Annotated in this window: 55 protein-coding genes (1 of these 55 running past the window's edge); 43 read left to right on the forward strand and 12 right to left on the reverse strand. The window is 70.5% G+C overall.

All coding sequences use genetic code 11. From position 1 onward, the window contains the following. From DW297_RS14410 to DW297_RS14420, 3 genes are all read right to left on the reverse strand, one after another. A partial coding sequence (locus DW297_RS14410) for a hypothetical protein (protein ID WP_136033599.1) occupies positions 1–551 on the reverse strand: 551 nt, incomplete at its 3' end. Between the two features lie 3 nt (positions 552–554). Beyond that, entirely contained in the window at positions 555–1,703 is a 1,149-nt protein-coding gene (locus DW297_RS14415) for a zinc-dependent alcohol dehydrogenase (RefSeq protein WP_136033601.1), read from the reverse strand. Positions 1,704–1,727: 24 nt separating this feature from the next. Next, complete coding sequence (locus DW297_RS14420) at positions 1,728–2,201, reverse strand: DUF4383 domain-containing protein (RefSeq protein ID WP_136033603.1); 474 nt, start codon at positions 2,199–2,201, stop codon at positions 1,728–1,730. A 175-nt stretch (positions 2,202–2,376) separates the two neighbouring features. Between DW297_RS14420 and DW297_RS14425 the strand changes: the two genes are divergently transcribed. Continuing rightward, positions 2,377–2,877: a DUF6098 family protein gene (locus DW297_RS14425; RefSeq protein WP_136033605.1), complete on the forward strand. Its 501-nt coding sequence runs from the start codon at positions 2,377–2,379 to the stop codon at positions 2,875–2,877. After that, entirely contained in the window at positions 2,874–3,626 is a 753-nt protein-coding gene (locus DW297_RS14430; RefSeq protein ID WP_136033607.1) for an MBL fold metallo-hydrolase, read from the forward strand. Before DW297_RS14425 ends, DW297_RS14430 begins: the two co-directional genes overlap by 4 nt. 117 nt (positions 3,627–3,743) lie before the next feature. Here the strand turns inward: DW297_RS14430 and DW297_RS14435 are convergent, their stop codons facing one another. Together DW297_RS14435 and DW297_RS14440 are read right to left on the reverse strand one after the other, a co-directional pair. Continuing rightward, complete coding sequence (locus tag DW297_RS14435) at positions 3,744–5,096, reverse strand: cryptochrome/photolyase family protein (RefSeq protein ID WP_136033609.1); 1,353 nt, start codon at positions 5,094–5,096, stop codon at positions 3,744–3,746. Next, positions 5,093–5,470 carry a DoxX family protein gene (locus DW297_RS14440; RefSeq protein ID WP_136033611.1) on the reverse strand — a complete coding sequence of 126 codons (378 nt, stop codon included), beginning with the start codon at positions 5,468–5,470 and terminating at the stop codon, positions 5,093–5,095. The genes DW297_RS14435 and DW297_RS14440 overlap by 4 nt, the downstream gene beginning before the upstream one ends. A gap of 84 nt (positions 5,471–5,554) precedes the next feature. Here DW297_RS14440 and DW297_RS14445 point away from each other — a divergent pair, with 84 nt between their 5' ends. From DW297_RS14445 to DW297_RS14455, 3 genes are all read left to right on the forward strand, one after another. Beyond that, positions 5,555–5,914: a YnfA family protein gene (locus DW297_RS14445; protein WP_136033613.1), complete on the forward strand. Its 360-nt coding sequence runs from the start codon at positions 5,555–5,557 to the stop codon at positions 5,912–5,914. Positions 5,915–6,035: 121 nt separating this feature from the next. Next, positions 6,036–7,961, forward strand: a complete 1,926-nt coding sequence (thrS, locus tag DW297_RS14450) for a threonine--tRNA ligase (RefSeq protein WP_240744640.1) — start codon at positions 6,036–6,038, stop codon at positions 7,959–7,961. After that, a complete protein-coding gene (locus DW297_RS14455) occupies positions 7,958–8,503 on the forward strand; it encodes an HIT family protein (protein WP_136033617.1) in 546 nt (181 codons plus the stop codon). Before thrS ends, DW297_RS14455 begins: the two co-directional genes overlap by 4 nt. A gap of 3 nt (positions 8,504–8,506) precedes the next feature. Here the strand turns inward: DW297_RS14455 and pdxY are convergent, their stop codons facing one another. Both pdxY and DW297_RS14465 read right to left on the reverse strand, forming a co-directional pair. Continuing rightward, positions 8,507–9,358: a pyridoxal kinase PdxY gene (gene pdxY / locus DW297_RS14460; RefSeq protein WP_136033620.1), complete on the reverse strand. Its 852-nt coding sequence runs from the start codon at positions 9,356–9,358 to the stop codon at positions 8,507–8,509. A gap of 46 nt (positions 9,359–9,404) precedes the next feature. Beyond that, entirely contained in the window at positions 9,405–10,712 is a 1,308-nt protein-coding gene (locus DW297_RS14465) for an aminotransferase class I/II-fold pyridoxal phosphate-dependent enzyme (protein WP_168442875.1), read from the reverse strand. A gap of 90 nt (positions 10,713–10,802) precedes the next feature. On the opposite strand from DW297_RS14465, the gene pdxS reads away from it, so the two are divergent. Continuing rightward, a complete protein-coding gene (pdxS, locus tag DW297_RS14470; protein ID WP_136033624.1) occupies positions 10,803–11,696 on the forward strand; it encodes a pyridoxal 5'-phosphate synthase lyase subunit PdxS in 894 nt (297 codons plus the stop codon). Beyond that, positions 11,686–12,297: a pyridoxal 5'-phosphate synthase glutaminase subunit PdxT gene (pdxT, locus tag DW297_RS14475; protein ID WP_136033626.1), complete on the forward strand. Its 612-nt coding sequence runs from the start codon at positions 11,686–11,688 to the stop codon at positions 12,295–12,297. Before pdxS ends, pdxT begins: the two co-directional genes overlap by 11 nt. Before the next feature lie 15 nt (positions 12,298–12,312). Here the strand turns inward: pdxT and DW297_RS14480 are convergent, their stop codons facing one another. Next, a complete protein-coding gene (locus DW297_RS14480; protein WP_136033628.1) occupies positions 12,313–13,236 on the reverse strand; it encodes a phosphotransferase in 924 nt (307 codons plus the stop codon). A 61-nt stretch (positions 13,237–13,297) separates the two neighbouring features. Then, complete coding sequence (locus DW297_RS14485; RefSeq protein ID WP_136033630.1) at positions 13,298–14,659, reverse strand: pyridoxal phosphate-dependent decarboxylase family protein; 1,362 nt, start codon at positions 14,657–14,659, stop codon at positions 13,298–13,300. A 125-nt stretch (positions 14,660–14,784) separates the two neighbouring features. Between DW297_RS14485 and DW297_RS14490 the strand changes: the two genes are divergently transcribed. The 8 genes from DW297_RS14490 (at position 14,785) to DW297_RS14525 (ending at position 23,393) form a co-directional block, all read left to right on the forward strand. Further along, complete coding sequence (locus tag DW297_RS14490; protein ID WP_136033632.1) at positions 14,785–15,546, forward strand: YebC/PmpR family DNA-binding transcriptional regulator; 762 nt, start codon at positions 14,785–14,787, stop codon at positions 15,544–15,546. A 45-nt stretch (positions 15,547–15,591) separates the two neighbouring features. Continuing rightward, positions 15,592–16,176, forward strand: coding sequence for a crossover junction endodeoxyribonuclease RuvC (ruvC, locus tag DW297_RS14495; protein WP_136033634.1), 585 nt, complete (start codon positions 15,592–15,594; stop codon positions 16,174–16,176). A gap of 9 nt (positions 16,177–16,185) precedes the next feature. Beyond that, on the forward strand, positions 16,186–16,806 hold the full coding sequence (gene ruvA / locus DW297_RS14500; protein ID WP_136033636.1) for a Holliday junction branch migration protein RuvA: 621 nt from the start codon (positions 16,186–16,188) through the stop codon (positions 16,804–16,806). After that, on the forward strand, positions 16,799–17,824 hold the full coding sequence (ruvB, locus tag DW297_RS14505; protein WP_136033639.1) for a Holliday junction branch migration DNA helicase RuvB: 1,026 nt from the start codon (positions 16,799–16,801) through the stop codon (positions 17,822–17,824). Before ruvA ends, ruvB begins: the two co-directional genes overlap by 8 nt. A 78-nt stretch (positions 17,825–17,902) precedes the next feature. Next, entirely contained in the window at positions 17,903–18,298 is a 396-nt protein-coding gene (locus DW297_RS14510; RefSeq protein ID WP_136033701.1) for a preprotein translocase subunit YajC, read from the forward strand. 55 nt (positions 18,299–18,353) lie between these two features. Continuing rightward, on the forward strand, positions 18,354–20,084 hold the full coding sequence (gene secD / locus DW297_RS14515) for a protein translocase subunit SecD (protein WP_136033641.1): 1,731 nt from the start codon (positions 18,354–18,356) through the stop codon (positions 20,082–20,084). Further along, complete coding sequence (gene secF, locus DW297_RS14520; RefSeq protein ID WP_136033643.1) at positions 20,084–21,073, forward strand: protein translocase subunit SecF; 990 nt, start codon at positions 20,084–20,086, stop codon at positions 21,071–21,073. Before secD ends, secF begins: the two co-directional genes overlap by 1 nt. A 67-nt stretch (positions 21,074–21,140) precedes the next feature. After that, the gene (locus DW297_RS14525) at positions 21,141–23,393 is read left to right on the forward strand and encodes a RelA/SpoT family protein (RefSeq protein WP_136033645.1); all 2,253 of its coding nucleotides are present in this window, start codon (positions 21,141–21,143) and stop codon (positions 23,391–23,393) included. Here the strand turns inward: DW297_RS14525 and DW297_RS14530 are convergent. Further along, positions 23,380–23,931 (reverse strand): type IV toxin-antitoxin system AbiEi family antitoxin, encoded by a 552-nt coding sequence (locus tag DW297_RS14530; RefSeq protein WP_136033647.1) that lies wholly within the window; start codon positions 23,929–23,931, stop codon positions 23,380–23,382. The genes DW297_RS14525 and DW297_RS14530 overlap by 14 nt on opposite strands. Before the next feature lie 61 nt (positions 23,932–23,992). Continuing rightward, the gene (locus DW297_RS14535) at positions 23,993–25,348 is read right to left on the reverse strand and encodes a DUF349 domain-containing protein (RefSeq protein ID WP_205828308.1); all 1,356 of its coding nucleotides are present in this window, start codon (positions 25,346–25,348) and stop codon (positions 23,993–23,995) included. Positions 25,349–25,552: 204 nt separating this feature from the next. Between DW297_RS14535 and DW297_RS14540 the strand changes: the two genes are divergently transcribed. Then, positions 25,553–27,295: an NAD(P)/FAD-dependent oxidoreductase gene (locus tag DW297_RS14540; protein WP_136033649.1), complete on the forward strand. Its 1,743-nt coding sequence runs from the start codon at positions 25,553–25,555 to the stop codon at positions 27,293–27,295. Beyond that, entirely contained in the window at positions 27,292–28,053 is a 762-nt protein-coding gene (locus tag DW297_RS14545) for a winged helix-turn-helix domain-containing protein (protein WP_136033650.1), read from the forward strand. Before DW297_RS14540 ends, DW297_RS14545 begins: the two co-directional genes overlap by 4 nt. 15 nt (positions 28,054–28,068) lie before the next feature. Here the strand turns inward: DW297_RS14545 and DW297_RS14550 are convergent, their stop codons facing one another. Further along, the gene (locus tag DW297_RS14550; protein ID WP_206251221.1) at positions 28,069–28,389 is read right to left on the reverse strand and encodes a hypothetical protein; all 321 of its coding nucleotides are present in this window, start codon (positions 28,387–28,389) and stop codon (positions 28,069–28,071) included. A gap of 110 nt (positions 28,390–28,499) precedes the next feature. Here DW297_RS14550 and DW297_RS14555 point away from each other — a divergent pair, with 110 nt between their 5' ends. The 26 genes from DW297_RS14555 to metK all read left to right on the forward strand — a co-directional run. After that, complete coding sequence (locus tag DW297_RS14555; protein ID WP_136033654.1) at positions 28,500–29,858, forward strand: replication-associated recombination protein A; 1,359 nt, start codon at positions 28,500–28,502, stop codon at positions 29,856–29,858. 181 nt (positions 29,859–30,039) lie between these two features. Beyond that, positions 30,040–30,669 (forward strand): 30S ribosomal protein S4, encoded by a 630-nt coding sequence (gene rpsD, locus DW297_RS14560; protein WP_136033656.1) that lies wholly within the window; start codon positions 30,040–30,042, stop codon positions 30,667–30,669. A gap of 111 nt (positions 30,670–30,780) precedes the next feature. Continuing rightward, complete coding sequence (locus DW297_RS14565) at positions 30,781–30,969, forward strand: hypothetical protein (RefSeq protein ID WP_136033658.1); 189 nt, start codon at positions 30,781–30,783, stop codon at positions 30,967–30,969. A gap of 53 nt (positions 30,970–31,022) precedes the next feature. Next, positions 31,023–33,683 carry an alanine--tRNA ligase gene (gene alaS / locus DW297_RS14570; RefSeq protein ID WP_136033659.1) on the forward strand — a complete coding sequence of 887 codons (2,661 nt, stop codon included), beginning with the start codon at positions 31,023–31,025 and terminating at the stop codon, positions 33,681–33,683. Continuing rightward, positions 33,680–34,153, forward strand: a complete 474-nt coding sequence (gene ruvX / locus DW297_RS14575; protein ID WP_136033661.1) for a Holliday junction resolvase RuvX — start codon at positions 33,680–33,682, stop codon at positions 34,151–34,153. Before alaS ends, ruvX begins: the two co-directional genes overlap by 4 nt. Positions 34,154–34,155: 2 nt before the next feature. Next, positions 34,156–35,775 carry an endolytic transglycosylase MltG gene (gene mltG / locus DW297_RS14580; RefSeq protein WP_136033663.1) on the forward strand — a complete coding sequence of 540 codons (1,620 nt, stop codon included), beginning with the start codon at positions 34,156–34,158 and terminating at the stop codon, positions 35,773–35,775. 4 nt (positions 35,776–35,779) lie between these two features. Further along, positions 35,780–36,607 (forward strand): shikimate dehydrogenase family protein, encoded by an 828-nt coding sequence (locus tag DW297_RS14585; RefSeq protein ID WP_240744639.1) that lies wholly within the window; start codon positions 35,780–35,782, stop codon positions 36,605–36,607. A 52-nt stretch (positions 36,608–36,659) separates the two neighbouring features. After that, on the forward strand, positions 36,660–37,889 hold the full coding sequence (gene aroC / locus DW297_RS14590; protein WP_136033667.1) for a chorismate synthase: 1,230 nt from the start codon (positions 36,660–36,662) through the stop codon (positions 37,887–37,889). Next, a complete protein-coding gene (locus DW297_RS14595; protein WP_136033669.1) occupies positions 37,873–38,391 on the forward strand; it encodes a shikimate kinase in 519 nt (172 codons plus the stop codon). Before aroC ends, DW297_RS14595 begins: the two co-directional genes overlap by 17 nt. Beyond that, positions 38,388–39,476, forward strand: coding sequence for a 3-dehydroquinate synthase (gene aroB, locus DW297_RS14600; protein ID WP_136033671.1), 1,089 nt, complete (start codon positions 38,388–38,390; stop codon positions 39,474–39,476). The genes DW297_RS14595 and aroB overlap by 4 nt, the downstream gene beginning before the upstream one ends. Beyond that, positions 39,473–39,997, forward strand: coding sequence for a GNAT family N-acetyltransferase (locus tag DW297_RS14605; RefSeq protein ID WP_136033673.1), 525 nt, complete (start codon positions 39,473–39,475; stop codon positions 39,995–39,997). Before aroB ends, DW297_RS14605 begins: the two co-directional genes overlap by 4 nt. Beyond that, positions 39,994–40,434 (forward strand): type II 3-dehydroquinate dehydratase, encoded by a 441-nt coding sequence (locus tag DW297_RS14610; protein ID WP_136033675.1) that lies wholly within the window; start codon positions 39,994–39,996, stop codon positions 40,432–40,434. The genes DW297_RS14605 and DW297_RS14610 overlap by 4 nt, the downstream gene beginning before the upstream one ends. A 104-nt stretch (positions 40,435–40,538) precedes the next feature. Then, complete coding sequence (gene efp, locus DW297_RS14615; RefSeq protein WP_136033676.1) at positions 40,539–41,099, forward strand: elongation factor P; 561 nt, start codon at positions 40,539–40,541, stop codon at positions 41,097–41,099. Between the two features lie 3 nt (positions 41,100–41,102). Beyond that, positions 41,103–41,513 (forward strand): transcription antitermination factor NusB, encoded by a 411-nt coding sequence (nusB, locus tag DW297_RS14620; RefSeq protein ID WP_136033679.1) that lies wholly within the window; start codon positions 41,103–41,105, stop codon positions 41,511–41,513. Positions 41,514–41,556: 43 nt separating this feature from the next. Next, positions 41,557–44,517, forward strand: a complete 2,961-nt coding sequence (locus DW297_RS14625; protein ID WP_136033681.1) for a DEAD/DEAH box helicase — start codon at positions 41,557–41,559, stop codon at positions 44,515–44,517. 79 nt (positions 44,518–44,596) lie between these two features. After that, on the forward strand, positions 44,597–46,174 hold the full coding sequence (locus tag DW297_RS14630) for a Rieske 2Fe-2S domain-containing protein (protein ID WP_136033683.1): 1,578 nt from the start codon (positions 44,597–44,599) through the stop codon (positions 46,172–46,174). Positions 46,175–46,257: 83 nt separating this feature from the next. Beyond that, positions 46,258–46,788, forward strand: coding sequence for a bifunctional pyr operon transcriptional regulator/uracil phosphoribosyltransferase PyrR (gene pyrR / locus DW297_RS14635; RefSeq protein WP_136033685.1), 531 nt, complete (start codon positions 46,258–46,260; stop codon positions 46,786–46,788). Then, a complete protein-coding gene (locus DW297_RS14640) occupies positions 46,785–47,750 on the forward strand; it encodes an aspartate carbamoyltransferase catalytic subunit (protein WP_136033687.1) in 966 nt (321 codons plus the stop codon). The genes pyrR and DW297_RS14640 overlap by 4 nt, the downstream gene beginning before the upstream one ends. Next, entirely contained in the window at positions 47,747–49,051 is a 1,305-nt protein-coding gene (locus DW297_RS14645) for a dihydroorotase (RefSeq protein ID WP_136033688.1), read from the forward strand. Before DW297_RS14640 ends, DW297_RS14645 begins: the two co-directional genes overlap by 4 nt. Beyond that, a complete protein-coding gene (locus tag DW297_RS14650) occupies positions 49,048–49,560 on the forward strand; it encodes a PH-like domain-containing protein (RefSeq protein ID WP_136033690.1) in 513 nt (170 codons plus the stop codon). Before DW297_RS14645 ends, DW297_RS14650 begins: the two co-directional genes overlap by 4 nt. Further along, positions 49,557–50,735: a glutamine-hydrolyzing carbamoyl-phosphate synthase small subunit gene (gene carA, locus DW297_RS14655; RefSeq protein ID WP_136033692.1), complete on the forward strand. Its 1,179-nt coding sequence runs from the start codon at positions 49,557–49,559 to the stop codon at positions 50,733–50,735. Before DW297_RS14650 ends, carA begins: the two co-directional genes overlap by 4 nt. Next, complete coding sequence (carB, locus tag DW297_RS14660; RefSeq protein ID WP_136033694.1) at positions 50,735–54,022, forward strand: carbamoyl-phosphate synthase large subunit; 3,288 nt, start codon at positions 50,735–50,737, stop codon at positions 54,020–54,022. The genes carA and carB overlap by 1 nt, the downstream gene beginning before the upstream one ends. After that, complete coding sequence (gene pyrF, locus DW297_RS14665; protein ID WP_136033696.1) at positions 54,019–54,864, forward strand: orotidine-5'-phosphate decarboxylase; 846 nt, start codon at positions 54,019–54,021, stop codon at positions 54,862–54,864. Before carB ends, pyrF begins: the two co-directional genes overlap by 4 nt. Further along, the gene (gmk, locus tag DW297_RS14670; protein WP_136033697.1) at positions 54,857–55,768 is read left to right on the forward strand and encodes a guanylate kinase; all 912 of its coding nucleotides are present in this window, start codon (positions 54,857–54,859) and stop codon (positions 55,766–55,768) included. Before pyrF ends, gmk begins: the two co-directional genes overlap by 8 nt. Positions 55,769–55,837: 69 nt before the next feature. Then, positions 55,838–56,092, forward strand: a complete 255-nt coding sequence (rpoZ, locus tag DW297_RS14675) for a DNA-directed RNA polymerase subunit omega (protein WP_025103490.1) — start codon at positions 55,838–55,840, stop codon at positions 56,090–56,092. 88 nt (positions 56,093–56,180) lie between these two features. Further along, a protein-coding gene (gene metK, locus DW297_RS14680; RefSeq protein ID WP_136033699.1) for a methionine adenosyltransferase crosses the window boundary here: on the forward strand, positions 56,181–57,167 show its 5' portion. It continues 207 nt past the right edge of the window; only the first 987 of its 1,194 coding nucleotides appear in the window; its start codon is at positions 56,181–56,183; the stop codon falls past the right edge of the window.

The raw sequence follows: 57,167 nt of genomic DNA on the forward strand, positions 1-57,167 counted from the left end.
ACCTTGCGCACGAGTGACACCGTCATGACGACGGCGACCACCCAGGGCCCTGCCACGATGATCGGGTCGAGCCAGGTGTGCCGGACGTCGACCCGCCCGCGTCCGAACCGCGAGGTGAGCGGACGGTGTCGCGGCTCTGCGAGGACCCCGGTCTGCGTGATCGGGTTGTCGGGGCGCGGAGTGGCCAGCGAGCGCACGTGGGCTCCGACGGCTTCGATGCGGTCGCCGACCACGAGCAGTAGCCACCGGGTGTTCTTCGTCTCGCTGAAGTGGTCATAGGCGAACCGGCGTACTCTCCCGGAGACGCCGTGCAGCGGTTGCGCCGTGCCGAACACCGGGGGCACCATCGCGTGCTCGATCGAGTGCTCCCGTGCCTCCCTGCCGGGCTGCGGCTCCGGGCGCGTCCAGTGCGCACCCGTGTCGCCGTAGTCCTCGAGCTGCTGCCACGTGCGGCGGTGCTCGGGGGGAAGGTCGGTGCCCCAGCCCGGGATGCGGTCGCGGAGCTCGTCCGCTGTCGGTGCCAGCGTCGGCTTGTGCGCTTCGTACGGCATGGCTCAGTCCTCTCCGATCGTGATGACGGGTTTGATGCAGTCGTCCAGCTTGCTGGAGAACACGTGGTAGGCCTCGGCGATGTGCTCGAGCGGGAAGCGGTGCGTCAGGAGCTCGCTCGGCCGCACGTGACCATCCTGGATGTGCTCGAGCAGTCGCGGCCACTGCCGCAGGACCGGTGCCTGATTGCCGCGGATCGTGAGGCCCTTGTTCATCGCGTCGCCGAGGCGCACAGCGGACACCAGCGGACCGTACGCGCCGATCAGCGACACCGTGCCGCCCTTGCGCACGGAGTCGATCGCCCAGTTCACGGCGACGGGGGAGCCGCCCTGGAGCTTGAGCTTGGCCGCCGTCACGTGCTGGAGGAGGTTGCCGTCCGCCTCCGCACCGACGGCGTCGATCGCCACATCTGCACCCAGGTATCCGGTCGCCTTCTTCATGGCGAGCACGGGGTCGCCGACCTCGCCGATGTGCATCGTCTCGGCGAACGCGAATTCCCTGGCCTTGTCGAGCCGGTAATCCAGGTGGTCGAGGACGATCACCCGGCCTGCGCCGAGGAACCAGGCCGAGCGGGCGGCGGCCAGACCCACGGGTCCGGCACCGAAGACCGCGACGGTGTCGCCCTCCGCGATGTCGCCGAGCTGCGCGCCGAAGTACCCGGTGGAGAACGCGTCGGTGAGCAGTAGCGCATCCTCCGACGAGAGCCAGTCCGGCACGACGGAGGGTCCCACGTCGGCGAAGGGCACGCGCACGAACTCCGCCTGCCCGCCGTCATAGCCACCCGTCGTGTGGGAGTAGCCGTAGATGCCGCCCACGGCCGTGGCATTGGGGTTCACGTTGTGGCAGTTCGAGAAGAGGCCGCGGGTGCAGAAGTAGCAGGAGCCGCACGCGATGTTGAACGGCACCATCACCCGGTCTCCGACCGAGAGGCTCTGCACTGAGGATCCGACCTCGTGTACGACGCCCACGATCTCGTGGCCGAACGTGTGCCCGATCCGGGTGTCCGGCATCATGCCGTGGTACAGGTGCAGATCCGACCCGCAGATCGCGGCGTGCGTCACCCGAACGATCGCGTCGTTGGGGTGCTCGATCCGCGGTTCCGGTTTCTCAGCGACCTGGACCTTGTACGGTCCGCGGTACGTCATGGCGCGCATTGTTCTCTCCTCAGCAGTGCTCGGTCAGGCGCGGGCGGTGGGTCGGTCGTCGTGCCGCACACGCGGCTCGCGACTCACGAAGATCCCGAGCAGAACCATGCCGACAGCGAGGCCGAGGTGCAGCCAGTTGTCCGCGTTGTTGACGGGCAGGAAGTTGAGCTGGTCGTTGCCGACCGCGATGAGGCCGTACAGCCAGACGACGAGGTAGGCGAGGCCGCCGATGATCAGGTACATGCGGGAGCCGCGTGCGGACGCGGCGAAGGCGATGCCGGCGACGGCGAAGGCCAGATGCACGAGGTTGTGCAGCACGGAGACCTGGAAGATTCCCAGCAGGAGTGCCTCGGATGCTGCTCCGGCGCCATGCAGATGCTCGGCGGAGTGGGTGACCCCGGGGAGGAAGCCGGCGATCCCCACGAGGAGGAAGACGATCCCGACGATGAGAGCCGTCTTCTGAACAGGTGTGCCGGCGTAGCGGGTGGTGCGGGTCGTGTCAGTCATGTTCCCCTCCGAGGTGCGATGCGGTGGCCCGAAGGTAAGACCGCCGGGTGCGCAGCGAGAGCCCGTTGACGGCGGGAGCCAGCCGGAGTAGCTTCACGCGCCCGGGCACGGCAGCCTTTCTCCGAGTGTTGTCAATCCCCGTGCTCCGCCGGTACCTGCTCCGTAACGTCGAGCCATGTCCGAAACGACGTCGGCGCAGACGTGCACTCCCGCGATCGAGGCCGAGCGTGACCCCGCCGCCGGCCTTCGCCGCATCACCCGTCTCGCCCAACTCGCCGCGGTGGTGCGCGCCTACCGCGGCCTGCACGTACGGTACTCCGACGGGCCGGAGGACGACCGGCGCCGTTCCAGCCTCGACTCGGAGAGCGGACTGGAGCTCCCGGGCCTGTCCGTGAATCCTCTCGACGCAGAGCGCTGGTGGACCAGGCCGCTGGAGGACTGGCTCGCGCGGCAGCTGTGTCAGTATCAGCACCTCGCGGAGAAAGACCCGACACGCATCGCCTGGATCCTGCGCGGGGAGATCTGCGGGCGCGGTCCGGATTGCGAACCGCTGCTGCGCGACGTCGAGCCGATCGCGGTCCTTGACGCGTCCGTGCTCGTCGAGGCGCGGGATCGGTACGAGCGGAACTTCGACGCGGGGCGCGGCCCCGCGGACGACGCGGGAGGCGATTCATGAGCGAGCGGAGCGGCTGGTCAGAGGTCGCGCCCGGGTTCTTCCGCCTATCCGTGGCCGACGTGAACTGCTATCTGATGCAGTCCGCCGACGGCATCACGCTCTTCGATGCCGGATTGCCGCGCACCGGGAAGGTGCTGTCGGAACTGCTCGGGCATCTCGGGGCCCGGCGGAGCGACATCGACGCGGTCGTGCTCACCCACGGCCACTTCGACCACGTCGGCACTGCTCGGGCGCTGCAGGACGACGGCGTGACCGTGGTGGTGCACCCGGGCGATGCGGCACTCGCCCGGCACCCGTACCGCTATCGCCCCGCGACACCACGTCTCCTCTACGTGCTCGGGCACCCCCGGGGCATCCCCGTGATCACTCGCATGGCGGCCGCCGGCGCGCTGACCGTGCGCGGCGTCGAGGCGCAGCCGCAGGTGACGCATGGGCACCCGGTCGACGTGCCCGGTGCTCCGGTCGCGCTGTGGACGCCGGGTCACACCGACGGGCACTGCGCCTACCTGTTCGAGTCGCAGGGCGTGCTGATCGCCGGCGACGCCCTGGTGACCCTCGATCCCTACACGGGAGAGGAGGGTCCGCAGATCGTCGCGAACGCGGCCACCGCCGATCCTGAGGCAGCCATCGACTCCCTCGAGACGCTGGCGGCGACCGGAGCCAGGGTGGTGCTGACCGGCCACGGAGCGCCGGTGCTCGACGGAGTCGGATCCGCGGCGGCTGCGGCTCGTCGCCGCGGGCCACACTGACCGCCGGCCTCGACCTCGCAGCCTCGCCGGAGGTCGGCGCCCTCCCCGCGGCCGTGCGGGGGTGAACGCGGTGGGCGGCTACCGGCTCGCACGCGGTCTACCCGCCGGTGTCGGTGGTCAGCGCCGCGCGGAGCCCGCGGCGCGCTTGACCTCGTCGTACGCCGCGAGTGCCGCCTTGCGCGTCTCGCCCAGGTCGACGATCGGCGTGGTCGGGGCATCGGCGGCCCACCGCGTGACATATTCTCCGTCCCCGTCGAACTTCTTCGCCTGCAGCTCCGGGTTGAACACACGGAAGTACGGGGCCGCGTCCGCCCCGGACCCCGCGACCCACTGCCAGTTGAAGGCGTTGTTGGCCCCGTCTGCGTCGACCAGCGTGTCCCAGAACCACTCCTCGCCGAGCCGCCAGTCGATCAGGAGGTTCTTGATGAGGAAGGACGCGGTCACCATCCGCACCCGGTTGTGCATGTACCCGGTGTGCCACAGCTCGCGCATCCCCGCGTCGACGAGGGGGATCCCGGTCTCGCCGTGCTGCCAGGCATCCAGCTGCCGCGGGTCGAGTCCCGGCCAGGGGAACGCATCGAACTCGGGCCGGAGGTTCTTCGTGGCCAGGTCGGGGAAGTGGTAGAGCGTGTGCCAGGCGAACTCGCGCCAGCCGAGCTCGGACAGGAACCGTGCCGAGCCCTCGACCCGGGTCGCCTCGGCCCACACGGTGAACGGGCTCAGCTCGCCCCAGCGCAGCCGGGGGGAGAGCAGGGAGGTCGCACCGGCGGCCGGCGCGTCCCTGGCCGCGTCGTACGCCGGGAGATCGTGGTCGAGGAAGTGTCGCAGCCGCCGTCGTGCTGCCGGCTCGCCCGGCTCCCAGGTGTCGCGGAGACCGCCCGCCCAATCCGGTGTCGTGGGCAGCAGCTCCCAATCACCCGGGGCATCGGAGCGCGGCGGTCGCGCCACCCCGTCGAGTTCGCGCGGCTCCGGCAGGGGAGCACGGGGCGCGGGCAGTGCGCGGCAGGCGCGCCAGAACGGGGTGAAGACGGAGTAGTGCGTGCCGCTGCCCGTGGTGACGGTCCACGGCTCGTGCAGCAGGGAGCCCGCGAACGACTCCACCGTCAGGCCCTGATCGCGCAGCGAGCTCTTCAGCGCCGCGTCGATCTCCCGCTCCGGTCGCCCGTATCGACGGTTCCAGTAGACGGCGCCCGCCCCGCTCTCCGCGACGACCTCGCGCACCACGCGCTCGGCCGGGCCGCGCCGCAACACGAGCCGGGCGCCCTTCTCGCGCAGCCGCTCGTCGAGGGAGACCAGCGAGTGATGCAGCCACCACTTCGCCGCACCTCCGAGCGGGCGGATCCCCGGCGACTCCTCGTCGAGCACGAACAGCGCGATCACGGGCGCGTCCCGATCCATCGCGGCACGCAGCGCCGGGTGGTCGGCGAGGCGGAGGTCGTCGCGGAACCAGACGATCGAGGGGGAGGTCATCGCGTCGCCCACAGAGCCCAGGCGATCAGGGCCGGTTGCAGGAAGAGACGGCCGAACCGACGCGCGTCCGTGTCGAGCCCCGGAGTGGAGCGTCCGGTGCGCCACTGATGCCAGTTGCCGGGGAAGACCGCGGCGAAGAACCCCGCCGTCGCCCAGCCGATCCGGCGGCGCTCCCGCGGCAGCGCGATCAGCCCCGCGGCGAGCGCGACCTCGACGGCGCCCGACGCGATCACGATGGCATCCTTGTCCATCCGCGTCGCCTCGGTCGCCCAGTCGGGCACCACCACCCGGAAGCCGCGCGTCTGCGTGAAGTGCAGCACGCCGACGGCGCCGAGGGCGAGAGCGAGGATCCAGCGGGCGATCGTCCGGGTCATGGGGCCACGCTACCGTCCGGTCCGGCGGTTGCGGCGCCCCGTCGTTCGCGAAGCCGTCCTCGTGTGTCCTGACACACTGAGGTGGTGACCGTCTTCCGCATCGTCGTGCTGTTCGTCCTCGCCGCCGTCGCCGAGATCGGCGGTGCCTGGCTCATCTGGCAGGCCGTCAAGGAGGACCGCGGTTGGCTCTTCGCGGTCCTGGGGGTCATGGCGCTGGGGGCGTACGGCTTCGTCGCGGCGCTCCAGCCCGACGCGAACTTCGGCAGGGTGCTCGCCGCGTACGGCGGGATCTTCATCGCCGGATCCCTCGCCTGGGGCATCATCGTCGACGGTTTCCGTCCCACGGTCTGGGACTGGGTCGGGTCGGCGGTCGCGCTCGTGGGCGCGGCGATCATCATCCTCGCCCCGGCGGCCGCGTCCTCCTCGGCCGAGCCGGTGGCCTGACGGTCGGCGGCCCCCGGCCATACGAGTAGCCTAGATCCAGACCCAGATGGAGTGATCAGTGCCTGAAAACGCCCAGCCGACCGACGGCTTCGCCCTGTTCTCTGACCGAAACGTCGTCGCGATGCGCGTCAACGGCGAGCTCAAGGACCTCGCCACGACCCTGACCGGCACCGAGCAGGTCGAGCCGGTCACGATCGACAGCCCCGACGGCCTGAACATCCTGCGCCACTCGGCCGCGCACGTGCTCGCGCAGGCCGTGCAGCGCATCAACCCGCAGGCGAACCTCGGCATCGGCCCGCCCATCACCGACGGGTTCTACTACGACTTCGGCGTCGACACCCCGTTCACGCCGGAGGACATCAAGGCCATCACGAAGGAGATGCAGCGCATCGTCCGCGAGGGCCAGCGCTTCGTGCGTCGTGTCGTGACCGATGACGAGGCGCGCGCGGAGCTCGCCGACGAGCCGTTCAAGCTCGAGCTGATCGGGCTCAAGGGCGGCAAGGAGGCGGCCGAGGGCGCGTCGGTCGAGGTGGGCGAGGGCGAGCTCACGATCTACGACAACACGACCCGCGACGGCGAGGTCGTCTGGAAGGACCTCTGCCGCGGGCCGCATCTGCCCAACACGCGCATGATCGGCAACGGCTGGGACCTCACGCGCATCGCCGCCGCGTACTGGCGCGGCAGCGAGAAGAACCCGCAGCTGCAGCGCATCTACGGCACCGCCTGGCCCACGAAGGACGAGCTGCGCGCGTACCAGCACCGGCTGGAGGAGGCCGCCAAGCGCGACCACCGGCGACTCGGCAAGGAGCTCGACCTGTTCTCCTTCCCCGAGGAGATCGGGTCGGGCCTGAGCGTCTGGCATCCGCGCGGCGGCGTGGTGCGCGGCGAGATGGAGCAGCACGCGCGCAAGCGGCACATCGAGGGCGGCTACACCTACGTGTACACGCCGCACATCTCCAAGGAAGACCTCTTCCTCACCTCGAACCACCTCGTCACCTACAAGGACGGCATGTTCCCGCCCATCGTCATGGACGAGGAGCGCGACGAGAACGGCGAGATCACCAAGCAGGGCCAGGACTACTACCTGAAGCCCATGAACTGCCCGATGCACATCCTCATCTACAAGGAGCGCGCGCGCAGCTATCGCGACCTCCCGCTGCGGTTCGCGGAGAACGGCACGGTCTACCGCAACGAACTCTCCGGGGCCCTGCACGGCCTCACGCGGGTGCGCGGCTTCACGCAGGACGACTCGCACCTGTTCGTCACACCCGAGCAGCTGGAGGAGGAGGTCGGCAAGGTCCTCGAGTTCATCCTCTCGATGCTCCGCGACTTCGGCCTCACCGACTTCGAGCTCGAGCTGTCGATGAAGGACGACGAGAAGTCGAAGTGGATCGGTTCGGACGAGTTCTGGGAGTCGTCCACCGACGCCCTGCGCCGCGTGGCCGTGGCCTCCGGTCTCAAGCTCACCGAGGTGCCGGGCGAGGCGGCGTTCTACGGGCCCAAGATCGACCTGAAGACGCGCGATGCGATCGGCCGCACGTGGCAGCTGTCCACGGTGCAGGTCGACCCCAACCTGCCCGAGCGCTTCGACCTCGAGTTCATGGACAAGGACGGCCAGAAGAAGCGTCCGATCATGATCCACCGGGCGCTGTTCGGCTCGATCGAGCGGTTCTTCGCGATCCTCCTCGAGCACTATGCGGGCGACTTCCCGGTGTGGCTCTCGCCGGTACAGGTCGTGGGGATCCCGGTCGCGGACGACTTCGCCGACTATCTGGGTGAGGTGATCGACACGCTCCGCTCCCGCGGTGTGCGTGCCGAGCTCGACACCTCCGACGACCGCATGCAGAAGAAGATCCGCACGCACACGACCGGCAAGGTCCCGCTGCTGCTGATCGCCGGGGAGCAGGACCGGGCCGCCGGCACCGTCTCCTTCCGCTACCGCGACGGCTCGCAGGAGAACGGCGTGCCGATCGCGCAGGCGGTCGACCGCATCCGCGCTGCCATCGACAGCCACGCCCTGGTGCAGACGGCCGGGGACCTGGCATGACCGAGGGGGAGCAGTCGCTGGAGGATGCAGGTCGCCTCGCCGGCGTGCCCGACGAGTTCCAGCGGCTGTGGACCCCCCACCGGATGGCCTACATCCAGGCGGGACCGGAGCCCCTGCGCGAGGAGTGCCCGTTCTGCGAGGCGCCGAAGTACCCCGACGCCGAGCGGCTCATCGTGGCACGGGGCACGACCGCGTACGTGCTGCTGAACCTGTTCCCGTACAACTCGGGGCACCTGCTGGTGTGCCCGTACCGTCACATCGCGACGTACGACCAGGCGAGTCCGGAAGAGGTGGCCGAGATCGGCGCGCTCACCCAGACGGCCATGCGGGTGCTGCGCGAGGTCTCCGGATGCGACGGCTTCAACCTGGGAATGAACCAGGGGGCGGTGGCGGGAGCCGGCGTGGACGCGCATCTGCACCAGCACGTGGTACCGCGGTGGCGCTCCGACGCGAACTTCTTCCCGATCATCGCGAAGACGAAGGCGCTCCCGCAGCTCCTCGGCGAAGTGCGGGAGGCCGTCGCCCACGCGTGGCCGGAGTAACCGTCAGCGCACCTGCCGTGCGGTGAACTGCATGCGCGGGTGCGCGTAGAACTCCTGCGCCTCGATGAGCTGCAGCTCGCGCTCGCCCGAGTCGAGCGTCGCCTGCAGCAGGTCGTACACGCTGGAGGCGGTGCGCTCGAGCGCGGTCTTGGCGCTGCCGGTCTCGACGTAGTGCGCCGTGAACAGGGCGGCGGTCACGTCACCGGAGCCGTTCGCCTTCATGGGGAGGTGCGGCGTCTGGACGAGCCAGGCACCGTCGCCGTCGACCGCGAGCATCTCGATGGTCCCCTCCTCGCGGTCGGGCCGCTCGACGCTCGTCACGAGCACCGTGCGGGGGCCCATGGCGCGGGCGAGGTCGACCGAGGCGAGCGTGGACTCGAGCGTGTCGGGTTCGGTCTCGGTGAGGAACCCGAGCTCGAACTGGTTGGGGGTGATGATGTCCGCCACCGGGACGACGCGCTCGCGCAGCAGGATCGGGATCGCGGGGGCGACGAAGCAGCCCGACTTCGCGTTGCCCATGACCGGGTCGCACGCGTAGACCGCGTCGGGGTTGGCGGCCTTGACGCGCGCGACCGCATCGATGATCACGTCACCGATGCCCTCGCCTCCCTGGTAGCCGCTCAGGACGGCGTCGATCTGCCCGAACACTCCGCGGTCCTCGATGCCGGTGATGACCTCGCGCACGTCGGCGGGGTCGATCAGCGGTCCGCGCCAGGCGCCGTAGCCGGTGTGGTTGGAGAAGTTCACGGTGTAGACGGGCAGCACTTCGACGCCGATGCGCTGCAGCGGGAACACCGCGGCGGAGTTGCCCACGTGCCCGTATGCCACGGCGGACTGGATGGAGAGGATCTTCATGAACGAGCGCTTTCGGTCAGGGCGGGCCGGTGCCCGCGACGGGTGGTCATCGCGCGGCCGCGACGAGGTCGGCGACGAGCGTGTCGGCTTCCGCGTCGGTGAGGTCGTGGACGGTGAGACGGAGGTGGTGGGACGGATCGGCGCGGTCGTCGAGGGAGAACTCGTCACCCGTGCGGGCGAGCCACCCCCGCCGCATCAGGTGCTCGGCGACCTCGCGCGCGGGCCGGGGGAGTCGCACCCAGAGGCTCAGCCCGTCTGGCGCGGCGACGTCGATGCCGTGCGCGCGCAGGCGTGCCGCGAACGCGGCGTTGCGCTCCGCGTAGTGCGCACCGGCGGTCGCGACGGTCGTCATCGCATCCTCGTCGGTCAGCTGTGCCAGGGTGAGGCGCTGCAGCAGGTGGCTCACCCAGGTGGTGCCGGGGCTGAGTCGCATCGCGAGACGTTCTGCGGTGTCGGGGTCGGTCGCCGCGATCGCGAGGCACATGTCGGGTCCGAGGAACTTCGACACCGAGCGCACGAGGGCGAAGCGCCGATGGTCCTCGCTGATCAAGGACTCGTACGGGCGCTGCGACAGCAGCGAGAAGTGGTCGTCCTCGATGATCAGGACGTACGGGTGATCGGCGAGGACACCGCGCAGCTCGGCGGCGCGCTGGGCCGTGAGACCCACGCCGGTGGGGTTCTGCGCCCGCGGTGTGCAGATCACGGCCCGCACGCCGGCGTCGAGAGCCGCCCGTAGTCCGTCGACCGTCATGCCCTGGTCGTCGACGGGGACCGGGACGGCCCGATAGCCGCCGAGCCGCACCGTGTGGATGCTGGCAAGGAAGCACGGATCCTCGAGCGCCACGGCGTCATCGCGCATGAGCGCTTGGGCGAGCAGGCGCTCCACCGCATCGACCGCTCCGCTCGTCACGGTGATCCGGAAGTCCGCGTCCGGGAGGTCGGCCGCCATCCACCGGCGCGCCCACTCCTCCAGCCCCGGGTCGATCACGGGTTCGCCGTAGAGCACGGGACGGCTCGCGATCGTCATCAGCGCGGCCGACGGGTCGGGGATGCGTGCGGGGTCGGGGTTGCCGGTGCCGATGTCGCGGAGCACGGTGTCGGCCGCGTAGCCCTCCTGTGCCACGGCCTCGATCCCCGCGACCGTGGTGCCGGCGCGTCCGCGCGACAGGACGAGTCCCGCCTGGGCGAGCTGGCGGTACGCGGCGACGGCGGTGTTGCGGTTGACGCCGAGGGTGGCGGCGAGCTCGCGCACCGGCGGGAGGAGGGCTCCGGGAAGCAGGATCCCGCGGTCGCGCAGGGCGCGCACGCTGTCGGCGATCTCCGCCGCGGTGCTGCCTGTGATCCGGTCGCTCATGATCCTCCTCCGCGATTCTAGGTGGGATCGGACAGTGCTACGTTTGATCTAGATCAAACCCGATTACGGATCATCCGACAGGAGCTCCCCATGTCCGAGCAGAACACCACCGGATCGTCGCGCGTCAAGCGCGGTCTCGCCGAGATGCTCAAGGGCGGCGTCATCATGGACGTCGTGACCGCCGAGCAGGCGAAGATCGCCGAGGACGCGGGCGCCGTCGCCGTCATGGCGCTCGAGCGCGTGCCGGCCGACATCCGCGCGCAGGGCGGCGTCTCGCGCATGAGCGACCCGGACATGATCGACAGCATCATCGATGCCGTGTCGATCCCGGTGATGGCGAAGGCGCGCATCGGTCACTTCGTCGAGGCGCAGGTGCTGCAGGAGCTCGGTGTCGACTACATCGACGAGTCCGAGGTGCTCTCGCCGGCCGACTACGTGAACCACATCGACAAGTTCGGCTTCACGGTGCCCTTCGTGTGCGGCGCCACGAACCTCGGCGAAGCGCTGCGACGCATCAACGAGGGGGCGGCGATGATCCGCTCGAAGGGCGAGGCCGGAACGGGCGACGTGTCCGAGGCGATGAAGCACATCCGCAAGATCCGCGGGGAGATCGCTGCGCTCACGGCTCTCCCGAAGGACGAGCTGTTCGTCGCCGCGAAGGAGCTGCAGGCGCCGTACGAGCTGGTCGCCGAGATCGCCGAGACGGGCACGCTCCCCGTCGTGCTGTTCGTGGCCGGCGGCGTCGCGACCCCCGCGGACGCCGCGATGATGATGCAGCTCGGGGCGGACGGCGTGTTCGTCGGCTCCGGCATCTTCAAGTCGGGCAACCCCGCCGAGCGCGCGAAGGCGATCGTGAAGGCCACGACGTTCTTCGACGACCCGAAGGTGATCGCCGAGGTGTCCCGCGGGCTCGGCGAGGCGATGGTCGGCATCAACGTCAGCGACCTGCCGGCGCCGCACCGGCTCGCCGAGCGTGGCTGGTAGCCCGCGGGTCGGCGTGCTCGCGCTGCAGGGCGATGTGCGCGAGCACGCCGCCCTGCTCACCCGTCTCGGCGCCCAGGTGGAGCTCGTCCGGCGCCCGGAGGAGCTGGCCGCCGTGAACGGCCTGGTGATCCCGGGTGGCGAGTCCACCGTGATCGACAAGCTGTCGCGCACGTTCGGGATGCAGGAGCCGATCCGCGACGCGATCGCCGCCGGGCTCCCGGTGCTCGGCACGTGCGCGGGGCTGATCATGCTGGCCGACACGGTCGTCGACGCGATCGAGGGCCAGCAGTCGTTCGGAGGGCTCGACGCGGTGGTCAGGCGGAACGCGTTCGGCCGTCAGGTGGAGTCGTTCGAGGCGCAGCTCGACGTGGCGGCCTTCGGTGCACCGCCGGTGTCGGCGGCGTTCATCCGCGGACCGGTCGTCGAGTCGATCGGTCCTCGTGCGACCCCGCTCGCGGCGCTACCGGACGGCCGCGTGGTGGCGGTGGAGCAGGGAGCGCTGCTGGGCCTGAGCTTCCACCCGGAGATCTCCGGCGAGACCCGCTTCCACGAGCGCTTCCTCGCCCGCGTCGAAGGCGGCCACTCCGTCGCCGCCGCCTGACCGCCGGAGGCGTCGTCACACCAGGGCGGCCAGCCACCGCAGCGCGGGACCGGCTTGCGCCCGCTGGAAGGCGCGCAAGCCGGGGAGCTGCGGAATCTCCGGCCTGCTCTGTTCGGCCCAGAGGTACGAGGCGAAGCCCGCGATGACCGGCAGCAGGTCCCTCGGAGGGGGAGCGCCGTGCTCCTCGAACACCGGGTAGGCCTGCGTGCAGGTCGGTCCGCCGCTCGCCTCGATGCTCGGCAGCACGCAGGGGAGGTCGACCCATGCGGCCCCGCGGCGCGCATGCGGCCAGTCGAGCAGGTGGGCGCGACCGTCGGCGATGAGGATGTTGTCGGCCCGGACGTCGTCGTGGACGAGGACATCTCCGCGCACGGCCCCCGCGAACTCCGCCTCCAGTTCACGCAGTCGGGGCAGCGAATCCCGGACCGACGGGGGCAGAGCGCCGCGGAGGTCGGGGGTGGCGGCGATCTCCTGCCAGCGCGTGAAACCCGGCACCATGCTCTCGTCCGCGGCCGTCAGGGTTCTCGGTGCCGGCGTGGTGCCGACGACGGCGAGGGCGTCCGCCACCGCGTGCAGGTCATCCGCTGTCCACGGGCGCCCCGGATGGCGGCCGTCGATCGCCTCGACGACCAGCACGGCACCGATGTCGTCCTGCACCGTCCCCAGCACTCTGGGCGCGACGCCCGAGGGGAGGGCCGACAGCGTGACGATCTCCTGGCGGAGCAGGCGCACCGAGTCGGCGTGCCAGTCCGCGCCCGCGGCCTTCACGAAAGCCCGACCGCCGGTCGTGATCACGGTGCCCGCGTACGTGGCGCTGAAGCCGCCGTGAGCGGGGGCGTCGGAGATGTACTCTCCGCCGATCACGTCCAGCGCCGCGGCGCGGAGGCTCTCGGGCAGGGAGGTCCACGCGGGGCGGAGGCGGTCGGCTCCTGCGGTCACACCCTGCTCCTCTCGCGCGCGATCAACGGCGGCCTCGACCGTAGCAGGCGGGCGAGTCGGGTCAGGGGAGAAGGGCGCGGATGGCGTGCACCGTGCGGTCGATGTCGTCCGCGGTCGTCGCCCACGACGACATCGAGCAGCGCAACGCGGCGCGCCCCCGCCATTCCGCTCCGGTGACGACGGCCGTGCCGTCGACCAGGATCGCGGCACCGAGCTCGCGGGTCGCCTCGTCCGTGTCGAGCCGGAACATCACCTGGGTGTAGTCGACGTCGTTGATCACCTCGATCGCGTCGAGCCCGCGCAGGCCGGAGGCCATGCGCACGGCGTTGTCGTGGAGGCGGTCGACGAGATCGGCGACCCCGGAACGCCCGAGGCTGCGCAGCGCCGCGTACGCCGGCACCCCGCGGGCGCGGCGCGACAGCTCCGGCGTCACATCCCACGGGTCGAGGCCGGAGTAGACGAGGTAGTCGCCGCCGGTGCGGAACGCCGCGATCGAATCGGCGGGATCGCGGACGATCGCCATGCCGCAGTCGTACGGCACGTTCAGCGTCTTGTGTGCGTCGGTCGCCCAGGAGTCCGCGTCCTCCATGCCCGCGGTCAGATGTCGCAGCGCGGGGGAGGCGGCCGCCCACAGACCGAAGGCGCCGTCCACGTGCACCCAGGCGCCGTGTCGGCGTGCGATCGCGATCAGCGTGCGGAAATCGTCGAACGCTCCGGTATGGACCTTTCCCGCCTGCAGGCACACGATGAGCGGGCCGGATCCGCCGTCGAGGACGCGCGCGAGCTCGGCGGGGTGCATCCTGCCCTGCGCGTCGGCATCCACCACGTCGAACTCGGCGCGACCGATCCCGAGGAACCGTGCCGCGCGGTCGATCGATCCATGACGATCGGCACCCACCACGAACCGCACCGGCGGCGCGGAGCGCAGCCCCCGTTCGGCGAGGTCCCACCCCGCCCGCGCGAGCACGGCGTTCCGTGCGGACGCGAGGCACGTGAAGTTCGCGAGCTGACCGCCCGTGACGAAGCCGACGCTGCTCGCGGACGGGAGGCCGAGCAGCTCGAGCAGCCACTGTCCTGCCACCCGCTCCATCGCGACGGTCGCCGGGGTGAGCAGGGAGGAGCCGGAGTTCTGATCCCACGCGGACACGAGCCAGTCCGCGGCGAGAGCGGCCGGATGAGTGCCGCCGATCACGAACCCGAAGAACCGTCCACCGGGGATCGCCACGAGTCCGGGCTCGGCCTTCGCCGCGATGTCCTCGACAACGGCCGCGGGGTCCTCCGCCCGCTCCGGGAGAGGCGTGCCGAACACCTGCAGCATCTCGTTGAGGCTCGCGCGCGGCCACACCGGTCGATCGTCGAGGGTGCCCAGGAACGCCTCGGCTCGACGGTGAGCGGCGTCGAGAGCACGCTCCCGGTCGCCCATGCGGTCAGTCTCCCACCGCCGCAGCGCCCCGACAAGGCACTGTGCCGCCGGGTGTTCCGCGGTGTTCCTTTAGAATGGACGACGCCCTGGACACGCGCCGGGGCCCTGACGACGAGCGGAGACTTATGTCCGGGCATTCCAAGTGGGCCACGACCAAGCACAAGAAGGCCGTCATCGACGCGCGCCGTGCCAAGTCCTGGGCCAAGCTCATCAAGAACATCGAGGTCGCGGCCAAGCTCGGCGGCGCCGACCTGCAGGGCAACCCGACCCTGTTCGACGCGGTCCTCAAGGCCAAGAAGACCTCCGTCCCGAAGGACAACATCGACCGGGCGATCAAGCGCGGTGCGGGCATCGGCGGCGAGGCCGTCGAGTACACCTCGATCATGTACGAGGGGTACGGCCCCAACGGTGTGGCGCTCATGATCGAGTGTCTGACCGACAACAAGAACCGTGCCGCCGCCGAGGTGCGCACCGCGCTGAGCCGCAACGGGGGCACGCTCGCCGACCCCGGCAGCGTCGCGTACAACTTCAGTCGCAAGGGCGTCATCGTGGTCGGGTCGGAGGGCACGACCGAGGACGACGTGATGATGGCCGCGCTCGAGGCGGGGGCCGAGGAGATCGAGCCGCACGCCGAGGGCTTCGAGGTCATCACCGAGGCGAGCGACCTGGTCGCCGTGCGCAGTGCGCTGCAGGAGGCGGGCATCGAGTACGAGTCGGCCGACGTCGAGTTCGTGCCGAACCTCAAGGTCGAGATCGACGCCGACACGGCCCGCAAGGTGTTCCGACTGATCGACGCGCTGGAGGACAGCGAGGACGTGCAGAACGTCTTCAGCAACTTCGACCTGTCGGCCGAGGTCCAGGCGGAGCTCGAGAACGACGACGCGTAGGCGCGGCTGACCTCGATGGGCACGTTCCGCGCCTAGCCTGGGACGGTGACGTCGACCATCCGCGTGCTGGGCATCGACCCGGGACTCACCCGCTGCGGTGTCGGGATCGTCGACGTCGATCGGGCCCGCCGGGGCACCCTCGTGCACGTCGGTGTGATCCGCTCGGCGATCGATGCGCCGATCGGTGAGCGACTCGCGGTCGTCGCCGCCGGGATCCGCGAGGCGATCGCCCAGCACCGCCCTGACGCGGTCGCGGTCGAGCGCGTCTTCGCGCAACAGAACAGCCACACGGTGATGGGCACGGCGCAGGCGAGCGGGGTCGCGCTCCTCATCGCCGCCGAGTCAGGGCTTCCCGCGGCGACCCACACGCCGAGCGAGGTCAAGGCGGCCGTCACGGGCTACGGCTCCGCCGACAAGAGGCAGGTGCAGGCGATGATCGCCCGCATCCTGCGTCTGGATGCGCCGCCGCAGCCGGCGGACGCCGCGGATGCTCTCGCGATCGCCCTATGTCACGCCTGGCGCCGCGGGGCGCCCCGAGCCGGCGGTGCGGCGGGCGGACTGACCCCCGCGCAGCGGGCCTGGGCGGACGCGGAGCGTGTCGCTCGAACATATGTGCGAGCGACGTCCTAGGCTGGGACGATGATCTCCTCTCTGCACGGCACCGTGCTGCACACGACGCCGGACCAGGTCGTCATCGACGTGGGTGGCGTGGGCTTCGCGGTCGCCGTCCCCGCCGATGTCGCGCACACGGCGACGGTGGGGGAGAAGCTGCGCCTGCACACGAGCCTGATCGTGCGCGAGGACGCCCTCTCGCTCTTCGGCTTCGCCGATCGCGCGGAGCTGGAGATCTTCACGCTGCTGCTCAGCGTGACGGGCGTGGGGCCGAAGTCGGCGCTGGGCGTGCTGTCGCATCTGACGACGGACCAGATCGCCGAGGCCGTCACCGCCGAGGACGACGCCCCGTTCCGGCGTGTGTCCGGCATCGGGCCCAAGACGGCCAAGCTCATCGTGGTGCAGCTCGCGGGGAAGGTGCACGCCGTTGCCGCCCCGGCCGCGACGCAGGCCTCGGGGGGGAGTGACATCGTGTCGCAGGTCGCCGCCGCGCTCGTGGGTCTCGGGTGGTCGGAGAAGGTGGCCGCCGAGGCGGCGACCGAGACCGCTGCCGCGGCGACCGAAGCCGAGCGGGCGTCGGTCGCGTCGCTGCTGCGGCGCACGCTCGCCCTGCTCGGCCCGGCGCAGGGAGGATCGGCGCGTGTCTGACCCGCTCGACCCGACCGAGCCCACCGACGAGTCGGAGCTCGCGATCGAGGGCGCGCTGCGCCCCTCCAGCCTCGGTGACTTCGTGGGCCAGCAGAAGGTGCGCGGTCAACTCCAGCTGCTGCTCGAGGCCGCGCGCCTGCAGTCCCGTCCCGCCGACCACATCCTGCTCGCGGGTCCTCCGGGACTCGGCAAGACCACGCTCGCGATGATCGTCGCCCACGAGAGCGAGCGTCCGCTCCGTATGTCCAGCGGCCCCGCGATCCAGCACGCGGGAGATCTCGCGGCTCTGCTGTCGAGCCTGATGCCGGGCGAGGTGCTGTTCATCGACGAGATCCATCGCATGGCCCGCTCCGCGGAGGAGATGCTCTACCTCGCGATGGAGGACTACCGCATCGACATCATGGTGGGCAAGGGTGCGGGCGCCACGAGCATCCCCCTGGAGCTGTCGCCGTTCACCCTGGTCGGGGCGACGACGCGCTCGGGCCTGCTGCCCAATCCGCTCCGCGACCGCTTCGGGTTCACCGGCCATCTCGAGTTCTACGAGGAGGGCGAGCTCGAGCAGGTCATCGCGCGTTCCGCGTCGGTGCTGGGGGTCGGGCTCCCGACCGACGCCCTCTCCGAGATCGCGCGCCGATCTCGAGGAACCCCCCGAATCGCCAACCGTCTGCTGCGCCGCGTGCGCGACTACGCGCTGGTGCACGGCGACGGTGCGGCGACGCTGCACGACGTGCGGGCGGCGCTGGAGCTCTATGACGTCGACGCGATCGGTCTCGACCGGCTGGACCGCGCGGTGCTCGACGCGCTCGTCCGGCGTTTCCGCGGGGGACCGGTGGGTCTCAGCACCCTCGCGGTCGCGGTGGGCGAGGAGGCTGAGACCGTGGAGAGCGTGGTCGAGCCGTACCTCGTCCGCATCGGATTCCTGGGGCGCACGCCGCGCGGACGGGTCGCGACACCCGAGGCGTATGCGCACCTCGGGGTGGCGCACCCCGACGGGATGCTCACGCTGGATGACCTATAATCGCTGAAGGCTTCCCCCGATACCTCTGTGCGCCCAATGGCTGGTGCGTGCACCTGAGAAAGGCGCTTCCCCATGCCCATGGAATTCGTGCTCTTCGGCCTCCTGGCCGTGCTCCTGATCTTCATGATCTTCAACACGCGCAAGCGGACGAGGCAGATGAAGGCCGAGCAGGAGGAGAAGGCCACCAAGACGGTTCCCGGCGCCAAGGTCCTGCTGCAGGGCGGCATCTACGGCACGATCGTGGCGTTCGACCCGGACGACCTGGACGCGCCGGCCCTGGTGGAGATCGCTCCGGGCACCGTCATCGAGGTGCACAGCCAGGCGATCCTCCGCATCGTCGAGCCGAAGGACGCTATCGTTGAGGCGCCCGTCGACGGCGTGGATGACCGCATCGTCGACGAGCCCGCCGCCCCCACGACGGAGACGCCGGAGGAGACCCGCGCCCGTCTCGAACGGGACGCCGACGACAAGTAAGACAGCGGCCGTCGTGGCCGCTCGGATCATCGTCCTCCCAGAAAGCTGAACACACGTGGCTTCATCTTCACCTGTCCGTCACGCCTGGCGGGTCCTCCTCGGCCTGCTCCTCGTGACGGGCGTGCTCTTCGGCATCAACGCGCTGGGTGTGTACGTCTTCAAGCAGAGTTCGTGGGCGCCGGAACTGGCGCTCGACCTGCAGGGCGGCACGCAGATCATCCTCAGCGCCGAGACCGAGGACGGCGCAGCGCCGTCGCAGGAGCAGCTCGACCAGGCCGCGGCGATCATCCGCCAGCGCGTGGATGCCTCGGGTGTCGCCGAGGCCGACATCACCACGGAGGGCGGCCGCAACATCGTCGTCCAGATCCCGGGTGAGGCCGACGAGCAGACCAGGGAGCGCATCCAGTCCAGCGCGCAGCTCGAGTTCCGTCCGGTCCTGTACACAACCGCGGCGAGCACCGAGTTCGTGGGCGACGACGGCAACTCCACGCCGTTCCCGAGCCCCGACCCCGGCCTGAACGCCACTCCGACGGCGGAGCCGACCGACGCGAGCGATCTGTCGTGGGTGACCGAGAAGCTGGCAGCGGAGTTCCAGGCCTACGACTGCGCCAACCCCGACAACGATCCGTCGCGTGCGCCGAAGGACGAGCCGGTCATCGCCTGCTCCCCGGACGACACCCAGAAGTTCCTCCTCGGCCCGATGGAGCTCGACGGACGCGCGATCACCGACGCGTCGGCAGGCCGCGACCCCAAGAGCGGCGCCTGGATCGTGCAGCTCACGATGAACGGCGATGGCGCAGACGCGTTCGGCAAGGTCAGCACGCGCCTCAACCAGAACCGTATCGACGGTCTGTCGCCCCGCGACCAGTTCGCGTTCGTGCTCGACGGCGACGTGATCAGTGCGCCGCGGATGAACGGCGTGATCCTCGACGGCCGTCCCAGCATCTCCGGCAGCTTCACTCAGGAGAGCGCGACGACGCTCGCGGATCAGCTCAAGTTCGGTGCGCTGCCGTTGAGCTTCGAGGTGCAGAGCTCCGACACGATCTCCGCGACCCTCGGCACCCAGCAGCTCCAGATCGGGCTCATCGCGGGTCTGATCGGTCTGGCGCTGGTCGCGGTCTACTCCTTGCTGTCGTACCGCGCTCTCGGGACGGTGATCATCGCGTCGATCGCGGTGATGGCGGTGCTGACGTACATCGTGATCTGCATCCTCGCGTGGCGCATCGGGTTCCGCCTGTCGCTCGCGGGCGTCGCGGGTCTGATCGTGTCGATCGGTTTCACGGCCGACTCGTTCATCGTCTACTTCGAGCGGATCCGAGACGAGTTGCGCGACGGCAAGTCGATCACGGCGGCGGTCGAGGACGGGTGGGGTCGCGCGAAGCGCACGATCTACATCTCGAAGTCGATCAACATCCTCGCGGCCGTCGTGCTCTACATCCTCGCGGACTCCACGGTGAAGGGCTTCGCGTTCACGCTCGGCCTGACGACCGTCATCGACGTGATGATCTTCGTCATCTTCACCCATCCGGTGATGCAGCTCCTCGCGCGGACGCGCTTCTTCGGCGGCGGCCACAAGCTCTCCGGACTCGACCCGGCGGCACTCGGCGCCGTGTACCGGAGCCGGTCGCAGTACCGCGAGGTGGCGACGGCATCGGCAGGTCGCGGCGCGAAGAACGCGCGCTCACGCGGTGAGGCGGACCGCCGTCAGACCATCGCAGAGCGCAAGCGTGCCGAGGCCCTCGCCGCGGAGAAACAGACCAAGGGCGGAAGCGAGGGAGACGCCTGATGGCTTCCATGAACGAGTTCGGTAACAACCTCTACACGGGAAAGACCTCCTTCCCGTTCGTCGGACGCCGTCGGCTGTGGTTCATCATCGCGATCGCGCTGGTCGTGGGGTCCGCGCTCGTGCCGCTGTTCCGTCCCATCCAGTTCTCGATCGAGTTCACGGGCGGGTCGCAGTTCACGGTGAACGCCCCGGCCACGCTGAATCAGGACACCGCGAGCGAGGCCGTGCAGTCCGTGGTGCCCGGCGCCGCGACCAAGGTCGTCATCGTGAACGACCAGGACATCCGGGTCCAGACCGACCAGATGACGGCGGCGGAGACGCAGCAGGTCGCCGGCGCTCTCGCCGACGCGTACGAGGTGGAGCCCGACGCGGTGACCTCCTCGTTCATCGGTCCCGCGTGGGGTGAGAGCGTGACGCGGCAGTCCCTGTGGGGTCTGGCGATCTTCCTCGCGCTGACCTTCCTGATCCTGGCGATCTACTTCCGCACCTGGAAGATGTCGGCCGCAGCGATCATCGGGCTGCTCGACGTGCTCGTGATCACGGTGGGCGTGTACGCCCTGGCCGGTTTCGAGATCTCCCCGGCGGCGGTGATCGGGTTCCTCACGATCCTGGCGTACTCGCTCTACGACACCACCGTGGTGTTCGACAAGATCCGGGAGAACACGACGGAGGACGGGGAGAAGACCGCGCGCCTGTTCGGCGAGTCGGTCAACCTCGCGGTGAATCAGACGCTGATCCGATCGATCAACACCTCGGTCGTGGCGGCGCTCCCGGTGGGCGCGATCCTGTTCATCGGCGCGTTCTGGCTGGGTGCGGAGACGCTGACCGACATCTCGCTCTCGATCTTCGTCGGCATCCTCGTGGCGACCTACTCGACGCTGTTCGTCGCGGCACCCCTCTACTCGCTGTTCCGCGAGAACGAGCCGCAGATCAAGGAGCGCGACGCCCGCATCCGTGCGGCGCGCGAGAAGGCGGCCGTCGAGGCCTGACGCCCCCGCTGCGCGGGGCTCGCCCCCTCTCAGCACGCGTAGGATTGTCTGATTCGGAGGTGAGTGGATGGCGGAGCCGCAGACGGCGTCGCAGGGTTCGAGTCTGCGACGGCTCGTGCCCCGCATCTTCTCTCGCGCGTCCCGCATCAACGATCTCGACAACCTGATCCGCACGGTCAGGGCGAATCATCCCAAGGGCGACTTCTCCGTCATCTCCCGGGCCTACGCGGTCGCGAAGGAGAAGCACGAGGGGCAGAAGCGGCAGAGCGGCGAGCCGTACATCACGCACCCGCTGGCGGTCGCGCAGATCCTCGCCGAGCTCGGCCTGGGCCCGCGCGCGATCGCCGCGGCCCTCCTGCACGACACCGTCGAGGACACCGGCTACGCGCTGACCGACCTGACCGCTGAATTCGGCGACGAGGTCGCGATGCTGGTCGACGGCGTCACCAAGCTCGACAAGGTCAAGTACGGCGAGAGTGCGCAGGCGGAGACGGTCCGCAAGATGATCGTGGCGATGTCGAAGGACATCCGCGTGCTGCTGATCAAGCTCGCCGACCGCCTGCACAACGCCCGCACGTGGGGCTTCGTACCGCCCGAGAAGGCGGCGAAGAAGGCGAAGGAGACGCTGGAGATCTATGCGCCTCTGGCCAACCGCCTCGGTATCCAGGCCATCAAGTCGGAGCTGGAAGACCTCTCGTTCGCGGTGCTGCACCCGAAGATCTACAACGAGATCCACAGCCTGATCGCCCAGCGCACACCGCAGCGGGAGAAGTACCTCGGCCAGGTGATCGAGGAGATCGACGAGGACCTGCGAGATCTGCGGATCCGTGGCAAGGTCGTCGGCCGGCCCAAGCAGCTCTACTCCGTGTACCAGAAGATGGTGATCCGGGGGCGCGAGTTCGACGACATCTACGACCTCATCGGCATCCGCGTGCTGGTGTCGTCCGTGCGCGACTGCTACGCCGTGCTCGGCGCGATCCACGCGCGCTGGACGCCGTTGCCCGGCCGCTTCAAGGACTACATCGCCACCCCGAAGTTCAACCTCTATCAGTCCCTGCACACGACCGTGATCGGCCCGGCAGGTCGCACGGTGGAGATCCAGATCCGCACGCACGAGATGCACCAGCAGGCGGAGTACGGCGTCGCGGCGCACTGGATGTACAAGGAGCGGATGAACGGCGGCGGCAAGGCCGAGGTCCGCGCCTCCGACACCGACATGGCGTGGCTCGCGCACATCTCCGACTGGCAGGCCGAGACCGCGGACCCCGGCGAGTTCCTCGACTCGCTGCGCTTCGAGATCGGAGCCAAGGAGGTCTACGTCTTCACGCCGAAGGGACGGGTCATCGGCCTTCCCGCCGGCGCGACGCCCGTCGACTTCGCCTACGCCGTGCACACCGAGATCGGCCATCGCACGATGGGCGCCAAGGTCAACGGCCGCCTCGTGCCGCTCGAGTCGGAGCTCAAGAGCGGCGACGTCGTCGAGGTGTTCACGTCGAAGAACCCCGACGCCGGCCCCAGCCAGGACTGGCTCGGCTTCGTCAAGAGCACGCGGGCGCGGAACAAGATCCGCGGCTGGTTCACGAAGGAGCGTCGCGAGGAGGCGATCGAGCAGGGCAAGGAGGCGATCGCCCGGGCGATGCGCCGACAGAACCTGCCGCTGCAGCGCCTGATGAACCAGGACTCGTTCACCGAGGTCGCGCATCAGCTGCACTACGAAGACGTGTCCGGGCTCTACGCGGCTGTCGGCGAGGGACACGTGTCCACGCAGTCCGTGCTCGAGAAGGTCACCGCCCTGGTGGCGGCGAACGACACGACGACCGGGGCGATCGATCTGCCGGGCAGCGTGCAGACCAGGGAGCCGCGCGGCGGCGACTCCGGGGTGCTCGTGCGCGGTGCGAACGACATCCTCGTCAAGCTCGCCAAGTGCTGCACCCCCGTGCCGGGCGACCCGATCGTGGGCTTCGTCACGCGGGGGAGCGGCGTCTCGGTCCACCGTGCTGACTGCGTCAACGTCAAGGCGCTGAGCGGCGAGCAGGACCGCTTCGTCGAGGTCTCCTGGGCACCGACCACCAAGAGCGTCTTCCGCGTGCAGATCCAGGTCGAGGCGCTCGACCGGTCCGGGCTCCTGTCGGATGTCACTCGAGTGCTGAGCGAGCACCACGTCAACATCCTGTCCGCCACGGTCAGCACGACCGATGAGCGCCTGGCGCTGAGCCGCTTCGTGTTCGAGATGGGCGACGCCGTGCACCTGGACCGCGTGCTGAACGCCGTGCGGCGCATCGACGCGGTGTACGACGTCTACCGCGTCACCTCGTCCTGAGCGCGACCCGCTCGAGGGCGGCGATGCCGACGCGGCTCCCCGGCACACGGCTGGTCCCGCGCAGCTCGACGAGGGCTTGTGCGGTCACCGCCGGGCAGGCGACGGCGAGGGCATCCATCCAGGGAAGCACGCGGGGGTCGCGATGCAGGCTCGTCGCCAGGTCGACCATCGTCCGCGCGGGCGTCGACACGGCGACGCCACCGATCACGACGACGTCCGCGGCGGCGAGCACGGTGTCGTGGAAGACCAAGCGGGCACTCGTACGCGGGCGCACGCGACGCTCGACGCACCGCTTCACGTGATGCACGGGCGGCGGTGCGTCTCCGGCGCCGTGGATCCATGCGGCGGTCGGGCCGCAGGCCGCAGCGCCGTCCTGCACGAGAGGCCCGATCGACGCGGCACGCACGTCCGCACCCTCGATGAGGTCGGCCGGGATGTACGCCTCGCCGAGGTCGACGACGTGGCCGTCGAGTCGAGCGGCGGCGAGCTCCGGCAGACTCAGCCGCGCGCCGGGCAGATACAAAAGAGCGGGATGCATCACGCCAGTGTGGCGCAGCGCATCCCGCTCCTGTGGCGGTCGTCGCGGGTTGTGGAAAGCGTCAGCCGCCCAGGGCGTTGAGCCAGGCGCGGCGGGCTTCGAGCGCGTCAGCCGCGGTCTTGGCGGCCTTGGTGTCGCCCGACTTCTCCGCGGCCGCCAGCTCGGCCTCGAGCTTCTCGATGGCCTCGTGCAGCTGCGAGCTCATGTCGTTCGCGCGCGCCTTGGTCTCGGGGTTGTTCTTCTTCCAGTCGACGTCCTCGCGGGCCTTGAGCGCCTGCTCGATCACCCGGAGCTTGTCGTCGAGAGCACGCTCCTTCTCGCGCGGGAAGATGCGGCCCACCTCGTCCCACTCGCGCTGGATGCGGGTGAGCAGTGCCCGCGCACGCTTGATGTTCGACTCGTCGGCCACGGCCTTCGCCTGCTCCAGAAGAGCCTGCCGTGCCTCGATCCGGGGCGCGGAGTCTGCCTCTTCCGCGGCGGCCTGCTCAGCCCGCGCGGCGTACAGCGCATCGCCGGCCGCCTTGAACCGCGCCCAGAGCGCGTCGTCGGCCTTGCGCCCGGCACGGCCGGCGGCCTTCCACTCGTCGAGCAGGGTGCGGTACGCGGGGATGCCGTCGACGCCGCGGGGAGCGAGCGCCTCGGCGCGCTCGACCAGCCGCGACTTGGCGTCGCGTGCAGCCTTGTGCGTCTCGTCGAGCTCGGAGTAGAAGGCGCGCCGGTGCTTGTCGACCACCGAGCGGGCGTCACGGAACCGCTTCCAGAGCTGCTGCGACACGCTCTTCGACAGGCGCGGACCGTTCTGCTGCTGTGCCTGCCACGACTCGAACAGCTCGTTGAGCTCGGCCGTGACCTGCTTCCACTGCACCTTGCTGAGGTCGCGGGCGGCGATGGCCTCGGCGCGCTCCACCAGGGCCGTGCGCTCCGCGACCGCCTGCTCCACGAGCGCCCTGGCCTGCTGAGCCTCCTGCTCCGTCGCCTCCGAGAGCGAGGCGGTCAGGGCGTTCAGCCGGTCGCGCAGTCCCGCGAGGTCGCCGACCGCTGCGGCATCCGTCGCCTCGGCGATGAGGTGCGAGGCCTGCTTCGCGAGGTCGCTCGCCGAGGCGCCGCCGGCCTGATGGCGCTGCTCGAGCGCGTGCACCTTGAAGGCGATGTCGTCGTACTTGCGCACGAAGTAGGCGAGGGCCTCTTCCGGGGTGCCGTCGGGGTACTGGCCGACCACCCGCCACGACTCGCCCTCGCGGACCTCGACCGTGCCATCGTCGGAGACGCGACCCCATTCGAGCGCCGAGGCGGAGGGCGCGGGCGTCGTCGGTGCGGCGGGCGCGACCGCGGCGGGCGTCGGGGCCTTCCGGGGCATGGGCACGGCGGGCGGTGCGGGGATGGGCGGGGTCGGCTTCGAGGGCTCGGTGGCAGACACGGTGATTCTCCTTGCGCGGTCGGGCCGCGGGAGGCGGAAAGGACGAGGCTCAGCCTAGTACGACCCGCGCTGCGGGGTGAGGCCGAAGGCGCGTTATCGATTTGTGAGGAGAACGTTCGACGCGCGAAACACGCGACGTCATCTCCGGGTAACACGGCGCTCCTATCGTCGTCCCACGACGGTCCGCAGGTCGACAGGAGGTCCATGGACGACAGCGCATCCCGGAGGACGGAGGTCCTGATCGTCGGCGCGGGGCCCGCGGCGCACGCGTTCGTGGCGCACCTCCTGGGCGATCCCTGCGACGACATTCGGGTCACGGTGATCGGCGACGAGGGGCGCCTGCCGTACGACCGCACCCGGTTGTACCGACTCGTCCGGGGGGACGACCCCGCTGACCTGGACCTCGACCGAGGGGTGTTCCGCGACGACCGCGTGCGCCTGATCCGGGATGATCGGGTGCGGAAGATCGACCGGAAGCTCCGCCGCGTCCGCACCCGCTCCGGGCGCGTGTACATGTACGACGTGCTCGTCCTCGCGACCGGGCGGCACCCGGTTCGTCCGACGCTCGACGGGGCCGGACTGCCCGGGTGCTTCACGTTCCAGTCCGCCGCGGATGCGTCGGCGCTGCGGGCCCATGTGCACGCGCCGCGCGGCGAGCAGTGGCGGCGTCCGCACGCGACGGTCGTCGGTGACGGGCCGGGCGGGTTCGCCGCCGCGCTCGCGCTCGCGGAGAGCGGAGTCGAGGTCGCGGTCGTGCACGAACGAGGGGACCACGCGGATCCGGGTCGTCGCGCCTCGGCGGCAGTCGACGCACTCCTGCGGGAGCGCGGGATCGCGGTGCGGAGGTCGACGCGCGTCACCCGCATCGATGCGGACGAGTCCGGCGCGGTCGCGAGCATCGAATTCCACGACGGTTCCTTCGCCCGGACGGATGCGGTCGTGTTCGCGCCCGCGGTGCGCCCGCGTGACGAGCTCGCGCGGAACGCGGGGCTCACCGTGGTGCCGGGCGGCGGCGTGCTCGTCGACGCCGACGGTCGCACGAGTGATCCGCACATCCTGGCTGTGGGGAGCGTCGCTGTCGCGGCGGACGACGAGCCGGGCCAGCGGGCACCGGGCGGTGGCGGGCGCGTGGCGGACAGGATGCGGGAGGCCGTGGCGACGACACGGACGCGGTGGCTGACGACGATCGTGCGTGCGGGAGGCGTCGAGTTCACGGATCTCCGGTCGTCGCCGGACGGCGAAACCGTCGGAGTCGTCGTCCCCCTGGCGGACGCACCGGGACGGATCGCGGGCGACCTCCTCCTCTCCGAGGACGGACGAGTCCTGCTCGGTGCGACGGTGCTCGGCGACGAGGACAGGCTCGCGGCCCTCCGCGCGGCCGCGGATGACGGCGCCAGGGCGCGGGCGGTGTCCGAGCTGCTTCGCGAGCACGAGAGCGCTGTGACCTGCGGTCATGCGTTGCTCACGGGACCATCCCCGGTCACGGCGGTGACGGAGCGACGAGAGCACGGCCTGAGCGGCCTCGCGGAGTTCCCCGAAAGCGCGGAGTGCGCGTTCTGCGCACGGGCGGTCGCGCGGCGCCTCATCGCGCGCGCCGGAGCGGTTGCGATCGGCTCAGGGCGACGGGGTGTCCCCGAGCGGGGCCCGGTCGGACGACCCCGTACCAGGGAGACCGTGCTCGGCGTGACCCTCGCTGTCGCGGGCGAGCTGTCCGGCGCCCAGCTCGTCCTCATCGGACGGCTGGCGGACGAGCACGGGCTGCGGGTGCGGCCGTCCGATGGCGGAGTGCTGGAACTGCGTGGCGCATCCGCCGCAGAAGTCCCCGCCGTGCTGGGCAGGTTGCGTGCCGCCGGACTGGAGGCTGCGACGCGCGACGGGGGCGGACGTTTCGTCGAGGCGCGGACAACGGGATCCGTCACGCGGCGACGCGAGGAGAGTCCGGCATGAGCATTTCGACGAGCGTGGGCCGGCCGCTGACCGGGTGCCGGATAGCGATCGCCGATGACCCGTCGGCGGGTACTGCGCACGGAGCGGTGGCGTCGCCGACACCGGTCGATGTCGGTGCGCTTCTCGCCGCGGCGGGAGCCGAGGTCGTCCGCGTGCCGTCGGTACGCGCGGATCATTCCGTGCCGGCCGGTGTTCGACGGTCGGTGCACCGCGTCGCGACCGGGCGCATCGACGGCGTGCTGCTCTTCTCGGTCGAGGGCGCGCGTTCCTGGTGGGGCACCGTCGAGCGCCTCGGTCTGGGCGACGCGATCCGAGCCAGGGCGCGGGCGTCGCGTCTGCTGCTCGTCGCCTCGGGTGCGGAGGCGGCCCGGTCACTCGCCGATGCGGACATCCCCGCCACGACGGTCGACGGGGCGCTCCCGGACGACCTCGCACGCGCCGTCGTCGGGTTCTTCTCGGAGCAGGCGCCGATGCAGCGGACGGACGCCGGAGAGCTCGTCGTGCGCAGCGGCGGGGTGCTGCTCGATGAGCGCTTCCTCCCGCTCTCGGCGGGCGCCGCAGAAGTCCTGGAGGCACTGTTCCTCGCGGAGGGGCGGGTGCTCTCCCGGGAAGAGCTCGGGCGGATGCTCGCCGGACGACGACGCAGTGCACGTGCCGTGGAGGTGGCGGTCGCACGGTTGCGCGAGGCTCTGGGCGACGCGGAGCTGGTGCAGACGGTGGTGAAGCGCGGCTACCGTCTCGCTGTCGCCGATCGCTGAGCCGGCGCCGCGGGGTCAGCCCGCCGGTGTGTCCGTCGGAACGGGCGACGGGGAGGGAACGGGAGAGTCGGAGGGAAGGGGGGACTCGGACGGCACCGGGGAGTCGGAGGGGGAGATCGTGGGACTCGGCGTCGGTTCGGGGGCGGTCACCTGCGCGTGCACGACCTGGCTCCCGATCGCGGCGACGACGATGAGACCGCCGACGATCACCGCGACGGTGTTGTCGCGGCGACGGCGGCGGATCTGGTCCTCGTGCCAGCGCGTGCGCGCGGCATGAAGTCGTGCGCGCTCCGCCTCGGTGCGCGACTGTGCCTTCTTGGAACCGCGTGCCGCCATGCCCGATATCTCCATCCCGACGCCCGTCCGCGGCGTCGCCTGAGAGCCTACCGTCGCCCACGGGCGGGTTCCGTCGCCACGGTGTCGGCGCCCGCCGTTAGCCTGGAGGGGTGACTTCTCCTGCCGCGCTGCTCTCCGGGCAGACGCCTCTCGCCGTGCGCATGCGCCCGGTCTCGCTCGATGAGGTCGCGGGACAGCGTCACCTGTTGCGGGCGGGATCCCCGATCGTGGCTCTCGCCGATCCCGAGGCGGCAGCGCCCGGGGCCGTGTCGATCATCCTGTGGGGGCCCCCCGGCACGGGGAAGACCACGCTGGCGCAGGCCATCGCGCGCTCCTCCGGTCGACGGTTCGTCGAACTGTCGGCGATCACGGCCGGGGTGAAGGACGTGCGCGAGGTGATGCAGGAGGCGATCACGCAGCGTGACCTGTACGGCCAGACGACCATCCTCTTCCTCGACGAGATCCACCGCTTCACGAAGGCGCAGCAGGATGCCCTGCTGCCCGGAGTGGAGAACGGCTGGGTCATCCTGATCGCGGCGACCACCGAGAATCCGTCGTTCTCCGTGATCTCCCCCCTGCTCTCGCGGTCGCTGCTGCTCACGCTGCAGCCACTGACGGACGACGACATCGGTCTGCTCGTCGACCGCGCCGTGACGGATGCGCGCGGGCTCAAGGGTGCCGTGGTGCTCGACGACGAGGCGCGCACGGCTCTCGTGCGACTGGCGTCGGGTGATGCGCGGCGCGCGCTCACGGGGCTCGAGGCCGCGGCCGCGGTCGCGCTGTCCCATGCCGCCGCGGTCGAGGACGACGGCGACAGCTCATCGGACGGTGTCCCCGCGGTGACGGCGGATGACGTGGCGCAGGCGGTGGACAAAGCGCTGCTCCGCTACGACCGTCAGGGCGACGAGCACTACGACGTGATCAGCGCGTTCATCAAGTCGATCCGCGGATCCGATCCCGACGCCGCACTCCACTACCTGGCGCGCATGATCGAGGCGGGGGAGGACCCGCGTTTCATCGCTCGGCGCCTGGTGATCTCGGCTTCGGAGGACGTGGGTCTCGCCGATCCCCAGGCGCTCGGCATCGCAGTCGCTGCTGCGGACGCCGTCGCCTTCATCGGCATGCCGGAGGGGCGCATCCCGCTCGCCGAGGCCACGGTGTACCTCGCCACGACGGCGAAGTCCAATGCCGCGTACGTCGGCATCGACGCCGCGATCGCCGACATCCGCGCGGGCGGCTTCGGCCGGGTGCCGCTCCACCTCCGCGACGCCCACTACCCGGGGGCGAAGAGGCTCGGCCACGGCCGCGGTTACATCTACTCGCACGACAGCGAATACGGGATCGTGCCGCAGCAGTACCTGCCGGACGAGTTGGACGGACGTCACTACTACGAGCCGAAGAACCTCGGTGCGGAACGCGACATCGGTGCGCGGCTGGAGCGCATCCGACGCATCCTCGGCGACCGCTGACAGTCCGGTCGGTCGGCGCAGCGCCGTCTGTTAGACTTGAGCGGCTCGAAACCGAGTTTTCGGGCATCTCCGCGTTCACACCACACCTCGACGGCGCCCCGGCGTGCGCTCCGAGGCAGAGCGCGGACGATACGTCCGTCGGACGTGAAATCCACGTCCACGTCATCGGAAGGAACACTTCGTGACCACGAAGTCCCAGGACCGCCGCAAGGTGCGTCTCAGCCGTGCCCTCGGCATCCCGCTCACCCCGAAGGCCGCCCGCTACCTCGAGAAGCGTCCCTACGCTCCGGGCGAGCACGGCCGCACCAAGCGCAAGGCCGACAGCGACTACGCCGTCCGTCTGCGCGAGAAGCAGCGTCTGCGCGAGCAGTACGGCATCCGCGAGAAGCAGATGCGCAACACGTTCAACGAGGCTCGTCGTCAGGACGGCCTGACCGGTGAGAACCTGGTCGAGCTCCTCGAGATGCGTCTCGACGCTCTCGTGCTGCGGTCGGGTTTCGCCCGCACCACGGCTCAGGCTCGCCAGCTCGTCGTGCACCGTCACATCCTCGTCGACGGCCAGCTCGTCGACCGCCCGTCGTTCCGCGTGAAGCCGGGTCAGCTCATCCACGTCAAGGCCAAGAGCGAGGGCACCGAGCCCTTCCAGGTGGCGGCAGCCGGCGGTCACGCCGAGGTGCTTCCTCCCGTTCCCGGCTACCTCGAGGTCGAGCTCGACAAGCTCCAGGCCCGCCTGGTCCGTCGCCCGAAGCGCGCGGAGGTCCCCGTGACCTGTGAAGTGCAGCTCGTCGTCGAGTACTACGCGGCTCGCTGATCCAGCGATCGAGCATCAGGCAGGAGGCGTCGGGGATTCCCGACGCCTCCTGTCGTTTCCGCCTACGATGGAGAGACCGCGCCTTCGCGGCTCTCAGGCAAGGATGACGACATGAAGACTGTGCTGTGGTTCCTCATCGGCGTGATCGGCGGCTTCGTCGCGGCTCACTTCATGAACAAGGACCCGCGCGGCCATGACATCCTCGCCGACGTCGACGCCCGCATCAACGGCTTCACCGCCGCGCTCGGCGACGCGTATCGCGCCCAGGAGGCGCGGCTCACCGAGCCGGGCGAGAACTGAACCACCGCAGCCGCGCATCGACGCGCTCCCTCACACAAGGACAACCGGGACCTATGAACACTGCGGAAATCGCGCAGCGCTATCTCTCCTACTTCGAGAAGAACGATCACCTCATCGTCCCCTCGGCCTCCCTCGTCAGCGACGACCCGTCGCTGCTGTTCACGGTCGCCGGCATGGTCCCGATGATCCCGTACCTCACGGGCGTGGTCCCCGCTCCGCATCCGCGCATCGCCGATGTGCAGAAGTGCATCCGCACCAACGACATCGAGGAGGTCGGACGCACGGCGCGTCACGGCACGTTCTTCCAGATGCTCGGCAACTGGTCGTTCGGCGACTACTTCAAAGAGGGCGCGATCCGCTACGCGTGGGAGCTGCTCACGACCTCCGAATCCGACGGCGGGCTGGGCTTCGACGAGAAGGACCTGTGGGTCACGGTCTACGAGACCGACGATGAGGCGGAGGCCATCTGGCGCGACATCATCGGGCTGAAGCCGGAGCGTATCCAGCGCCTCGGCCGCGCGGACAACTACTGGAACACCGGGCAGCCCGGCCCCGGCGGACCCGACTCCGAGATCTTCTTCGACCGTGGCCCGTCCTACGGCAAGGACGGCGGTCCGGCGGCGGACGACAACCGGTTCATGGAGCTGTGGAACCTCGTGTTCATGCAGGACTTCCTCGAGAACATCCGGAGCAAGACCGAGTTCGACATCGTGGGCGAGCTGCCGATGAAGAACATCGACACCGGCATGGGCCTCGAGCGCGTCGCCTTCCTCAAGCAGGGCGTCGAGAACATGTACGAGATCGACCAGGTGCGGCCCGTGCTGGACCGCGCCGTCGAGCTCTCCGGACGCCGCTACGGAGCCGTGCACGAGGACGATGTGCGCTTCCGTGTGATCGCCGATCACGTGCGCTCCTCGCTGATGCTGCTGTCCGACGGTGTGCGTCCGTCGAACGAGGGCCGCGGGTACATCCTGCGCCGCCTGATGCGGCGGACCGTGCGGGCGATGCGTCTGCTGGGCGTCGACGAGCCGGCCTTCCCCGAGCTCTTCTCCGCGTCGCGGGACGCCATGAAGTCGGCCTACCCCGAGCTCGAGCGCGACTGGTCGGTGCTGTCCTCGGCCGCCTTCGCCGAGGAGGAGACCTTCCGGCGCACCCTCGCCCAGGGCTCGACCATCCTCGACCTCGCCGTGGACGACACGAAGAAGAGCGGCGGGACGACCCTGAGCGGCTCCGAGGCCTTCCTGCTGCACGACACATACGGCTTCCCGATCGACCTCACCCTCGAGGTCGCCGAGGAGGCCGGGCTCGACGTCGACCGTGCCGCGTTCGACGCGCTCATGCAGGAGCAGCGTCAGCGCGCCAAGGACGACGCGCGCAACCGCAAGCGGCAGCTCGCCGACGTGTCGGTCTACCGCGACCTGCGGGCGCTCGGCGAGACCGGTTTCGACGGCTACACGGCCCTCGAGGTCGACTCGCGGGTGCTCGGCATCCTGGTCGACGGTGCCTCCGTGCGCAGCGCCGCGGAGGGACAGATCGCCGAGGTCGTGCTGGCGGAGACGACGCTGTATGCGGAGTCCGGCGGCCAGGTCGCCGACAAGGGCACGATCGTGGGCCCTGGCTACGAGCTCGAGGTGCTCGATGTGCAGCGCCCCGTCCCCGGGCTGATCAGTCACACCGTCGAGGTGACGCGGGGGAGCGTGGCGGTGGATGACGCGGCCACGACCATCGTCGACGCGGCCAACCGTCGTGCGGCGCGGCAGGCGCACTCGGCGACCCACCTGGTGCACGCCGCTCTGCGCGACACGCTGGGCCCGACCGCGACCCAGTCGGGCTCGCTGAACCGTGCGGGCTATATGCGATTCGACTTCGCGTGGTCGCAGGCGCTGTCGGGAGAGACGCGCTCGGAGATCGAGGAGATCACGAACCGCGCCGTGCAGGACGCCCTCGAGGTGACGACGCGCATCGTGACGCTCGACGAGGCCAAGGAGGCCGGGGCGATGGCTCTGTTCGGCGAGAAGTACGGCGATGTCGTGCGCATGGTCGACATCGGCGGCCCCTGGTCGCGTGAGCTCTGCGCGGGCACGCACGTGTCGACGAGCGCCGAGATCGGGCTGGTCAGCGTGGTCGGCGAGTCGTCCGTCGGGGCATCGAACCGCCGTATCGAGGCTCTCGTCGGTGCCGACGCGTTCCGCGAGCTGGCCGCCGAGCGCGCGCTGGTCTCGCAGCTGACCGCGTCGCTCAAGACTCCGCGCGAGCAGCTGCCGGAGCGGATCGCCGATCTCGCCGCGAGCCTCAAGGCCGCCGAGAAGCGCATCGCGCAGTTCGAGGCCAAGGAGCGGGCGGGGCAGATCCCCGCGATCGCGGAGGCCGCGTCCCGCATCGGCGCGTTCCGGGTGGCCGCACAGTCGCTCGGTGAGGTGGCCTCGGCGGACGACGTGCGCGATCTGGTCAACGGCGTCCGTGAGCGGCTGGGGTCGGAGGCGGCAGTGGTCGCCCTCGGCGCGATCGTCAATGGCCGGCCGGTCGTGGTCGTCGCCACGAACGAGGCGGCGCGTTCGGCGGGCGCGAAGGCGGGTGCGCTCGCGAAGCGCGCAGCCGGCGTGCTCGGCGGTGGCGGCGGCGGGCGCGACGACCTTGCCCAGGGCGGCGGCACCGACGGTGCGGCGCTTCCGGCAGCGCTGGAGGCCATCGCACAGGAGCTCCGCGGCGCGTGACCGGCTTCCGTCGCGGAGTGCGGCTCGGCGTCGACGTGGGACGCGCCAGGGTGGGCGTGGCACGGTGCGATCCGGACGGCATGCTGGCCGTCCCGGTCGAGACCGTGCCGCGCGACGACGCGGCGATCACGCGACTCGTGGCGATCGCCGCGGAGTACGAACCGCTGGAGTTCGTGGTCGGGCTGCCGGTGAATCTGCAGGGCGCGGACACCCCGTCCACCACGGATGCGCGGGAGTTCGCAGCGCTGTTGCAGCGCGAGAGCGGTGTGCCGGTGCGGCTCATCGACGAGCGTCTGAGCACGGTGTCCGCACACGCGGCATTGCGGAGTTCCGGGCGTTCCCAGAAGAACTCTCGTAGCATTGTGGATCAGGTCGCCGCGGTGGTTCTGCTGCAGCAGGCGATCGACACGGAGAAGAGCACCGGAAACCCGGCCGGTGCACCGGTCCCCGTCGATGAGGAGCCCGCCTGATCATGTCCGAACGCGATAGCGCTTCGCCACCGCACGACACCGACGCGCGCTTGGGCGACCTCTTCGAGAACCTGCCGGCGCCGGCGCCGCAGGTCCCGACGGCCGACACGAGCGGCCCCGTGCCAGGCTCGCGCCGCGCCGCTCGTGAGGCCGCGCGGCGAGCCGCTCGTCAGCAGCAGGCCGGGGAGCCGTCGCTCGACCAGTCCGGTACCGCGCCCGCGCCCGCTGCGTCCGGGTCCGCTGACTCCGCGTCGGACGCGCGCCCCGCACCGGTCGCGCCGCGCGCGGAGGATCGGGCATCGGCCGCCGCCGAACCCGTGTCCGCGGCAGAGCCGTCCCGTGCTCCGGAGACGACGGCCGTCCCCATCGCCCGTGGCTCGCGTGAGACGTTCATCGAGCACGACGCGGATGCGACGCGGCCGCTGCCCCGTGTCTCCGCACCGACAGCCGCCTCGACCGCGCGGACCTCTCCCGACGAGCCCGCCGTCGGCGGCGGGCTCGACGACCTGTTCGTGTCGGGTGACGACGACCACCGCGGGCCGGGCGCGCCGAAGAAGAAGCGCCGCAAGGGCTGCCTGATCGCCCTCATCGTCGTCCTCGCGATTATCGGCGGCATCGTGGCCGGCGGCGCCTGGGCGTGGAGCACCTACGGTGATCGGATCAGCGACGCCATGGGCTGGGGAGACGCGAAGGACTGGGAGCCGGGGCTCGCGACCGGCGAGGTGTATGTCACCATCAAGTCGGGCGACACCGGCCAGCCGGTCTCGGCAGCGCTCCACGAGGCGGGCGTGACCAAGACCGCCGATGTCTTCTACGACTACCTCATCGACGAGGGCATCGCCGTCACGTTCTATCCCGGCGTCTACCGCCTGCAGAAGAAGATGACGGCCGAGGCCGCCCTCGCCGCCCTCCAGGACAAGGAGAACAAGCTCGAGAACACCGTCTCGGTGTCGGAGGGCGGCACGATCAAGTCCTCGCTCCCGGCGATGGCGGAGACGCTCGGGCTGCCGCTCGCGGACTTCGAGGCCGCGGTCGCCGATCCGTCCGTCTACGGCGTCCAGGCGCAGAGCCTGGAGGGGTGGCTGTTCCCCGCCGTGTACACGTTCGATCCCGGCGTCACGGCGACGCAGGCCATCCAGCAGATGGTGGATCGTACGCGGGAGGCGCTCGACGCGGCCGGCGTGCCCGCGGACGACGCGCAGCGCGTGCTGACGATCGCCTCGATCATCCAGCGCGAGGGTCGCACGGACGACTTCGCCAAGGTGTCGCGTGTGATCGAGAACCGCCTGGCGATCGACATGAAGCTGCAGATGGACTCGACCGCGCAGTACGGCTACGGCTCGCTGCACGAGGGCGTGGTGTCGAGCTCCGCAGAAGCGCTCGAGGACCCGAACCCCTGGAACACCTACGTGAACACCGGGCTGCCGGTCACACCGATCGCGAGTCCGAGCGAGGCGGCCATCAAGGCGGCCATGCAGCCCGCCGACGGTCCATGGCTGTACTTCGTCACGGTGAACCTCTCCACCGGGGAGACGCAGTTCTCGGAGACGCTCGCCGAACACGAGCAGGGCGTGGAGAAGTGGCGCGAGTGGTGCAGGGCGAACCCTGACGGGGGCTGCTGAGGCCGTGACGTCGACCCGACTCGCGGTCTGGGGCGACCCGATCGCGCACTCCCGGTCGCCCGAGCTGCATGCCGCGGCCTACCGCGTGCTGGGCCTGGACTGGGAGTATGGACGCCGGCGGGTGGCGGCCGACGAATTCGCGGCTGCTGTGTGTGGTCTCGACCCCTCGTGGCGTGGGCTGTCGCTCACGATGCCCCTGAAGGAGGAGGCGTACCGGTTCGCCGTGGCGCGCGACGCGCACGCGGAACTCACGGGCGCGGTCAACACCCTCCTCCTCGGCTCCACCCCGGCGGGCTTCAACACGGATGTGGGGGGCATCGTCGACGCGCTGGCGGAGGCGGGGATCACCACCGCGGACACCGCGCGGCTCCTGGGAGCAGGAGCCACGGCAGCCTCGGCCCTCGTGGCCCTCGCCGACATGGGGGTGTCGCGCGTGGACGTCCGGGCTCGTCGACCCGAGCGGGCATCGGGTCTGGTGGCTCTGGGGGAGCGTCTCTCGGTGGTCGTCTCGGCGCACCCGCTCGCGGACGGCGATGCCGGGTCGCGGCTGGGCCGGGTGGACCTGACCGTGGCGACGCTGCCGTCCGGCACGATCCTGCCCTCCGCGGCGACAGAGCCCCTGGCCGCTCGGGGCGGTGCGCTGTTCGATGCCGCGTACGCGCCGTGGCCATCGTCGCTCGCCGCGGCGTGGGGCGACGGCACGGTCGTGTCGGGGCTGGGGATGCTGCTGCACCAGGCTGTGCGACAGATCCGCATCTTCCACCACGGCGATCCGGCCGCGCCCCTCCCGGCCGAGACGGACGTGATCGCCGCCATGCGCGCAGCGCTCTGACCCGCGACGACACGCGGCGCGGCGGACGCGAAACGCATGGGAGACTGGAGCAATGCTCCGCGTGCTCACGGCCGGCGAATCACACGGCCCAGAACTCATCGCCGTCATGGAGGGACTGCCTTCCGGCGTCCCGGTGTCGTCCGAGGCCATCCAGGCCGATCTCGCGCGTCGCAAGCTGGGCTACGGCCGCGGCTCGCGCATGAAGTTCGAGCAGGACGAGCTCACGATCTCGGGCGGGGTCCGGCACGGCAAGACGCTCGGCAGCCCCATCGCGCTCCGCATCGGCAACACGGAGTGGCCGAAGTGGATCGAGGTCATGAACCCGGAGCCCGTCGAGCTCACCGACCGGTCCCGCGGTCGCGGTGCACCTCTGACCCGCCCGCGGCCCGGCCACGCGGATCTGGTCGGGATGCAGAAGTACGACTTCGACGAGGCTCGTCCGATCCTCGAGCGTGCGAGCGCGCGGGAGACCGCGGCGCGCGTCGCGCTCGGCGCGATCGCGCGGTCGTTCCTGTCCGAACTGGGTATCCGCCTGGTCAGCCACACGCTGTCGATCGGCCCGGTCCGGGTGCCGGACGGGGCACCGCTTCCCACCCCGGATGACGTCGACGCACTCGACGCCGATCCGCTGCGCTGCTTCGACCGGGCGACGTCCGCACTGATGGTCGCCGAGGTCGACGATGCGAAGAAGGACGGCGACACCCTGGGCGGCATCGTCGAGGTGCTCGCGTACGGCCTTCCGCCCGGGCTCGGGTCCCACGTGCACTGGGACCGGCGCCTCGACGCCCGTCTCGCGCAGGCGCTCATGAGCATCCAGGCCATCAAGGGGGTCGAGGTCGGCGACGGCTTCGAGACCACTCGGCGTCGCGGGTCGGCAGCCCACGACGAGCTCTTCGCCGCCGCCGGGGGCATCACCCGCGGTTCGGACCGCGCGGGCGGCACCGAGGGCGGGATGTCCACGGGCACGGTGCTGCGCGTCAGGGCCGGCATGAAGCCGATCGCGACCGTCCCGCATGCGCTCCGCACGATCGACGTGGCGACGGGGGAGGACGCGACAGCGCACCACCAGCGCTCCGACGTGTGCGCCGTGCCGGCCGCCGGTGTGGTGGCCGAGGCGATGGTCGCGATCGAGCTCGCCCGGGCCGTGCTGGAGAAGTTCGGCGGAGACAGCATCCGCGAGACACGGCGCAACCTGGCGGGATACCTCGACGGCATCCCCGAGGAGCTGCGCACGGCACCCGCGTCCGAGGCGGCGCTCATCGCGCATGACGAACGCGGCTGATCCGCTGTCGGTGGTACTGGTCGGCCCGATGGCGTCGGGCAAGACCAGCGTCGGTCGACGGGTCGCTCGACGACTCGGGGTGGGTTTCATCGACACCGACAAGCGGATCGTCGCGGCGCACGGCCCCATCCCCGCCCTGTTCGCCGAGCACGGGGAGGCGCACTTCCGCGACCTCGAGCGGGCGGCGGTCGCGCAGGCGCTGAGCGAGGGCGGCGTGATCTCCCTCGGCGGCGGCGCCGTGACGGACGCCGACACCCGGCACCTGCTGCACGGCCACCCGGTGGTGTTCCTCACGGTGAGCGAGGACGCGGTGGCCGACCGGCTCCGCGGCGGCACGAGGCCGCTGCTGGCCGGCGACGACCCCGTCGAGCGGTGGAAGCGGATCTTCGCGGAGCGGCGCGAGTGGTACGAGGAGGTCGCGTCGATCTCGTTCGACACCTCGCGACGGCCGATGCAGCGCATCGCGGACGAGATCGTGGCATGGAGGAGAGAACAGAGATGAGCACGACCACCATCGGCGTCACCGGCGCCGACCCCTACGACATCGCGATCGGGCGCGGCATCCTCGACAGCGTCTCGGCAGCCCTCGCCCCCGGCGTGCGGAAGGTGCTCGTGGTGCACCCGCCGACCCTCGCGAACCGTGCGGCGGAGCTTCGTGACCGCCTCCTCGCCGACACCGCCGACGGCCCGCGCGAGGTGCTGCTGGCCGAGATCCCCGATGCCGAGCAGGGCAAGCGCATCGAGGTGGCCGCCTTCTGCTGGCAGATCATGGGCCAGGCCGACTTCACCAGGACCGACGCGGTCGTCGGCTACGGCGGAGGGGCCGTGACGGACCTCGCCGGATTCGTGGCGGCGACCTGGCTGCGCGGCGTGCAGGTGGTGCACGTGCCCACGACGGTCCTCGGGCTCGTGGATGCCGCGGTGGGAGGCAAGACCGGCGTGAACACGGCCGAGGGCAAGAACCTCGTCGGCGCGTTCTGGGCGCCCCGTGCGGTGATCGGAGACCTCGACGAGCTCGGCAGCCTGAGCCCGAACGAGGCGACGGCCGGTTTCGCCGAGGTCGTGAAGGCCGGCTTCATCTGGGCGCCGGAGATCCTGGACATCGTGGAGGCGGATCCGGCACGGGCGGTCGACACGACCACGGAGGAGTTCCGCCGGGCCGTGGAGCTCGCGGTCGGCATGAAGGCGCAGGTCGTGTCGGACGACTTCCGTGAGTCGGGTCTGCGGGAGATCCTCAACTACGGGCACACGCTGGGCCACGCGATCGAGCACGCCGAGCGCTACCGCTGGCGGCACGGCGCGGCGATCTCGGTGGGCATGCTGTACGCCGCGGAGCTGTCGCGGCTGGCCGGCCGGCTCTCGGATGCGGCTGCCGAGAGGCACCGGTCGATCCTGGAGTCCCTGGGCCTTCCCACGTCGTATCGCGCCGGCGCGTGGCCGCAACTGCTGGCGACGATGCAGCGCGACAAGAAGAGCCGCGGCGGGATGCTGCGCTTCATCCTGCTCGACGACATCGCGAAGCCCACCGTGCTGCAGGCACCCGACGAGTCGCTGCTGTTCGCCGCCTACCAGGAGGTGGGCGAGTGAGCGTCCACGTGCGTCGCGTCGAAGCCGAGGAATGGTCGCAGGTGAAGGATCTGCGGTTGCGCGCCCTGGCCGATCCGGCCGCGCCGATCGCGTTCCTCGACACCGTGGCACATGCGAGCGGCCAGCCCGACCGTTTCTGGCAGGAGCGCACCGTGAACGCGGCCGAGCCGTCGGCGGCTGCGCAGTTCGTCGCGGTGACCGATGCGGGGGAGTGGGTGGGCACCGCCACCGTGCTGCCGCACCGCGAGCGACCCGAGGCCGGACTCGTCGTCGGCGTCTACGTCGCGGACGAGCACCGGGGCTCCGGCGTGATCGACGCTCTGCTCGACACGGCGGCGGCCTGGGCCCTCGAGCAGGGTCTGGCCGCGCTCGAGCTGGAGGTGCACGTCGACAACGACCGGACGCAGGCCGTGTACGCGCGCGCCGGGTTCGCACGGACCGGGGAGATCGAGACGACGGGCTTCGGTCGGGAGTGGGTTCTGCGGCGTGAGCTCGCCGGGTCGGAGGGCGTGAGGGCATGAGCATCGAGCGTCGGCTGCTGCTGGTCAACGGCCCCAACCTCAACCTCCTCGGGACGCGGGAGCCCGACATCTACGGCACCGCGACCCTCGCGGACGTCGAGCGGATCACGACCGAGACCGCGGCCGAGGCCGGTTTCGCGGTGCGGGCGGTGCAGAGCAACCACGAGGGTGTGCTCATCGACGCCATCCAGGCCGCACGCGCCGACTGCATCGGGATCATCATCAACCCGGGCGGCCTGACGCACACCTCAGTCGTGCTGCGCGATGCGCTGACCGGGGTGGGCCTGCCGTTCGCGGAGGTGCACATCTCCGACGTGTACGCGCGGGAGGAGTTCCGCCATCACTCGTTCCTGCACGATGTGGCCGCGGTGCGCGTGATCGGGCGCGGTGTCGACGGCTATGCCGACGCGGTGCGGGAGCTGGCCGCGCTTCTCTGACCCCTGGCCAGAGGCGGGCGCACGCGGGGCGTGCGTGATCATCCCGTAGAATCGACTGTCGGCCGACTCCGGCCCCACGGACTCACGAACGGAACCTTCAGCGCATGGCATCCACCGCAGACATCAAGAACGGCGTCGTCCTCAGCATCGACGGGCAGCTCTGGAGCGTCATCGAGTTCCAGCACGTGAAGCCCGGCAAGGGTGGCGCGTTCGTCCGCACCAAGCTGAAGAACGTCGTGTCGGGCAAGGTCGTCGACCGCACGTACAACGCGGGCGCGAAGATCGAGATCGAGAACGTCGACCGCCGTGACTACACCTACCTGTACACCGACGGGGACGGCTTCGTGTTCATGGACCAGACCGACTTCGACCAGATCACGCTTCCGGCGGCGACGGTCGGCGACGCGAAGAACTTCCTGCTCGAGAACCAGCAGGTCACGATCGCCCTCAACAACGGCAACCCTCTCTACATCGATCTGCCGGCGTCCGTGATCCTCGAGGTCACCTACACCGAGCCCGGCCTGCAGGGCGACCGCTCGTCGGCCGGCACCAAGCCCGCGACCCTCGAGACCGGGTACGAGATCCAGGTGCCTCTGTTCCTGGAGACCGGCACGAAGGTCAAGGTCGACACCCGCACGGGTGACTACCTCGGCCGCGAGAAGTAAGGCGTGAGCGCCCGCACGAAGGCGCGCAAGCGCGCTCTCGACATCCTGTTCTCCGCCGACGTCCGCGGCGACGACCTCGCGATCGCGCTGGCGGCCGAGGCCAAGCGCGCGGCGAGCGAGCCCGCTCGCGAGGCCTCCTGGCTGTACGCCAGGGAGATCGTCGACGGCATCATCGACCAGCGCGACGAGATCGACGAGCAGATCACCACGCACAGCCGCGACTGGAAGCTCGAGCGTATGCCTGCGGTCGACCGGGCGCTGCTGCGCATCGGCGTCTGGGAGATCCTGTACAACGACGAGGTGCCCACCGCCGTCGCGATCGACGAGGCCGTGGAGCTGGCGAAGGAGTTCTCGACCGACGACTCCGGTCCGTTCGTGCACGGCGTGCTCGCCCGGGTGGCTCGCGCCGCCTGAGCGCACCGGCGCCGGTGTCCGTGGCCTCGGAGAGGATCGGGGTATGACCGTTCCCTCCGATGCCGCGCGCGACGACGGCGCGCCGTCCGACTGGCGGTCGATCCTCGGTGCGGCGGTCCCCGCCGAGCCGCGGACCGCGCTCGCGCTGGGGGTCGAGCTCCGGGTGCGCGATTCCCGCGGCGCGAACCCCTGGGCCGCGCGACCCCAGCGCACCGCGACGCCGCGCGACGTGGCGAAGGGGACCGGTGAGCTGCTGCTCGGCATCCGTCCCCTGGAGCGCAGCGGCGCGACCGGCGCGTGGGTGCTCGGCGCCGCCACCTGGGACGCGGTTCGTCGCGCGCCGGACGAATACGGACGTGAGCGCTCTCGATGGTTCGCCGATCTGCTCAGCATCGCCAGGGACAGTCTGCTGTCCGGCACGGCGGGCGACTGGCTGGTCGCGGACCTGATCGAGTCGAGCCTGCTGTGGGGACACCTCAGGGTGGCCGGCGCACTCGGCATCCCCCTGGTCGCGACGCAGAAGTCCACGACCGTGGCGATCGCGGAGTCCGCGTCGGTCGAGGCCACCGTGGCTCGGGCCGACGACGGGACGCTGGTGGTGCGTCCTGCCATCACGCTCGACGGACGCGCGGTCGAGCCCGACTCCGTGCATCCGATCGGTCGCACGGGGCTCTACGCGGTCGACCAGTCGGGGGCGCGGCTGCACGTGACGCTCGCGGAGTCTCCGGTGGCCGAACCGCTGCGACCCCTCCTCCTCGCGCCGGGCGGCCTCACCGTGGCGGCGGCCGACGAGGAGGTGTTCCTCCGCGACGCCTACCCGGTGCTGGCACGGCGGGTACCGACCCGTGGGCTCGGACGGGTGCGGCTTCCGGAGCTGCCCGCGCCGCAGCCCGTGCTGCGCCTCTCGTTCCGCCGCGGGGACACGGTGGCCTATGCGTTCGAGTGGGACTACCGCGGCTTCGGGCGCGTGCCGTTCGCCCCCGGGCCGCAGGCGGTGCGGGATCTGCGGGCGGAGAGTGCGGCGGGGCACGACCTCGCCGCGCGGTGGGCCGAGCTGATCGGGGAGCCGTTCGCCGCGGAGGGGGCCTTCCACGACGTCGAGGCGGCGGAGTTCGTCACCAGGGCTGTGCCGGCGCTGGAGGCGGAGGGCGTGACCGTGGTCGTCGACGGTCGCCGGAAGACGTATCGCGAACTGTCGGGCGAGCCCGAGATCACCGTGAGCACGGTCGAGTCCACCGATCCGGACTGGTTCGACCTGGGCGTCCTGGTGCGCATCGACGGGCGCACGATCCCGTTCGAGCCGCTGTTCACCGCGATGAGCAGGGGTCGCAGGAAGCTCCTGCTCGTCGACGGCACCTACTTCTCGCTGAACCATCCGGCGCTCGATCGACTCCGTGAGCTGATCGACGAGGCGGGCGACCTCGACGAATGGGAGACGGGGCCGCGCCTCAGCCGCCACCAGATCGACCTGTGGGAGGAGTTCGAGGACCTCGCGGACGAGGCCGTGCCCGCCGTGAGCTGGCGCGCGACGGCCGACGGCCTGCGCGGGGCGGCGGGGGTGCCCCCGGTCCCGGTGCCGTCCGGCGTCCGGGCGCAGTTGCGGCCGTATCAGCAGCAGGGGCTCGACTGGCTGGCGTTCCTCTGGGGGCACCGGCTGGGCGGCATCCTCGCCGACGACATGGGCCTCGGCAAGACGCTGCAGCTGCTCGCGCTCGTCGCTCACACCCGCGAGGCGGGAGAGACGCGCCCCTTCCTCGTGGTCGTCCCGACCTCGGTGCTGCCGACGTGGCTGAGCGAGGCCGCGAAGTTCACCCCGGGGCTCCGCGTCGCCGCCAGGTCCACCTCGTCCGGGCCGTCGCTGTCGACGGTCGCCGCGGGCGCGGACCTGGTGGTCACGACGTACGCGATCGCGCGGATCGACGCGGAGGCCTTCGCCGGGGTGACCTGGGCCGGCCTGATCCTCGACGAGGCCCAGTTCGTGAAGAACCCGGCCACCAAGCTGCACCGCGCCGTCGCGAGCTTTCCCGCCGATGTGACGTTCGCGGTGACGGGCACCCCGCTCGAGAACAGTCTCAGCGAGCTGTGGGCGCTGCTGAAGCTCACCGCTCCCGGGCTCTTCGCGTCGGCGCGGAAGTTCCGGGAGCAGTACATCCAGCCGATCGAGCAGGGCAAGGTCCCGGAGAACGTGGAGGGCGGCGAGTACCGCGCGCGTCGCCTGGCCCGCCTCCGCCGGCGGATCCGGCCGCTGCTGCTGCGGCGTACGAAGGAGCTGGTGGCGGCCGACCTCCCTCCGAAGCAGGAGCAGGTGCTCGAGGTGGAGCTCAGCGCGGCGCACCGGTCGCTGTACGAGACGGTGCTGCAGCGGGAGCGCCAGAAGGTGCTGGGGCTCCTCGAGGACCTCGACCGCAACCGTTTCATCGTGTTCCGTTCGCTCACGCTGCTGCGGATGCTCAGCCTCGCACCAGGACTGGTCGACCCCGCGGACGCCCGGATCGGCTCGCGCAAGCTCGACGTGCTGCTGGAACGCGTGGTCGAGCTCCAGGCGGAGGGCCACCGCGCCCTGGTGTTCAGCCAGTTCACGTCGTTCCTCGACCTCGCGGCGGAGCGACTCGCGGCTGCCGGGATCCCCTACGCCCACCTCGACGGTGCGACGCGGCGACGGGATGCGGTGGTCGAGGGCTTCCGGACGGGCGAGCAGCCGGTCTTCCTGATCAGCCTGAAGGCGGGCGGGTTCGGTCTGACGCTCACCGAGGCCGACTACGTGTTCCTCCTCGACCCGTGGTGGAACCCGGCCGCCGAGGCGCAGGCCGTCGACCGCACGCATCGCATCGGCCAGCCGAGCCAGGTGTTCGTCTACCGGATGATCGCGACCGGCACGATCGAGGAGAAGGTGCTCGCCCTGCAGCGCCGCAAGGCCCGGCTCTTCACCGCCGTGCTCGACGACGATGCCCTGTTCGCGCAGTCGCTCTCGGCCGACGACATCCGCGGGCTCTTCGAGGCCTGAGGGTTATCTCCGGCTCGTCCGACCGGTCGCCCAGGGACACCTCGGTACAATCGAACGGTTCATCTTCGAGAGGAATGCAATGCGGATCACGGGACTCGGCCACGCCGGGATGTTCATCGAGACGGTAGGCGGGAACATCATCTGCGACCCGGTCCTCGGGCCCTCGTTCTTCGGCTCCTGGTTCCCGTTCCCCGACAACCGCGCGCTCGACTGGGAGCGATTCGGCCGCGAGGCGGACTTCCTGTACATCTCGCACCGGCACCGCGACCACTTCGACCCCGCCCTCCTGGAGCGGTACATCCGCAAGGACATCGAGGTGCTGCTGCCGGAGTATCCGATCGACGACCTGGAGCAGGACATCCGGGCGCTCGGGTACACGAACATCACCTACGCGCCCGCGGGCGAGATCATCCAGCGCGGTGATCTCAAGCTGATGATCACGCCGCTGCGGGCGCCGAGCGACGGCCCGATCGGCGACTCCTCGCTGAGCGTCGACGACGGCACGGGCTCGATGCTCAACCAGAACGACTCGCACCCGCTCGACCTCGAGAAGCTGCTGCACTTCGGCAAGCCGGATGCCTACTTCACGCAGGTCTCCGGCGCGATCTGGTGGCCGATGGTGTACGACCTGCCGCTCGACGCGAAGCAGAACTTCGCCCGGCTCAAGCGCGAGGCCCAGAACAAGCGGGCGATGTACTACATCGACAAGGTCGACGCCCCGCACGTGTTCCCGATGGCCGGTCCGCCGATGTTCCTGCGCGACGACCTGTTCGACTTCAACGGCACGGGCCGCAACGGCGAGTCGATCTTCACGGATCAGAAGCAGTTCCTGGCGCATATGAAGGAGCTGTCGCCGCAGTACGACGGCCAGCTGTTCATCCCCGGCACGGTCGTCACGATCGACGGCGGCGAGGTCACGACCGCGCAGACCCTGTACACCGAGGCCGAGATCAGCCGCATGTTCGACGACAAGTGGGACTACCTGGAGGAGCAGCGGGCGTCGCGACAGCAGGAGATCCGCGACGAGGAAGCTTCCCGCGCGGAGATCATCCCGCCCGCCGAGATGCTCGAGGCCCTCAAGAACTGGTGGGAGCCGCTGCTGAAGAAGTCGCGCACGATCCGACTCGGCGTGGGCGGCCACGTGCGGTTCCGCATCGGCGAGCTCGACATGGTGGTGGACTTCCCGCGTGCCAAGGTCCGCGAGTACGCGGGGGAGGAGTGCGTCTACTGGTACACGATCCCCGCCGACCTCGTCTCGACCAACATCCGTGATCACGAGATCGACTGGTCGAACTCGATCTTCCTGTCGATGCAGTTCTCCGTGGGCCGCAGCGGCAAGTTCAACGAGTTCCTCACCACGTTCCTCAAGTGCCTGTCGGTGGACCGCATCGAGTACGTCGAGAACTGGTACCAGGAGCAGACCGACCAGACCGAAGACGCCGAGGTGGGCGACTGGGTGGTGCAGCGCCGGTGTCCGCACCTGCGCGCCGACCTGACCCGCACCGGCTCGGTCGACGAGGACGGCGTCCTGACGTGCAGCATGCACGACTGGAAGTGGGATCTGAAGACCGGGCGGTGCCTCTCCACGAGCGGCCACCCGATCCGCGCCCGCAAGATCGACGACGTCACCGACGCCGTGCTCCAGGAGGCGAGCTGAGCGGACGCGGTCTCCCGCTCCGATAGACTGACATCGCAAGCAACCTTTAACACCGTCCTGTGAGGCGGAGAAGGGAGCGGCTGATGAGCGTGCGCACTGTGCTGCACCAAGCCGACATCTCACGAGCGCTGACCCGGATCGCGCACGAGATCCTCGAGTCGAATCGAGGCGCCGACGGCCTCGTCCTCCTCGGGATCCCGACCCGCGGCGTCACCCTGGGGCATCGCCTCGGCACCCTGATCGGTGAGATCGCGCAGGTCTCGGTCCCCGTCGGCTCGCTCGACGTCACGCTCTTCCGTGACGATCTGGCCAAGCACCCGACGCGGTCCCCGCAGCCGACCGAGATCCCGGCCGGCGGCATCGATGGGAAGACCGTGGTGCTGGTCGACGACGTCCTCTTCTCCGGTCGCAGCATCCGTGCCGCGCTGGACGCCATCCAGTCGATCGGCCGCCCGAGCGCCGTGCGCCTGGCGATCCTCGTCGACCGCGGTCACCGTGAACTCCCGATCCGACCCGACTTCGTCGGCAAGAACATCCCGTCCGCCCGCACCGAGCGCGTGAACGTCCGTCTGTTCGAGACGGACGGCGCCGAGGAGGTGACCATCGGCGAATGAGGCACCTCCTGGACACCCGCACCCTCGACCGCGCCACGGCGCTGCGCATCCTCGATGTCGCGGAGGACATGTCGGACACGCAGTCGCGCGAGGTCAAGAAGCTCCCGACGCTGCGTGGCAAGACCGTCGTCAACCTCTTCTTCGAGGACTCGACCCGCACCCGGATCTCGTTCGAGGCCGCGGCCAAGCGGCTCTCCGCCGACGTGATCAACTTCGCCGCGAAGGGCTCCAGCGTCTCCAAGGGCGAGAGCCTCAAGGACACGGCGCAGACCCTGGAGGCGATCGGCGCCGATGCGGTCGTCGTCCGTCACCCCGGCTCGGGCGCCCCGCAGACCCTCGCGACGAGCGGTTGGATCTCTGCGGGCGTCGTCAACGCGGGTGATGGCACGCACGAGCACCCGACGCAGGCGCTGCTCGATGCGTTCACGATCCGCAAGCGCCGCTACGGCGCGGACAGCCGTGGACGCGACCTGACCGGGCTCCGCGTCACGATCGTCGGCGACGTGCTGCACTCGCGGGTCGCGCGCTCGAACGTGTGGCTGCTGACGACCCTGGGCGCCGAGGTCACGCTGGTCTCGCCGCCGACGCTGGTGCCGCAGAACGTGTCGCTCTGGCCGGTCCGGGTCGTCTACGACCTCGACGAGGCGCTGGCGGCCGGGCCGGACGCGGTCATGATGCTGCGGATCCAGCTGGAGCGCATGAACGCCGCGTATTTCCCGACTGAGCGGGAGTATTCGCGCCGGTGGGGTCTGGACGCACGGCGTGTGGCCGCTCTTCCGGCCGGTAGCATTGTGATGCACCCCGGACCCATGAACCGGGGGCTGGAGATCTCCTCCGAAGCAGCCGATTCCCCCCGCTCGACGGTGCTGGAACAGGTCTCGAACGGGGTCTCCGTGCGGATGGCTGTGCTGTACCTGCTGCTGGCGGGCGAACGAGACGACGAACGAGGGGGAGACCTGTGAGCGAGACCCTCGTCATCACCGGTGCACGGCTGCTCGGCGCGGAGAGCGCCGACCTGATCATCGAGGACGGCCGGATCGCCGAGATCGGCTCCGGGCTCAGCCGTGCCGGCGCGCGCGTGATCGATGCCGCCGGCCTCATCGCCCTGCCGGGTCTGGTCGACCTGCACACGCATCTGCGCGAGCCCGGGTACGAGGCGTCGGAGACGATCCTCAGCGGCACGCGCGCGGCGGCGGCCGGTGGCTTCACGGCCGTGTTCGCGATGCCGAACACGTCGCCCGTGGCCGACACGGCCGGCGTCGTCGAGCAGGAGCTGGCCCTCGGCGAGGCTGCGGGTTACGCCACGGTGCAGCCGATCGGCGCGGTCACGGTGGGCCAGAAGGGCGAGCGCCTCGCCGAGCTCGGCGCCATGGCGACCTCGCGTGCGCAGGTGCAGGTGTTCAGCGATGACGGCTTCTGCGTGTGGGACCCGCTGATCATGCGCCGCGCATTGGAGTACGTGAAGTCGTTCGGCGGTGTGATCGCCCAGCATGCCCAGGACCCCCGCCTGACCGAAGGCGCCCAGATGAACGAGGGCACCGTCTCGGCGGAGCTCGGCCTCACGGGCTGGCCCGCGGTCGCCGAGGAGTCGATCATCGCGCGTGACGTGCTTCTCGCCGAGCACGTCGGCTCGCGCCTGCATGTGTGCCACCTGTCGACGGCCGGCTCGGTCGACATCATCCGCTGGGCCAAGAAGCGCGGCGTGAACGTGACGGCGGAGGTCACTCCGCACCACCTGCTGCTCACCGACGAACTCGTCCGCGGCTATGACGCGCGGTTCAAGGTCAACCCGCCGCTGCGCCGCGAGGAGGATGTCCTCGCGGTGCGCGAAGGGCTCGCCGACGGCACGATCGACATCGTCGCGACCGATCACGCCCCGCACCCGAGCGAGCACAAGGCGTGCGAATGGCCGGCGGCCGCGAACGGCATGGTGGGGCTCGAGAGCGCACTGCGCGTCGTGCACCAGGCCATGGTGCGGACGGGCCTGCTCGACTGGTCGGACGTGGCCCGCGTGATGAGCGCGGCACCCGCGCGCATCGGCGGTCTGGCCGGGCACGGCACCCCGCTCGAGGTCGGGCAGCCGGCGCAGCTCGCGCTGTACGACGCGGCGGTCGACGGCGTGTTCACCGAGGCGGACCTGCGCGGACGCAGCACGAACTCGCCGTACCTCGGCCGCGAACTGCCGGGCCGCGTGCAGTACACCCTGCACGGCGGCGTGCTGACCGTCGACGGCGGAGCTGTCGTCGAGGAGCTCGGCGCATGAGCGCACGGGACCTCGCGGTCGCGATCCTGATCGCCCTCGCGCTGCTGGTGCTGCTCGCGATGCTGTTCGCCTGGCGACGACGAGTGCGGCGCGATGCCGCGTTCACCGCGCCCCTCGGTGTGCCGGAGCACGCGGAGGTGATGCGCCGCGACGAGGTGCTGTACGTGTCGACGACGACGCACGAGCAGCCCCTCGAACGCGTGGCCATCACTCCGCTCGCCTTCCGGGCCCGTGGGGAGCTGGCGGTGACCGACCGCGGTGTCGCGCTGGCCCTCGACGGCGCCCCCACGGTCTTCCTCGCGCGCGACCAGCTCGTCGCGGTCGACCGGGCCACCGTCACGATCGACCGCGTGGTCGAACCGGGCGGCCTCGTCCGCATCGCGTGGCGCGTCGCCGACACGACGATCGTGGACAGCTACCTCCGGCTCACCGGCGGCGATCCCCAGAACCTCATCTCCGACCTGCAGCGGCTCGTCCCCGCTGCCCCCGACACAGGAGCAACGTCATGACCAACCAGACATCCTCCCCGGCGGACTCCCCGTCCCGCCTGCCCGATCCCGCCGTGCTCGTCCTCGAGGACGGCACCCGTCACGCCGGTCGCGCGTACGGCGCCCGCGGCCGCACCCTCGGCGAGGTCGTGTTCGCCACCGGCATGTCGGGATATCAAGAGACCATCACCGACCCCTCGTACGCGGGTCAGATCGTGCTGCAGACGGCGCCGCACATCGGCAACACCGGCATGAACGACGAGGACACCGAGTCGCGCCGCATCTGGGTCGCCGGCTACATCGTCCGCGACCCCTCGCGCGTGGTCTCGAACTGGCGGGCCAACGCCTCCCTCGACGACGTCCTGGTGGAGGACGGCATCGTCGGCATCAGCGGCATCGACACCCGCGCGGTCACGCGCCACATCCGGTCCGCCGGATCCATGCGCGGCGGCATCTTCTCGGGCGACGACGCCGCTCTCGACGCGGAAGAGCAGCTGCGCATCGTGCGGGAGGCCCCCGAGATGACCGGACTCAACCTGTCGGCGCAGGTCTCGGTCGAGAGCGCGACCGTGACCCCGGCGGTGGGGGAGCGCATCGGCAACCTCGCCGTGCTCGACCTCGGCGTGAAGCAGGCGACGATCGACAACCTCGCCGCCCGCGGGTTCGACGTGCACGTGCTCCCGCAGGACGTGAGCATCGACGACATCCGGGCGATCGAGCCGGTGGCGGTGTTCTACTCCAACGGCCCGGGCGACCCGGCCGCCTCGGGCGACCACGTGGAGCTGCTGCGCGCCGTGCTGGACGACGGACTGCCCTTCTTCGGGATCTGCTTCGGCAACCAGCTGCTCGGCCGTGCCCTCGGACTCGGCACCTACAAGCTGCCGTTCGGCCACCGCGGCATCAACCAGCCCGTGCTCGACAAGCAGACGGGCAAGGTCGAGATCACGGCCCACAACCACGGCTTCGCGGTCGAGGCGCCCCTGGAGGGCTCCTTCGACAGCCCGCACGGCTACGGCAAGGTCGAGGTCAGCCACGTCGGCCTCAACGACAACGTCGTGGAGGGCCTGCGCGCCCTCGACATCCCCGCGTTCTCGGTGCAGTACCACCCCGAGGCCGCGGCCGGTCCGCACGACGCCAACTACCTCTTCGACCGCTTCCGCGACATGGTCATCGCGAACAAGAAGGACGCCCAGTAATGCCCAAGCGCGACGACATCTCCTCCGTCCTCGTCATCGGCTCCGGCCCGATCGTCATCGGCCAGGCCTGCGAGTTCGACTACTCCGGCACCCAGGCGTGCCGCGTGCTGCGCGAAGAGGGGGTCAGGGTCATCCTGGTCAACTCCAACCCGGCCACCATCATGACCGACCCCGACTTCGCCGACGCGACCTACATCGAGCCCATCACCCCGGCCGTGATCGAGACGATCATCGCCAAGGAGAAGCCCGACGCGATCCTGCCGACCCTCGGCGGCCAGACCGCCCTCAACGCGGCCATGGCGCTGCACGAGCAGGGGATCCTCGAGAAGTACGGCGTCGAGCTGATCGGCGCGAAGGTCGACGCCATCCGCAAGGGCGAAGACCGCCAGATCTTCAAGGAGCTCGTGCTGGAGGCCGGCGCCGACGTCGCCCGCAGCGTGATCGCGCACACCATGGACGACCTGCTCGCCGGCGCCGAAGAGCTCGGCTATCCGCTCGTCGTGCGGCCGTCGTTCACGATGGGCGGCCTGGGCTCCGGCTTCGCGTACGACGAAGAGGACCTGCGGCGCATCGGCGGTGCGGGTCTGCGCGACTCGCCCACCACCGAGGTGCTCCTGGAGGAGTCGATCCTCGGGTGGAAGGAGTACGAGCTCGAGCTCATGCGCGACACCGCCGACAACACGGTGGTGGTGTGCTCGATCGAGAACGTCGACCCGGTCGGCGTGCACACGGGCGACTCGATCACGGTCGCGCCCGCGCTGACCCTCACCGACCGCGAATACCAGAAGCTGCGCGACATCGGCATCGACATCATCCGCGCGGTCGGCGTCGACACCGGCGGGTGCAACATCCAGTTCGCGGTGAACCCGGAGAACGGGCGCATCATCGTCATCGAGATGAACCCGCGCGTGTCGCGGTCCAGCGCCCTGGCGTCGAAGGCCACCGGCTTCCCGATCGCCAAGCTGGCCGCCAAGCTCGCCCTCGGCTACCGCCTCGACGAGATCCCGAACGACATCACCGGCGTCACCCCGGCCAGCTTCGAGCCCACGCTCGACTACGTCGTCGTCAAGGTGCCGCGCTTCGCGTTCGAGAAGTTCCCGGCCGCCGACGCCACCCTCACCACCACCATGAAGTCGGTGGGCGAGGCGATGGCGATCGGCCGCAACTACGCGACCGCGCTGCAGAAGGCGCTGCGTTCGCTCGAGAAGCGCGGCTCCAGCTTCCACTGGGGCGACGAGCCGCGCAGCGTCGAAGAGCTGCTGGAGGTCGCCAAGACCCCGACCGACGGCCGCATCGTGACGCTGCAACAGGCGCTGCGCAAGGGCGCGACCATCGAGCAGGCGTTCGAGGCGACGGCGATGGACCCGTGGTTCCTCGACCAGATCGTGCTCATCAACGAGGTCGCCGATGTGGTGCGCACGGCCCCCGAGCTCGACGCGGCGACCCTGCGCTACGCGAAGGAGCACGGCTTCTCCGACGCGCAGCTCGCCCAGCTGCGCGGCGAGACCGAGGCGGAGATCCGCGGCGTGCGCCACGGCCTCGGCATCCGGCCGGTGTACAAGACGGTCGACACGTGCGCCGGGGAGTTCCCCGCGCTCACGCCGTACCACTACTCCAGCTACGACGCGGAGACCGAGGTGGAGCCCTCCGACCGCACCAAGGTCGTGATCATCGGCTCGGGCCCGAACCGCATCGGGCAGGGCGTCGAGTTCGACTACTCGTGCGTGCACGCCTCGTTCGCGCTGTCGGACGCCGGGTTCGAGACCGTCATGGTCAACTGCAACCCCGAGACCGTGTCCACCGACTACGACACGTCCGACCGGCTCTACTTCGAGCCGCTGACCCTGGAGGACGTCCTGGAGGTGCTCGACGCGGAGGCCGCGAGCGGCACCATCCTCGGCGTGGTCTGCCAGCTCGGCGGCCAGACGCCGCTCGGGCTCGCGAAGGGCATCGAGGCCGCGGGATACACCGTGCTCGGCACCAGCCCCGAGGCGATCGACCTGGCGGAGGAGCGCGAGCTCTTCTCGCGCCTGCTCGACGACGCCGGGCTGCTCGCGCCGCGCAACGGCACGGCGATCGACGTCGGGGGCGCCGTGCGCATCGCGGAGGAGATCGGCTACCCGGTGCTCGTGCGCCCCAGCTTCGTGCTCGGCGGACGCGGCATGGAGATCGTCTACGGCACCGACGCGCTGCGCGACTACTTCGTCCGCACGGCCGGGGAGGTCGTGATCGAGGAGGGCAAGCCCCTCCTGGTCGACCGCTTCCTCGACGACGCGATCGAGCTCGACGTGGATGCGCTCTACGACGGCACCGACCTGTTCATCGGCGGGGTCATGGAGCACCTGGAGGAGGCCGGCATCCACTCCGGTGACTCCAGCTGCACGCTGCCGCCGGTCTCGCTCGGCCGCAGCGACGTCGACCGGGTGCGCGAGGCCACGCTCAAGATCGCCGAGGGCGTCGGCGTCCGGGGCCTGCTGAACGTGCAGTTCGCGATCAGCGCCGGCGTGCTCTACGTGATCGAGGCCAACCCGCGCGCGAGCCGCACCGTTCCGTTCGTGTCGAAGGCGCTCGGCATTCCGATGGCGAAGGCCGCGAGCCGCATCATGGCCGGGTCCACCATCGCCGAGCTGCGGGCCGAGGGCATGCTGCCGGAGCAGGACGGCTCCCGGGTGCCGCTGGACGCCCCGGTCTCGGTCAAGGAGGCCGTGCTGCCGTTCAAGCGGTTCCGCACGGCCGACGGCAAGACGGTCGACTCGGTCCTGGGCCCGGAGATGCGCTCGACCGGTGAGGTCATGGGCATCGATCGCGACTTCCCGACCGCGTTCGCGAAGAGCCAGGCCGCGGCGTACGGCGGGATGCCGACCTCCGGCACCGTCTTCATCTCGGTCGCCGACTCCGACAAGCGCGCGGTGATCCTCCCGGCCCACCGGCTGCAGCAGCTCGGCTTCACGATCGTGGCGACCGAGGGCACGGCGGAGATCCTGTCGCGCAACGGCATCGCGGTGACCGTGGTCGAGAAGTACAGCGAGACGCAGGAGTCCGGAGCGCGCAACATCGTCGACCTGATCAACGACGGGGAGATCGACATCGTCGTGAACACGCCGTCCGGTGGGGCGGCGCGCGCGGACGGCTACGAGATCCGCGCGGCCGCCGTCGCCGCCGACAAGGCGCTGTTCACCACCATCGCGGTGCTCGGTGCCGCGGTGAGCGGCATGGACGCGGCCGACGAGGGCTTCCAGGTGAAGAGCCTGCAGGAGTACGCGCTCGACCGGGCGGCCGCCGTATGACCGCACGCTTCGGAGAGCGGATCCGCGCGGCGCTGGACGCGCACGGACCGCTCTGCGTCGGCATCGACCCCCACGCCGCCATGCTCGCGGCGTGGGGGCTCTCCGCCGACGCCGCCGGGGTGCGGGAGTTCGGGCTGCGCACGGTCGCCGCCGCGCAGGACCACGTGGGCGTCGTGAAGCCGCAGGTGTCCTTCTTCGAGCGCTACGGTTCCGCCGGGATCGCCGCACTGGAGGACGTGATCTCCGCGGCGCGGGCGGCGGAGCTGCTCGTGATCGCCGACGCCAAGCGCGGAGACATCGGGTCGACGATGGACGACTATGCGCAGGCGTGGCTCGCTCCGGGATCGCCACTGGAGGCCGACGCGCTCACCGTGAGCCCTTATCTCGGCGTTGGCGCTCTCGGCGGCGCGTTCGCGCTGGCAGACGAGCACGGCAAGGGCCTGTTCGTCCTCGCGGCGACGAGCAACCCCGAGGCCGCCGACCTGCAGCGCGCGCGGACCGCGTCGGGCGAGACCGTGTCGGCGGCGGTCGTCGCCGAGGTCTCGGCGCGCAACGCGACGAGCACCCCGGCGGGGGAGTGGGGCAGCTTCGGTTTCGTGATCGGCGCCACTCTCGACCTGGCCGCGACCGGGATCGACGCGATCAGCCCGGCGGTGCCGATCCTCGCGCCCGGCTTCGGTGCGCAGGGGGCCGAGCCGGCGGACCTCGGGCGGCGCTTCGGCTCGCTGTCGCCCACCGTGCTCGCGAGCGAGAGCCGCAGCATCCTCTCCGCGGGTCCCGACGACCTGGCCGAGACCATCGCCCGACGTGCCGCCCAGTACCGCGAGGTGACCCGTGCCTGACACCAACCGCACCGTTCCCGAGGTCGACAGGGCCGCCGCCGCCCGCCGTGCGGTCGAGCGCCGCCGGGCCCGCGCCTCGCTCAAGCGCGACCTGACGATGCGTGTGGTGACGCCGCAGGCCGTGCTGCGACGCGCGACCGCCGACCCGGACTCCGTCGAGGGCTCGCTGCGCATCACCGACTTCCTCCTGGCGCTCCCGGCCATCGGTGCCGGCAAGCGCGACCGCGTGCTGGAGGAGCTGCGTATCTCCCCGGTGAAGCGGCTCGGCGGCCTGGGAGCGCGTCAACGACGTGTCCTGGAGGAGTGGCTCGACGGCCGGTTCCCGCCGGCCACGCCGCGCGAGGCCCGCAGTCGCCTGCTGGTGCTGGCCGGGCCGACCGCGGTGGGCAAGGGCACCGTCGCGGCGCACATCCGGGAGAACAACCCCGAGATCCACCTGTCGGTGTCGGCGACGACTAGGGCGCCGCGTCCCGGCGAGATCGACGGCGTGCACTACTACTTCGTCGACGACGCCGAGTTCGACCGCCTGATCGCCGACGGCGAGCTGCTGGAGTACGCCGTGGTGCACAACCGCTCGCGCTACGGCACCCCGCGCGCTCCGATCGATGCGGCGCTGGCCGAGGGCAAGACGGTGCTGCTCGAGATCGACCTGCAGGGCGCACGGCAGGTGCGCGCCGCGGAGCCCTCGGCGACGCTCATCTTCCTGCTTCCTCCGAGCTGGGACGAGCTGGTGCACCGGCTGGTCGGCCGCGGGACGGAGGACGCGGAGGAGCGGGCGCGGCGACTGCGCACCGCGAAGGTCGAGCTGGCCGCGCAGAACGAGTTCGACCACCTCGTCGTGAACGAGGACGTCGCCACCGCCGCTCGCGAGGTCGTAGACTTGTCTACAAGCTCTGCGCGCTGACGCTTTCCTCGCGCGCCCGCAGCACCGTCTTCGCGACGAACCCCGTCGCCTGATCAGGAGGTCCCCCCCATGGCCGGACGCAACAACGGCATCATCGATCCCCCCATCGACAACCTGCTGGAGCGCGTCGACTCCAAGTACGAGCTCGTGATCTACGCGGCCAAGCGCGCACGCCAGATCAACGACTACTACTCCGACCTCCACGAGGGCAACCTGTTCGACAACGTCGGTCCGCTCGTGGACTCGTCCGTCGAGGACAAGCCGCTGACCATCGCGCTGCACGAGATCAACGAGGACAAGCTCCGCCTGCGTCACGCGGAGTGACTCGACGACCGCGCCGCCGCTTCGTCGGTGGCGCGGTCCAGAATGGGTGCCACACCCTCCCCCCGTCCGTCCCCGTTCTGGAGCATCGATGAGCGCGCTGCGTCTGTTCACGTCCGAGTCCGTCACCGAAGGGCACCCGGACAAGATCTGCGACCAGATCTCGGACAGCATCCTCGACGGCCTGCTCGCGAAGGACCCGGGGTCCCGTGTCGCCGTCGAGACGCTCGTCACGACCGGGCTGGTGCACGTCGCCGGAGAGATCCGCACCGACGCCTACGTCGACATCCCGACGATCGTGCGCCAGGTGGTCAACGGCATCGGCTACACATCGTCCGACACCGGGTTCGACGGGGACTCCTGCGGCGTGAGCGTCTCCGTCGGGGAGCAGTCCACCGACATCGCGCACGGCGTCGACAACGCCCAGGAGCACCGTGACGGCACGTCGGTCGATCCGCTCGACGGCCTCGGCGCCGGCGATCAGGGCATCATGTTCGGCTTCGCGACGAACGAGACGCCACAGCTGATGCCGATGGCCGCGTGGACGGCGCACCGCATCGCCGAACGCCTGACCGAGGTGCGCCGCAGCGGCCTGCTGCCGTATCTCCGCCCCGACGGCAAGACCCAGGTCACGCTCGGGTACGACGGCTTCACCCCGAAGACGATCGACGCGGTCGTGCTCTCCACGCAGCATCACCCCGACATCTCGCAGGACGAGCTCAAGGCGCAGGTGCGCGAGCACGTGATCGACCCCGTCCTGGCGACCACGGGCCTCGCGCTCGACGACGTGACCTACTACATCAACCCCGCCGGTCCGTTCGTGACGGGCGGGCCGAAGGGCGACGCGGGCCTCACCGGACGCAAGATCATCATCGACACGTACGGCGGTGCCGCGCGTCACGGTGGCGGCGCGTTCAGCGGCAAGGACCCGTCCAAGGTCGACCGTTCCGGCGCCTACGCCACACGCTGGGTGGCCAAGAACGCCGTGGCGGCGGGACTGGCCGACCGCCTCGAGGTGCAGGTCGCCTATGCGATCGGTGTCGCGCGCCCCGTGGGGCTCTACGTCGAGACGTTCGGC

This window comes from Microbacterium sp. PF5, from assembly GCF_004794315.1.
Lineage (GTDB): Bacteria > Actinomycetota > Actinomycetes > Actinomycetales > Microbacteriaceae > Microbacterium > Microbacterium sufflavum.

Coding starts and splice junctions, on each gene's coding strand:
- DW297_RS14415 (WP_136033601.1), bottom strand. CDS start 1,703: ATGCGCGCCATGACGTACCGCGGACCGTACAAGGTCCAGGTCGCTGAG.
- DW297_RS14420 (WP_136033603.1), bottom strand. CDS start 2,201: ATGACTGACACGACCCGCACCACCCGCTACGCCGGCACACCTGTTCAG.
- DW297_RS14425 (WP_136033605.1), top strand. CDS start 2,377: ATGTCCGAAACGACGTCGGCGCAGACGTGCACTCCCGCGATCGAGGCC.
- DW297_RS14430 (WP_136033607.1), top strand. CDS start 2,874: ATGAGCGAGCGGAGCGGCTGGTCAGAGGTCGCGCCCGGGTTCTTCCGC.
- DW297_RS14435 (WP_136033609.1), bottom strand. CDS start 5,096: ATGACCTCCCCCTCGATCGTCTGGTTCCGCGACGACCTCCGCCTCGCC.
- DW297_RS14440 (WP_136033611.1), bottom strand. CDS start 5,470: ATGACCCGGACGATCGCCCGCTGGATCCTCGCTCTCGCCCTCGGCGCC.
- thrS (WP_240744640.1), top strand. CDS start 6,036: ATGCGCGTCAACGGCGAGCTCAAGGACCTCGCCACGACCCTGACCGGC.
- DW297_RS14455 (WP_136033617.1), top strand. CDS start 7,958: ATGACCGAGGGGGAGCAGTCGCTGGAGGATGCAGGTCGCCTCGCCGGC.
- pdxY (WP_136033620.1), bottom strand. CDS start 9,358: ATGAAGATCCTCTCCATCCAGTCCGCCGTGGCATACGGGCACGTGGGC.
- DW297_RS14465 (WP_168442875.1), bottom strand. CDS start 10,712: ATGAGCGACCGGATCACAGGCAGCACCGCGGCGGAGATCGCCGACAGC.
- pdxS (WP_136033624.1), top strand. CDS start 10,803: ATGTCCGAGCAGAACACCACCGGATCGTCGCGCGTCAAGCGCGGTCTC.
- DW297_RS14485 (WP_136033630.1), bottom strand. CDS start 14,659: ATGGGCGACCGGGAGCGTGCTCTCGACGCCGCTCACCGTCGAGCCGAG.
- DW297_RS14490 (WP_136033632.1), top strand. CDS start 14,785: ATGTCCGGGCATTCCAAGTGGGCCACGACCAAGCACAAGAAGGCCGTC.
- ruvA (WP_136033636.1), top strand. CDS start 16,186: ATGATCTCCTCTCTGCACGGCACCGTGCTGCACACGACGCCGGACCAG.
- DW297_RS14510 (WP_136033701.1), top strand. CDS start 17,903: ATGGAATTCGTGCTCTTCGGCCTCCTGGCCGTGCTCCTGATCTTCATG.
- secF (WP_136033643.1), top strand. CDS start 20,084: ATGGCTTCCATGAACGAGTTCGGTAACAACCTCTACACGGGAAAGACC.
- DW297_RS14525 (WP_136033645.1), top strand. CDS start 21,141: ATGGCGGAGCCGCAGACGGCGTCGCAGGGTTCGAGTCTGCGACGGCTC.
- DW297_RS14530 (WP_136033647.1), bottom strand. CDS start 23,931: ATGCATCCCGCTCTTTTGTATCTGCCCGGCGCGCGGCTGAGTCTGCCG.
- DW297_RS14540 (WP_136033649.1), top strand. CDS start 25,553: ATGGACGACAGCGCATCCCGGAGGACGGAGGTCCTGATCGTCGGCGCG.
- DW297_RS14545 (WP_136033650.1), top strand. CDS start 27,292: ATGAGCATTTCGACGAGCGTGGGCCGGCCGCTGACCGGGTGCCGGATA.
- DW297_RS14550 (WP_206251221.1), bottom strand. CDS start 28,389: ATGGCGGCACGCGGTTCCAAGAAGGCACAGTCGCGCACCGAGGCGGAG.
- DW297_RS14565 (WP_136033658.1), top strand. CDS start 30,781: ATGAAGACTGTGCTGTGGTTCCTCATCGGCGTGATCGGCGGCTTCGTC.
- alaS (WP_136033659.1), top strand. CDS start 31,023: ATGAACACTGCGGAAATCGCGCAGCGCTATCTCTCCTACTTCGAGAAG.
- mltG (WP_136033663.1), top strand. CDS start 34,156: ATGTCCGAACGCGATAGCGCTTCGCCACCGCACGACACCGACGCGCGC.
- aroC (WP_136033667.1), top strand. CDS start 36,660: ATGCTCCGCGTGCTCACGGCCGGCGAATCACACGGCCCAGAACTCATC.
- DW297_RS14595 (WP_136033669.1), top strand. CDS start 37,873: ATGACGAACGCGGCTGATCCGCTGTCGGTGGTACTGGTCGGCCCGATG.
- aroB (WP_136033671.1), top strand. CDS start 38,388: ATGAGCACGACCACCATCGGCGTCACCGGCGCCGACCCCTACGACATC.
- DW297_RS14610 (WP_136033675.1), top strand. CDS start 39,994: ATGAGCATCGAGCGTCGGCTGCTGCTGGTCAACGGCCCCAACCTCAAC.
- efp (WP_136033676.1), top strand. CDS start 40,539: ATGGCATCCACCGCAGACATCAAGAACGGCGTCGTCCTCAGCATCGAC.
- DW297_RS14625 (WP_136033681.1), top strand. CDS start 41,557: ATGACCGTTCCCTCCGATGCCGCGCGCGACGACGGCGCGCCGTCCGAC.
- DW297_RS14630 (WP_136033683.1), top strand. CDS start 44,597: ATGCGGATCACGGGACTCGGCCACGCCGGGATGTTCATCGAGACGGTA.
- pyrR (WP_136033685.1), top strand. CDS start 46,258: ATGAGCGTGCGCACTGTGCTGCACCAAGCCGACATCTCACGAGCGCTG.
- DW297_RS14640 (WP_136033687.1), top strand. CDS start 46,785: ATGAGGCACCTCCTGGACACCCGCACCCTCGACCGCGCCACGGCGCTG.
- DW297_RS14650 (WP_136033690.1), top strand. CDS start 49,048: ATGAGCGCACGGGACCTCGCGGTCGCGATCCTGATCGCCCTCGCGCTG.
- carA (WP_136033692.1), top strand. CDS start 49,557: ATGACCAACCAGACATCCTCCCCGGCGGACTCCCCGTCCCGCCTGCCC.
- carB (WP_136033694.1), top strand. CDS start 50,735: ATGCCCAAGCGCGACGACATCTCCTCCGTCCTCGTCATCGGCTCCGGC.
- pyrF (WP_136033696.1), top strand. CDS start 54,019: ATGACCGCACGCTTCGGAGAGCGGATCCGCGCGGCGCTGGACGCGCAC.
- rpoZ (WP_025103490.1), top strand. CDS start 55,838: ATGGCCGGACGCAACAACGGCATCATCGATCCCCCCATCGACAACCTG.